Source organism: Gemmobacter sp. (assembly GCF_016792925.1).
Taxonomy (GTDB): Bacteria; Pseudomonadota; Alphaproteobacteria; order Rhodobacterales; family Rhodobacteraceae; genus Gemmobacter.
Genome location: NZ_JAEULU010000263.1, coordinates 1 through 40,376 on the forward strand (window position 1 = coordinate 1; position 40,376 = coordinate 40,376).

The following is a 40,376-nucleotide window of genomic DNA, read 5'->3' on the forward strand; positions in this document are numbered from 1 at the left end:
AAGGATAAAACTGCGCAAAGGGGTGAGGCGCGCGTTCATCGCGTCAATCTCGCTTTCCAGCCGCGCGACTTGCGGGGCGATCATGCGCAGGCGCGGGTACTCGGCTTGTGCGTCGCCCGCCATGTCCGGGGTGCAAAGATCGGCGCCCAGATCGAACAGGTCGTTCTGGATGCGGGCCAGCGCGGCGTCCAGCTCGCCTGTCGCGTGCAGCCGCGCGAGGCCGAGGGTCGAATTCGCCTCATCCACCGTGCCATAAGCGGTAACGCGGGCCGAGAATTTCGCCACGCGGTCGCCATTGCCAAGCGCGGTATCGCCCTTGTCGCCGGTGCGGGTGTAGATCTTCGACAAAACGACCATCATTGGCCCCCTTGCTTGTAGAAATAGGCAAACAGCACGATCAGGATGACCGCGATGGCCTGTCCGATGATGCGATAGCGCATCAGGCGATTGGCATGTTTGCGGTTGAACTCGCCGCCCTTGCCGAAGGCGCCGATGCCGATGGTCAGCACGATGACCACCCCGAAACAGGCCAGCGCGGCCAGAATGAACAGCGGATTTTGCGTCAGCATGGGCTTTTCCTGTGCAAAAGACTGCCCGAGACATAGCGCCTTGGCCACGAAAGGCGAGCGGTAAAACGTCTCAGCTGCGGGCGATCAGCCAATCCAGCGCCGCCGTGGGCAGGATGCGCCGGGCCAGCCCCATCAGATGCGTGGCCTGTGTCACATAGTAACGGCCCTTCGGGCGCGGGCTTTCGAGGGCGTGGATCAGCTTGGCGGTGACCGCCGAACAGGGCAGCTCGAAACGGTCCGGCCCCTGTTTCGGCTCATAGAGGCGGTGCAGCAGGCTGCGATATTCCTCGGCGCGGGGCGAGGCCTTCCAGTCGATCCAGCGCTCGAAATGCGGGATCGAATTTTCGCGGATACGGGTCGGAATCGGGCCGGGCTCCAGCAGGCTGACATGGATGCCGGTGCCGCGCATTTCCACCCGCAGCACATCGGTCAGGCCCTCCAGCGCGAATTTCGTGCTGACATAGGCCGCGCGCCAGCGCATGCCCACCAGCCCAAGCACCGAGGAACAATTGACAATCCGCCCATGCCCTTGCGCGCGCATCGCCGGGATCACGCGGCGCGTCAGGTCATGGGTGCCAAACAGGTTGACCTCGAAAATCTCACGCAAGGCGCCGCGCGGGAGGTCTTCGGCGGCACCGGGGCAGGCAAAGGCGCCGTTGTTATACAGCGCATCCAGCGTGCCGCTGGTGCGGCCAAGCGCCTCGGCCACCGCGCGCTCGATGCTGGCCTCATCCGCGAGGTCCAGCGCGAAGCTCTCCAACCCTTCGCCCCGCAACCGCGCGCAATCGGCCTCGGACCGGCAGGTGGCAAAGACCCGCCAGCCGCGCGCCTGCAAGCTGCGGGCGGCATCAAGGCCGATGCCGGAGGAACATCCGGTGATCAGGATCGAACGGGTCTGGGTCATGCGTGGCTCCGGGCTTTGCCATCGGGATAGGGGCAAAGCGCCGTTTGCGCAATCAGGGTGCGTCGGCGGACAGAAACTCGCCCGAGACAAAGCCGGTCATGCCATCGCCCTCCAGCGTGATGCGCGCCCAGCCATTCTCCTCCAGCCAAAGCAGCCGGGTGGCCTCGCCCCGGCTCAGCTTGCCGATCACGGGATATTCGGTCGAGGGCCCTTCGCGCACATTCACCGTCTTGGCAGTGATATAGCGCAGATCCATGGGGGCCTCGGGGGCGGTGGCCTGCACCTCGGGGGCGGTGACCAGCGGCAAGACCAGCGGCAGCGCAGAGGCCGGCTCGGCCGGGGTATAGGCGGCGCTTTGCAGGGCGGGAATGTCGCGGGGGGATTCGGCGCTGGCAGAGGGGCCTTGCGCGCCGGTCTGGCGCCCCGGACCCTCGCCCCAGATCAGCAGGACAGCCAGCAGACACATGCACAGGGTCAAGAGCATCCGTATCATGGCTTACCTCGCTAAGAGAGCCCGCAGAGGGCACGAAAACTTGAACAACCGCTGCATATCACAAAAGTTTATCACGTCCCGTGGAAAATTTCGCCACATTTCCCCCCGGAAATTCGGGGCGCCGCAATTTGGCTGGACCGGGCCGGGGCCAGCGATTACACCACATTCATGACCGACAAGACCGACGACCCCAAGATCGAGCCCGCCGACGGGCCTGCCACCCATTCAGAGCCGCTGCGCCGCGCGATCGGCGAGCGCTATCTGACCTATGCGCTGTCCACCATCATGCACCGGGCCTTGCCCGATGCGCGCGACGGGCTGAAGCCGGTGCATCGCCGCATCATGTATGCGATGCGCGAATTGCGGCTGTCGCCCACCGGGGGCTTTCGCAAATCGGCCAAGATTTCGGGCGATGTGATGGGCAACTATCACCCGCATGGCGATGCCGCGATCTATGATGCGATGGCGCGTCTGGCGCAGGATTTCAACGTGCGCTACCCGCTGGTCGACGGGCAGGGCAACTTTGGCAATATCGACGGCGACAACCCCGCCGCCAGCCGCTACACCGAGGCGCGGCTGACCCATGTGGCCGAGTTGCTGATGGATGGGTTGACCGAAAACGCGGTCGATTTCCGGCCCAATTACGACGGCACGCTGGAAGAGCCGGTGGTGATGCCGGCCGCCTTCCCGAACCTGCTGGCCAATGGCAGCAGCGGCATTGCCGTGGGCATGGCCACCAACATTCCGCCGCATAACCTGCACGAGCTGATCGACGCCTGCCAGGCGATGATCGAAGACCCCGAGGTCTCGGACGCCGAGCTGATGCGCCATGTGCCCGGCCCGGATTTTCCGACCGGCGGGGTGATCGTCGAGCCGCGCGACAGCATCCTGGAGGCCTATCGCACCGGGCGTGGTGCCTTCCGTCTGCGCGCCCGCTGGGCGGTTGAGGATCTGGGGCGCGGCCAGTGGCAGATTGTCGTCACCGAGATTCCCTATCAGGTGCAGAAATCCAAGCTGATCGAACGGCTGGCCGAGCTGATCCAGACCAAGAAAGTGCCGGCGCTTGCGGATGTGCGCGACGAATCCGCCGAGGATGTGCGCATCGTGCTGGAGCCGCGCGCGCGCAGCATCGACCCCGATATGCTGATGGGCATGCTGTTCAAGAACTCGGATCTGGAGATCCGGTTCAGCCTGAACATGAACGTGCTGATCGACGGCAAGGTGCCGAAAGTGTGCAGCCTCAAGGAGGTCTTGCGCGCTTTCCTTGATCACCGGCGCGAGGTTCTGGCCCGGCGCACCACGCATCGCATTGAAAAGATTGATCATCGTCTGGAAATTCTGGATGGTTTCATCCTGACTTTCCTGAACCTTGATCGGGTCATCGACATCATCCGCTATGATGAAGACCCCAAGGCGGCGCTGATCGCCGAGACCTGGGGCAAAAAGCACAAGCGGGCGATGACCGAGGCGGATTATGTGCCGCCGAAACCCGGCAAGGGCGAATTGTCCGAGGTGCAGGCCGAGGCCATTCTCAACATGCGCCTGCGGTCCTTGCGCAAGCTGGAAGAGCTGGAGCTGATCGCCGAGCGTGACGCACTGCGCGAGGAACGCGCCGATCTGATGGCGCTGATGGGCGATGCGGGTCTGCAATGGGCGCGCATTGGCCGCGATCTGGCGGAAGTGCAGCGGCAGTTCGGGAAAGGCACCACCCTTGGCAAGCGCCGCAGCGATTTCGCTGATATGGCCGAGGTCGAGGACGTCCCGCTGGAGGCGATGATCGAGCGCGAGCCGATCACCGTGATCTGCTCCAAGATGGGCTGGATCCGGGCGATGAAGGGGCACCAACCCCTTGATACCGATCTGAAATTCAAGGATGGCGACGAGGGCCGCTTCGTCTTCCACGCCGAGACCACCGACCGGATTCTGGTGGTGGGGGCCAATGGCCGCTTCTACACCGTGGTGGGCGCCAACCTGCCCGGCGGGCGTGGCATGGGCGAGCCGCTGCGCCTGATGATCGACCTGCCGAATGATGCCGAGATCACCGATATGCTGATCTGGCGCGCGGGGGAAAAGCTGCTGGTGGCCTCCAGTGCGGGCGATGGGTTTATCGTGCCGTCAGAGGAGGTTGTGGCGCAAACCCGCGCCGGCAAGCAGGTGCTGACCTTCAAGGAAGGGCTGAAAACCGCCCTCTGCCGCCGGGTGAGTGGCGACCACGTCGCAGTGGTGGGCGAGAACCGCAAACTTCTGGTTTTCCCGCTGGCAGAGCTGCCCGAGATGGCCAAGGGCAAGGGCGTGCGCTTGCAAAAATACAAGGATGGCGGTCTCAGCGATGCCACCACCTTTACCCTCGCCGAGGGGCTTGCATGGAAAGACCCCGCAGGCCGCACCCGCAGCGAGACCGACCTGACGCAATGGCAGGGCCCGCGCGCGGGCACCGGCGCCATGGCGCCGCGCGGCTTTCCGCGCGACAACAAGTTCAACTGACGCGCCTGTGACGGGCGGGCCCATGTTGGACGTGCTTGTGATGATCCTCCGGCATTGTTAGGCTTTGGCATGACAAGTTGGAGGTCATTATGGCAAGTATCGTTTTCAACACGGCATTACCGGGGGTCGATCTCAGCTCTACCGATATTTTCGGCGATCTGCTGGATCTGGACATCGTGGTCCGCAGCTCGACGCGGCTGACGCTGGCCGATGAGGGGGATCGCTACAATTTCATCGGTACCGGCTTCAGCTATGAAATGGCCGGGCCGCAGATCGTGGGTATCCCCACCGGCACCGTGAACCAGATGACCATCACGTTCGGCAGCAACACGTTGCTGAATTGGTCTGGCCTGGCGGTTTCGGCCAATCAGATGTTCACCTTTGCGGCCCTGGGCAATTGGTCGGGGCTGAACACCCTGCTGCTTGGGCAGGCCGATACGATCTCCATGACCAATGGCGAGGATCAGATCAGCAGTTTCGGCGGCAACGATCGTGTGCTGACGCTGGGCGGCAATGATCAGGCCGATGGCGGCACCGGGGCGGATACGCTGGATGGCGGGGCTGGCAATGACAAGCTGTTTGGCGGCCGGGGCGATGACCGGCTGATGGGCGGCGGCGGGGCGGATACGCTGATCGGGGGCGCGGGTGTCGATCGACTGACCGGCGGGGCAGGGGCCGATGTCTTTGCCTTTACCCATCGCGGCGGCGCCAATCGCGAGGTCATCTCTGATTTCAGCCGTCGGGTGGATGACCTGCATTTCGACAACGATGCTTTTGACGCGTTTTCCTATACCGGGCAGCTGCGCGCGGCGGATTTCGTGCTGGGCAGGGCGGCACAGGATGCGACCGACCGTTTCATCTATGACCGCGACAGTGGCAATCTTTGGTATGATGCCGATGGCTCGGGGCGCGGGGCCAAGACGCTGGTCGCGGAGCTGCGCGATGGCACGGCGCTTGGCGCGGGCGACATCCATATCCTGTAATGCAAAAGGCGCCCCGCGGGGCGCCTTTTTCCTTCAGCGGCTGAGGCCCCCGGCCAGATCAGGCAGGTCCAGCGCGGCAAAACCGTAATGGCGCAGCCAGCGCAGATCGGCCTCGAAGAAGGCGCGCAGATCGGGGATGCCGTATTTCAGCATGGCGATGCGGTCGATACCCATGCCGAAGGCAAAGCCCTGCCATTCGTCCGGGTCCACCCCGGCGGCGCGCAGCACCTTGGGATGCACCATGCCAGAGCCCAAGATCTCCATCCACTTGTCGCCCTCGCCGATCTTCAACTGGCCGCCAACATTGGAATAGCGGATGTCGACCTCGGCTGAGGGTTCGGTGAAGGGGAAGTGGCTGGCGCGGAAGCGCAGCTCGACCTTGTCCACTTCAAAGAAGGCGCGGCAGAATTCTTCCAGCGTCCATTTCAGGTTGGCCATGCTGATGTTGCGGTCGATGGCGAGGCCCTCGACCTGATGGAACATCGGCGTATGGGTCTGGTCCATATCCATGCGGTAGACGCGGCCCGGCGCGATGACGCGGATGGGCGCGCCTTGCTCGGTCATGGCGCGGATCTGCACCGGCGAGGTATGGGTGCGCAACACATGCGGCGGGCGGGCATCGCCCTCGGCGCGGTGCATGAAGAACGTGTCATGCTCCTGCCGTGCCGGATGTTCCGGCGGGATGTTCAGCGCATCAAAATTATACCAGTCGCTTTCGACCTGCGGCCCTTCGGCCACCGAAAAGCCGATATCGGCAAAGATTGCGGTCAGCTCGTCCATCACCTGAGAGACCGGGTGGATGGTGCCCATGCGGCGCGGGCGGCCCGGCAGGGTGACATCCAGCCATTCCGATTTCAGCCGCTCGTCCAGCGCCGCATCGGCCAGCGCCACCTTGCGGGCGCGCAGCGCGGCGTCGATCTCGTCTTTCACCACGTTCATCGCGGCGCCAGCGGCCTTGCGGGCCTCGGGCTCCATCTTGCCCAGACCCGACATCAGAGCCGAAATCTCGCCCTTCTTGCCAAGCGCGGCGATGCGCACCTCTTCCAGCGCGCTTTCATCGGCAGCGCGGGCCACGGCCTCGATATATTTGCCACGAAGTTCGGTCAGATCCATCTCAGCCTCCGGCTTTTCTTGGGCTTGGTGCTAGCCGCGCCGCCTTGCATTTGCAAGCACCCCAAAAGGAAAAGGCCCCTTGTGAGGGGCCTTTCACCCTCAGCCCTTCAACCCCAGAAAATCCGCGATTTCGGCAATCGCCTTGGCGTGCAAAGCCGCGCGGTCGCCGCCTTTGGGGTCGTCGCAAACCGGGTCGTCATTCTCTGCGCGCAGGAGGTCGGCGCCCTTGGCAGTGCAGATGCCCAGAAACGAGAAATGCCATGCCGGGGACAGCCGCGCCAGCCTCGCGCCCGGAATGCGGGCCAGCAGGTCCGCGCCCTTCGGCCCGACATCCGTGGCAGCCCATTGGGTTTCCTCATCGCCCAGATTGATCATCAGCGTGCGGGCGGTGATGGCGGCAAGGCTGGCTGTGGTCATGGCATAGCCAAAGGCCGGATCGACCGAAATCACCGTCTTGATGCGCGGCTCGCGCATGTCGCTGGCCTCCCATTCGGCGGGGAGATCATGCAGGTTCACCCCGCCGCGCCCCAGAAAGGCGCAATCCGAGGCCGCGGGGAAGCGGTCGCAATAGGCGCCATAGGCTTCGCGCTCCATCTGCGCCCCGGCCACATGCAGCGCGGTGGCCCCGCCGAGCGAAAAGCCCAGAACCGTGATCTGGTCGGGGTCGATGGCGGGGCCGAAATCGGGATGGGCCAGCACCGCGTCGATCACGGCGGGAATGTCGCGGGCGCGCTCGGTCACCTGCACGGTGCGGCGGGGCGAGCTGTCGCCCGAGGTGGTGCCGGGATGGTTCACCCCGATGACGATGGCCCCCTTCCTCGCCAGCGGCCCGGCAAGCCAGCCCATGCCGTCCACATTGCCGCCAGAACCATGCGACAGAACGATCAGCGGATAGCGCCCTTGGGCCAGCTTCGGGGCAAAGCTGACCCGGCTGCCCGCGAAAACCGGATTGGCCCCCAGCGGCACGCTATAGCTCTGGCTGCCCGCCGGATACCAGATGGCGGCCTCCATCACGCGGGGGCGGTGCGGCGCCTCCACCAGGATGCGGTCAAAGCCGGGCAGGGTTTCGGCCTGCGCCATGACGGAGGCGGGCAGGGCGCAGAGCAGGGCGAGGATGAGGGGTTTGAACATGGCGGTCTCCTTGGTGTTGTGATGGCCCGATCTGGCCTGCAAGCCCTGGCGTCGGCGTCCTTTTTCCGGTTTCAGGTCGCGCCGAACCGGATTTTGACCTAAGGCCGGGCGCATGGAGGTGCCCGATGTTGACCCTGCCCGTGCCCTTGGTGGCCAGCCTGATCCTGATCTATCTGGTTCTGCGCGCCGCGTTGCGCCGCACGGCCCCGGCCCCTTTGCTGTGGCTGATCGCAGCCGAAGCTCTGCAAGGAGCGGTGATCTCGGGGCGGCTGCATTATGGCATCACATGGCTGGGGCTGGTGCAGCCTGTCTTGGCCATGACGATTCCACCGCTGGCCTTTCTGGCCTTCGAGCTGGTGGCGCGACGCGGGCGGCTGGTGCCGGGGGATCTGTGGCATCTGGTGGGGCCAGCCTTCGGGGCGTTTTGCGTGGGGATGGCGCCCGCGATGCTGGATCACGCGGTATTGGCCAGCTTTTTCGGCTATGGGGCGGCGCTGTGGATCGCCTTGCGCGCCGGGCGCGACACGTTGGAGCGCACGCGGCTGGACAGTGGTGAGGCCCCGTTGCGGGTCTGGCGCTGGATCGCGCTTGCGCTGGTCCTGTCGGGTTTCAGCGATGTGATCATCCTGGCGATGGACTGGGCCGGGCTGGGGGCGTGGCGCGGCCTGACGGTCAGTCTCATGTGGGGGGCCACGCTGCTGGCGATTGGCGGTCTGGCGCTGTCGGAGGTGCTTGCTCCCGGCGAGGATGCCCCGGAGGCTGCGCCGCCGCCGGTCGCAACTGCGGATGATGCCGCATTGGTGCGCCAGATGGAGGCGCTTCTGGCAGATCGTCAGCTGTTCCTCGACCCCGGCCTGACCCTGGCCCAGATCGCGCGGAGGCAGAGGGTGCCCGCCAAAACGCTGTCTGCCGCGATCAACCGGGTGAAGGGCGAGAATGTCAGCCGCGTGGTGAACGGCTTGCGCATCGCCCATGCCTGCGCCCTGCTGCAAGCGGGCAGCCCCGTCACGCAGGCGATGCTGGAGTCGGGCTTCAACACCAAGTCGAATTTCAACCGCGAGTTTCTGCGGGTCACCGGGCGCTCGCCCTCGGGCTGGCTGCGTGGGCAGGGCGCCTGAGCTTCCAAATGAAAAAGCCCCGCACGAGGCGGGGCTTTCCCATTCATTTGCCTGAAATCAGGCAGCCAGAGCGGCCTTGGCCTGAGCGGCGATGGCGTTGAACGCATCGGGCTCATGCACGGCCAGATCGGCCAGAACCTTGCGGTCCACTTCGATCCCGGCTTTCGCCAGACCGTTGATGAAACGCGAATAGGTCATTTCAAGGTCGAACAGACGCACAGCCGCGTTGATGCGCTGGATCCACAGGGCGCGGAAGTTGCGCTTGCGGGTCTTGCGGTCGCGGGTGGCGTATTGGTTGGCCTTGTCGACCGCCTGAGTGGCGGTGCGGAAGTTGGTCGAGCGGGCGGCATAGTAGCCGGAAGCCTGCTTGATGACCTTGCGGTGACGGGCGTGGGTCACCTTACCGGATTTGACGCGGGACATGTTTCAGGCTCCTCAGCGGTCGTAGGGCATGTATTTTTTGACGATCTTCGCGTCGCTCTCGCACAGGATCATCGCGCCGGATGCGTCGCGAATGAACTTGGTCGAGCGCTTGATCATGCCGTGACGCTTGCCCGCCGGGCCGGCCTTCACACGACCGGAAGCCGTGAAGCTGAAGCGCTTCTTGGCTGCCGATTTGGTCTTCATCTTGGGCATTTCCATCTCCTCGTTGAGGGTGAACGCACGACTCGGCAATGCCACAGGGGCCGGTCGCACGGGGATAGAGCGGGCCGTATAGGCGGCATCGGGGAAAAGCACAAGCCGTATCGGGCCTAGCGATGCCAGAATTCCATCCGCAGATCGCCGATCACCCGGAAAAGCGCCATGGGCACATCGGCCAGATGATAGCCGCCGGGCTTCTTCCACAGCGCCAGGCTGATCAGCGTCACCGCCACCAACATGCAGAAGGCCGCAACCACCGGGCTGCGGCCATCCAGTCGGGCCGAGAGAAAAGAGGGCACAGCCAGACAGGCGAACACAAGGCCGGTGACCAGATATGTGTCGCTGTTCATGCTTGCCCCCTGTTCAGGGCAGCTTACTCGGCTTCGGCGCGGTGGATCAAGCGCTCGTCGCAGGGTGCTACACGCAGGATATTGGTGGTGCCGGTCACGTTGAAGGGCACGCCGGCGGTCACCACGATCTGATCCTTTTCCTCGGCAAAGCCATATTCCCGCGCCGCCCGCACCGCCGAGATCACGGCGCCCTTGAAGCGGTCCTGCTCCTCGGTGATGGCGCAATGCGCCCCCCAGGTCAGGCAGAGGCGGCGGGCTGTGGTGACCAGCGGGGTCAGGCCGATGATCGGCACGCGCGGACGCTCGCGCGCCACGAGGCTCACCGTGGTGCCGGACTGGCTGAAGCAGCAGATCGCCTTGATGTCGGCAGCCTCGGCAATCTCGCGCGCGGCGGCCACGATGCCATCGGCCACGGTGGTGCGGCTGACCTTGCGGCTGGCCTCGATGATGTCGCGATAGGTGGCGTCGCTTTCGACGCTGATCGCCACATTGTTCATCGTGGTCACGGCCTCGATAGGGAACTTGCCCGCCGCGCTTTCGGCCGACAGCATCACGGCATCGGCGCCTTCATAAATCGCGGTCGCCACGTCCGAGACCTCGGCGCGGGTCGGGACCGGGCTTTCGATCATGGATTCCAGCATCTGCGTGGCCACGATCACCGGCTTGGCGGCGGCACGCGCCTTACGCACCAGCTGTTTCTGGATCGGCGGCACGGCATGCACCGGCAGCTCCACCCCCAGATCGCCCCGCGCCACCATGATGCCATCGGCCACGGCCAGAATGGCGTCATAGGCCTTCACCGCCTGCGGCTTTTCAATCTTGGCCAGGATCGCGGCGCGGCCATTCGCCAGCGCCCGCGCCTCGATCACATCCTCGGGGCGCTGCACGAACGAGAGCGCCAGCCAGTCCACGCCCAGTTGGCAGGCGAATTCCAGATCAACCCGGTCTTTCTGCGACAGCGCGGCCAGCGGCAGCAGCACGTCGGGCACGTTCACGCCCTTGCGATTCGAGATGGTGCCGCCCACCTCGATGGTGCAATCGGCGAAATCCTTGCCGCAGGCCTCGACCTTCATCCGCAGCTTGCCATCATTGACCAGCAGGGTGGAGCCAGCCTCCAGTGCGGCGAAAATCTCGGGATGGGGCAGGTTCACCCGGCGCAGATCGCCCGGCGTTGCATCCAGATCAAAGCGGAAGGGCTGACCCTCGACCAGTTCGGCGCTGCCCTCGGCAAAGGTGCCCACGCGCAGCTTCGGCCCCTGAAGATCGGCCAGAATGGCGATCGGGCGGTCCAGATCGGCCTCGACCTTGCGGATGATCTCGTGCTGGGCGCGGATGTCCTCATGCACGCCATGGCTCATGTTCAGGCGGAACACATCGGCCCCTGCCTCGAACAGCCCGCGGATCATCTCATAATCCGACGAGGCGGGGCCCAGCGTGGCCACGATCTTCACATTGCGGTTCCGTTTCATCGGCGGGTTCCTTGTCATTCCGTCTGGCGGGCGTCTGGCGGGCCAGCGCCGTTATGGCGCAGATCATGTCCTGCGGCAATGCGGGCGGCGTTAGCGGTAACTGTGTTAGCGGTAACATAGTCGTTTTTTGCGCTGACGGGCAAGGCAGCATTCTGCCGAATTCTGCTGAAATTGCAGGCATTGCACGTTTTGGCGCCGCTTTGGCGATTCCGCAGGCGAGTTTCATATCCTATCAGATGGGGGAGAGAGGTGACGCAACCATGACACGCGATGATTTCGGCCCCGATTTTGGCCCGGCTTTCCACATCACCGGCGCGGCGCGTCCGGGGCGATGGCTGATCACCTGCGATCACGCCAGTAACCGCGTGCCGCAGGCGGTGGGCGGCGGCTGCCTGGGGTTGCCACCCGAGGATATGGCGCGCCACATCGCCTTTGACCCCGGCGCGCAGGGCGTCACGTTGGCTTTGGCCGAGGCGCTGGACAGCCCTGCGATCTGTTCCGATTTCTCGCGCCTGGTCATCGACCCGAACCGGGGCGAGGATGACCCGACCCTGCTGATGAAGCTCTATGACGGCAGCATCATCCCCGGCAACCGCCACGCCGATGCGGCCGAACTGGCCCGGCGCAAGGCCGCGCTTTACACGCCCTACCATCAGGCGCTGGCCGATCTGGCGGCGCGGCGCGACGATACGGTGATCGTGGCCATCCACAGCTTCACGCCCTGCCTGCGCGGGCGGGCGCCGCGCCCCTGGCATATCGGCGTGCTGCACAGCCACCTCGACACGCGCTTTTCGCTGCCGCTGATCGCCCGGCTGCGGGCTGAGCCTGACCTCTGCATCGGCGACAACCAGCCCTATAACGGCCATCTGCCCGGCGATGCCATCGACCGCCACGCCCTGCTGCCGGGCCGCCATAACACCCTGATCGAGCTGCGCAATGACCTGATCGCCACCGAGGCGCAACAGGTTGCATGGGCCAATCGACTGGCCCCAATCCTGACCGAGGTGCTGTCAGGCCTGAAGTAAGGCCGGGCCTTGCCGCCTTTTTCTGTCTGAAAATATCCTCGGGGGGTGCGGGGGGCAGACAGCCCCCCGCTTTTGGGCCGAGGTTCAGAGCGCGGCCTTGCGCATCTCGTCCAGATAGATCTCGCGCATCCGGCTTGCCACCCGGCCCACCTTGCCATCCGACAGCGCTTGGCCGTCAATCTCCACCACCGGCATCACGAAAGCGCTGGCCGAGGTGATGAAGGCCTCATCCGCCGCCTGTGCCTCGGCAATGGTGAAGTTGCGTTCCTCGACTTCCATCTGCGCCTCGGCGGCAAAGCGCAGCACGGCGGCGCGGGTGATGCCGTGCAGAATGTCGCTGGACAGCGCGCGGGTGATGATCTTGTTGCCCTTCACGATATAGGCGTTGTTCGAGGTGCCCTCGGTCACGAACCCGTCTTCCACCAGCCAGGCATCATCGACGCCCGCCTTCTTGGCCGCCATCTTCGCCATCGACGGGTAGAGCAACTGCACCGTCTTGATGTCGCGCCGACCCCAGCGGATGTCTTCGACCGAGATCACCTTCCAGCCGGTTTTCGCCGCCGGGCTGTCGGCCAGACCGGGCTTCGACTGGGTGAACAGTACCACCGTCGGCGGCAGATCGGCGGCGGGATAGGCGAAATCGCGGTCGCCCGGATTGCCGCGCGTCACTTGCAGATAGACCATGCCATCCTCGATGCCGTTCCGCGCCACGATCTCGCGGAAAATCGCCAGCCACTCCTCCGCGCTATGCGGATTGGTCATCTCCAGCTCCGACAGGCTGCGATCCAGCCGGACGCAATGGCCTTCAAAATCAATCAGCTTGCCGCCCAGCACGCTGGTCACCTCGTAAACCCCGTCGGCCATCAGAAAGCCGCGGTCAAAGACCGACACCTTCGCCTCGGCCTCCGGCAGCCAGTCGCCATTCACATAAACGATGCGGCTCATGTCATCATCCCTTCGCGCAGCCCTTGATTGCAAGGCGGTTTGCGGCAGGGGCGGGCGCGCGTCAAGCGGCAATGGCGGCTTTCTGCCATGCAGCGGCAATGCTGCGGCTGCAAATCGCGCTTGATTTCTTGCGCGCAAGATTATATCGCCAGGTGAGTGATCCCTGAAATATCATTGCCGAGAGAGCGCCGATGAGCTTCCGCATCCAGCCCAGCCCCCCTGCACGCCCGAACCGCTGCCAATTGTTCGGCCCCGGCTCGCGCCCGGCGCTGTTTGAAAAGATGGCAGCCTCGGCAGCGGATGTGATCAACCTCGATCTGGAAGACTCGGTCGCGCCCTCCGACAAGGATCAGGCCCGCGCCAATATCATTGCCGCCGTGAACACGCTCGATTGGGGCAAAAAGACGCTCTCGGTGCGGATCAACGGACTGGATACGCCCTTCTGGTATCGCGATGTGGTCGATCTGCTGGAGCAATGCGGCGACCGGCTGGACCAGATCATGATCCCCAAGGTGGGCTGCGCGGCGGATGTCTATGCCGTGGATGCGCTGGTTACCGCGATCGAGCGCGCCAAGGGGCGCACAAAACCGATCAGCTTCGAGGTCATTATCGAATCGGCCGCCGGTATTGCCCATGTCGAGGAAATCGCCGCCTCCTCGCCCCGCCTGCAAGCCATGAGCCTTGGCGCTGCCGATTTTGCCGCGTCGATGGGGATGCAGACCACCGGCATCGGCGGCACGCAGGAAAACTATTACATGCTGCGCGAGGGCGTGCGGCACTGGTCCGACCCGTGGCACTGGGCGCAAGCTGCCATCGTCGCCGCCTGCCGCACCCATGGCGTCCTGCCGGTCGATGGCCCCTTCGGCGATTTCAGCGATGATGAGGGCTATCGCGCCCAAGCCCGCCGCTCGGCCACCCTTGGTATGGTCGGCAAATGGGCCATCCACCCCAAACAGATCGCGCTTGCGAACGAAGTCTTCACCCCGTCCGAAGCCGCGGTGACCGAAGCCCGCGAAATTCTGGCCGCCATGGAGGCCGCCAAAGCCCGTGGCGAAGGCGCCACCGTCTACAAGGGGCGGCTGGTCGATATTGCCTCGATCAAACAGGCTGAAGTCATCGTCCGCCAGTCGGAAATCATCGCTTCGGAAGTGTAAAAATTCGTTGACAGTCTGCGCCCAAAAGGCGCAGGCTGACAGGGCGCAAGCACAACATTTCATCGTTCCTGAAACGATACCCGCGCCGCCAGCAGGGAGAGGAGGCCCTCGGCGGCATCACGGGAGGAGCACGCCCCGCAGTCCATGCTGCGGGGCGTTGCCATATCCGGCCCTCGGCTGTTCTCCTGCGCGGCCTTTCATCTTGGCCCAAATATCCTCTGGGGGTGCGGGGGGCGAAGCGCCCCCGCTGCAAGGCCACCCAAAGACGCCCCGGCCGGAAGGCGGTCGACGCAGTTGCATCTTTGCGCCGCTGCGGCCATATAGAAAGCCGTTTCCGCGACGTGCCTCTTGGGGAGTGCCGATGAACTATCTCGAATTCGAAAAACCGCTGGCCGAAATCGAAGGCAAGGCGGAGGAGTTGCGGGCGCTCGCGCGCTCGAACAAAGAGATGGATGTCGAGAAAGAGGCAGCCGCGCTGGACCGCAAGGCCGAGGGGCTGCTGAAGGATCTTTACAAGGATCTGACGCCCTGGCGCAAATGTCAGGTGGCCCGTCACCCTGACCGCCCGCATTGCAGGGATTACATCGACGCGCTGTTCACCGAATACACCCCCCTCGCCGGGGACCGGAACTTTGCCGATGACCATGCGGTGATGGGGGGCCTCGCCCGGTTCAACGATCAGCCGGTGGTGGTGATCGGCCATGAAAAGGGCCATGACACCAAATCCCGCATCGAGCGGAATTTCGGCATGGCCCGCCCCGAAGGCTATCGCAAGGCGATCCGTCTGATGGATATGGCGCATCGTTTCGGTCTGCCGGTGGTCACGCTGGTCGATACGCCCGGCGCCTATCCCGGCAAGGGCGCCGAAGAGCGGGGGCAGGCCGAGGCCATCGCCCGTTCGACCGAGAAATGCCTGCAAATCGCCGTGCCGCTGATTTCGGTGGTGATCGGCGAGGGCGGCTCGGGCGGGGCTGTGGCCTTTGCCACCGCCAACCGCATCGCCATGCTGGAACATTCGGTCTATTCGGTGATCTCGCCCGAGGGCTGCGCCTCGATCCTGTGGAAGGATGCCGAGAAGATGCGCGAAGCCGCCGAGGCGCTGCGCCTGACCGCGCAAGACCTGCAAAAGCTGGGGGTGATCGACCGGATCATCAAGGAACCGCTGGGCGGGGCGCAGCGTGGCCGCAAGGAAACCATCGAGGCCGTGGGCAAGGCGGTGGAAACCATGCTGAAAGAGCTGGCAGGCAAGAAGCCCGAGCTGCTGGTGAAAGAGCGCCGCCAGAAATTCCTCGATATGGGGTCGAAGGGCCTCGCCGCCTGAGCGCGGCAAACGGACCCCGAAAGACAAAGGGCGGGCCATGGGCCCGCCCTTTTCCTTATCCGGCCTCGGCCATCAGCCGGTCCGAGGCGCCTTCAACCGCCGCTTCCAGCCGCTGCATGAAATCCGTGGTGTCCAGACCCGGCGGTATGGCGGGCAGAAACTCCACCACCGCCGTGCCGGGGCGGCGCAAGATGCCGCGCTTGGGCCAGAACAGGCCGACATTGGCCGCCACCGGAATGCAATCCTGCCCGAGTTGCTGGTAAAGCGCCGCCGTTCCGGCCTTGTAGGGCGCCTTCACCCCCGGCGCGACACGGGTGCCCTGCGGATAGATGATCAATTGGCCGGGCAGGCTCGCCCCCGAGGCGACCTCGGCCTTCATCCGGGTGATGGCCGCGCCGCGTTTGCCGCGATCCACCGGCACGCAGCCGATGCGCAGCGCATACCAGCCCAGCACCGGCGCCCAGACCAGCTCTTTCTTCATGATGAATTTTCCACGCGGCACGGCGCCGAAAATCAGGATGATGTCGAGAAAGCTCTGATGTTTGGCGCCGATCAGGCATTCGCCTTGCGGCACCGGGCCACGCACCTCGGTTTGCAACCCGCACAGCACCCGCAGCGTCAGCCGGACCCAGACGCAAAAACTGCGGCAGGCGGTATGGGCATAGCGGCGGTCGATCAGCGCCGGGATCAGCAGCACCACGCCGATCACCAGCATCGCCACATACATCTGCACGATGAACACCAGCGACAGCAGCCATTGCAAAGGCAGAAAACGGCGCATCAGGTCAGCTCCCGCAATTTGGCCAGCGCCGCGCGGCGGGTGGCCAGAAATGCCACGGTGGCGGCCAGCGGCGGCAGGCACAGCGGCAGCAGCCAGCCAAAGCCGGTGAAGCCCAGCCCGGTCAGAAAGCCGCCCGCCGCATCGGCAGATGGCAGCAGCGCAATGCCGATCATCCCGGCCAGCGCCCCCACCTGCGCACCGCCAAAGGCCCGCAGCGTGAAGCGCCGCACGAAGGCCCGCGCAATATAGGAATCCCGGGCCCCAACCAGCCGCAGCACCTCGATCACCTGCGCATTGGCCGCCAGCGCGGCATTGGCCGCCAGAGTGATCATCGCCGCCATGGCCCCGCCGATCAGCGCGATCGACACAAGGCCCAGCAGCCGCAGCCGCCCCGCCGCCGAGGCCAGCGGGCGGCGCCAGCGCGTGTGATCATCCAGCACCGCGCCGGGGGCCTCGGCCGACAGGCGCTGCCGCAGCCCTTCGGCGTCATAGGGCTCGCTCGCCTCGGTCAGCTCGATCAGGCGCGGGATCGGCAGCGCCTCCACCGGCAGATCCGGGCCGAACCACGGCTCCAGCAGCTTGCGCTGCTCCTCATCAGTCAGCGCGCGCGCGCTTTCCACGCCGGGCGTGGTGGTCAGCACATCCAGAACGACGCGGGTTTGCAGGTCCAGTTGCTCGGGCGGGGCCGAAATGCGGACCGTGGCCGTCCGCGCCAGCGCATCCGACCAGCGATCCGCCATCCGCCCCGCCGCCAGCGACAGCGCAAGGGCAAAGACGGTCAGAAAGGTCATGGCCCCCGCAGTGAACGAGGTCAGCCAGGCAGTATGCCCCGAAGGCGGCACCACGCGATCCGCCTGCCGGTCCGCGCGCAAGAAACGAGAGATCAGCGCCTTCACCATCACAGATCCGCCCCTGCCAGTTGCACGCGCCGGTTGCGGATGCGCAGCACCCGCGCCGCGACCTGCGCCTTGGCCTGCCGGATCAGGTTCATGTCATGGGTGGCAATCACGATGGTCTTGCCCATCCGGTTCAGCTCGACCAGCAAGGTCAGCAGCCGCAGCGACATTTCCCAATCCAAGTTGCCGGTCGGCTCATCCGCCAGGATCACCTCCGGGTCGACGATCACCGCCCGCGCCAGCGCCGCCCGCTGCCGCTCGCCGCCCGACAGCGACGGGGGCAGCGCATCCGCCAGATGCCGCAACCCGACCCAGGACAGCAGATCGCCCAGATCCTGCCCGCTCACCTCGCGGTTCGACACCGTCAGCGGCAGCGTGACATTCGAGGCCAGCGGCAAGTGATCCAGAAACTGACAGTTCTGATGCACGACGCCCACCCGCCGGCGGGTATGGGCCACCTCGTCGCGGCTCAGGCTGCGGACCTCGCGGTCAAAGATCGTCACATGCCCCGCCGTGGGCAGCAATTCGGCATAGCACAGTTTCAGGAAGGTCGATTTGCCCGCGCCCGAAGGGCCGGTGAGAAAGTGAAACGAACCGGGGGCCAGCCGTAGCGAAATCTCTGACAGCAGCTCGCCGCCGCCATAGTTATAGGCCACATTCTCGAATGAAATCACCGCCTGCCCCTTGCGTCCCTGCCGCACCTGATTGCCATAAACCGGCAAAGGGCGCCGCACAATCCCGTGGAGGGGTTGCAAATTCAACGCAATGGCCGTGGCGAATGTGCTGTTCCTGCTGATCACAGGCTTGGATCGGAAACATATCGTTGCTAAAAAGGTTAAAGACACAAGCCGTTAAGCGGCGGGAGCGGTATGAATGCGCCTGATTTGCCCCAATTGCGATGCGCAATATGAGGTCGCCGAGGATGCGATCCCCGAAGAGGGGCGTGATGTCCAATGTTCAAGCTGCGGCCATGCCTGGTATCAGCTTTCGCCCGCCGCGCTGGCCGCCCAGGCTGCGGAAGCCGAATTGTTCGAGGCCGCCGAGCCGGTGACCCCGCCCCCCCCCGAGGTCGCGCTGGAGGTCGAAGACCCGGTGGAGCCGGTCGTCGCGCCGCCGGTCGCGGCCACGATCAGCAGCACCCGCAATCTGGATGAGGACGCCCTCGCGCTGTTGCGCGAGGAGGCCGAGCGCGAGGTTCAGGCCCGGTCGCGCGACGAAAACCGGCTGGAAGTGCAAGGCGATCTGGGGCTGGAGCCCGCCGCCGCGGGGGCTGCGGCCCGGCGGGTCGCCCAGCTCAAGGGCATGGAGGCCGACAACCCGGGCCAGCCCGAGCCGCTGGTCAAGCCCACCAAGGGGCGCGACCTGCTGCCCGACATCGAAGAGATCAACTCCACCCTGCGCCCCGAGAGTGGCGGTCTGGCGGTGGAGGAGGGCAGGGCAGGGGCGGCCGATCCGCGCGGCAGCCGTCGCAGCTTCCGCCTCGGCTTCGGGGTGATGGTGCTGGCCGCGCTTTTGGTCGTGGTGCTTTACATGTTCGCGCCCCGCATCGGCGCGGCAGTGCCCGCGCTGGCCGGGGTCATGGACGGCTATGTCGCCAGTATCGACGCCCTTCGGCTGGGGCTGGACCGGCTGATGCAACAGGCAACCGCCTGGTTGCAGGCCTGATCCGGCGCCCGACCGGGCTTTTGGTCAGAATAGATCCAGCAGGCGCTTGAGATAGTCGCGTTCGCTGTCGCTGCGGTTCTGTTCGCCCGCGCGGCGGCGGATTTCATTCAGCAGATCCTGTGCGCGGCGCTCCACATCCTGCCCTTGCAACAGGTTGCGATCCGATCCGATGCGGCGGCCATTGTCGCCCGGCTCGCGGCCCAGCGGATCGCGTGCGGTCTCACGCTCGGCCAGCCGTTCGCCGCCTTCGCCTTCGGCCTCCTGCCGGTCCGCCTCGGCCTGAGCTTCGCCCAAGGCCCGCATGCCATCGCGCATCGCATCCATCGCCTCGGCCTGACGATCCAGCGCGCCGGACAGGTCGCCCTCGCGCAGCGCCCGTTCCGCCTCCTGCATGCGGCGCTCGGCCTCATCCAGCGCCTCGCGCCCTTCGCTGCCACGCTCCGTGCCTGCGCCGGGCAGGGGGCCCTGGTTCAGCCCGTCCAGCCGGTCGCGCAGCTGTTGCTGACGGTCCGCAAGGCTTTGCGCGCCCTCCTCCTGCCCGTTTTGCGCCTGCCCGTCCTGTTGCTGACCGCCGCCCTCGCCTTCGTTTGGGGCTTCGGAGGGGGCGCCCTTTTGCAGGTTGCGGAAGGCCTCGTCCGACAGGCCTTGCTGGTCGCGCAGGGTTTCCTGCAAGCCTTTCATGCCGGGCATTTGCGGCCCGCCCGAGCCGCCACCGCCCTCGGTCATTTGCAGGTTTTGCAGCAGCTGTTGCAGCATCGCCATGGCCTGCGCGGCCTCGGCCATCTTGCCTTCTTCCATCAGGCGCTGGATCTCGTCCATCATTTCCTGGATCTGATCGCCCGTGACCTCCATCTGCTCGCCGGCATCGGCCTCGGCCCCGTCGGGGTTGCGCTCCATCTCTTGCGCCAGAAGGCGCATGTAATCGTCGGTCGCGGCGCGCAGCTCGTCCATCAGCGCCTGAATTTCAGCCGGGTCGGCGCCATTGCGGATGGCCTCGTTCAGGCGCTCCTGCGCGCGGTCCAGCCTCTCGCGGGCCGAAGCCAGATCGCCTTCCTCCACCAGCAGCGCGATCTCCCACAGCTCTTTGGCCAGATCATCCCGCGCTTCCGGCGTCAGCGTGCCTTTCGCCTTGTCCAGCCGGGCGATGGCAGTTTTCAGCCGCGCAAAGGTCTTTTCATCGCGCGTGAGATCGTCCGGCAGGTGGGTGATCGCCTTGAAAATCTGCGCCGAGCGTGGGGCATTGGCGCGGTTCCACAGCAGATCGCGCCGCAATTCGATGATGGCCGCCGCCAGCGGATCGAAAAAGCGCTTGCCGGGCAGGATGAGCGAAAGCGGCGCGGCGGCGCCGGTCTGGCCCTGCGCGTCCTTCACCTCCAGCCGCACCTGCACCGGCAGATTGGCATAGGCGTGCTGCGACACATCCTCGATCAGCGCATCCTCGAATTTCGCGCGGTTGCCGCTGATTGGCAGCGGCAGGTCCAGCACCAGCGCCGGGCGGGATTCGGGTTCGATTTCAAGGCCATAGCGGCGGTCCAGCGCGGCCATGTCAAGGGTCACGGTGGCGGTCCCGCCCGCAATGGCAAAATCATCCTCGGCGGCGAAGGGCAGCTTCATCTTGCCGTCCCGCTCGCGCGTGATCTTGCCGTCGCTGGTGATCGTGGGGGCGCGATCCTTCAGCGCCACCACCTGCCATTCGCGCCCGCCGGTGCCGTTGATGGCAAGGGCGCCGTCTTGCAGCACCTCGAAATTCTGCGCCAGATCCGAAGCCGGGGGCGGGGTGGTGGCGGCAGAGACCGTCTCGCTCAGCGTCAGGGCGCCGACCTCGCCATAAAGGCGCACCTGCACCCGGGTGCCGCGCGGCAGTTCCAGCGTGCCGGCGGGCTGGTCGTTCAGATACAGCGCGGGTTTGCCGGTGTGCAGCGGCGGCTGCGCCCAGGCCTCCCAGCTGGGGCCATTCATCATCGCCTCGGCCGGATTGGCGCCAAGGCCTGTGACCGAGGCGACCCGCCAGAGCGAGCCGAACATCAGCGCCATCACAAGCGCGGTCAGCGCCAGAAAGCGCAGGCCAAACGGGTCGCGCGGGGCAAGATCAAGCGCCGGGCGCACGGGGCGCGCCGTGGCCGCGCGGGCCGCCATGCGGGCACGATGCGCCTGCCAGACCGCAAGCGCCGCCGGATCGCTGCCTCCGATCGCCAGATCATCGGACAGCGCGCTGAGCGGTTGCCCGGGCAGCGACGCATCGAGCCGCGCCAAAGCCTCGGCCCGGCGGGGGCGGCGGAACCGGCGAAACCCGAAGACCAGGGCCGCAAGGCTACCCAGGGCAATCGCCACCAGCCCGGCCCATGCGGCCTCCAGCGGCAGCACATCCTGCGCACCAAAGGCCAGGGCAGACAACGCCAGCAGCAGCACAGTCCAGAGCGGCCAGAAGGCGCGCGACAGCCGTTCCGCCCAAAGCCCCGCCCAGGTCAGCCGCAGGGGCCAACGGATGTGCCGCATCACTTCGGGCGCCTCAGGTCGGGTCATTGTCGCTGTTGGGCCTCCGCCCGTTTCTCAGAGCCATTCCGGCAGTTTATCGCGCTTCAGAATCTCGTCATAGCTGGGCCGTTCGCGAATGACGGCGAAGTGATCGTCCTTCACAAGCACCTCCGGCACAAGGGGGCGCGTGTTGTATTCATTGGCCATGACCGCGCCGTAAGCCCCCGCCGAGCGGAAAGCCACCAGATCGCCCTCCGCCAGCAGCGGAAGATCGCGCGCCTTGGCAAAGGTATCGCCGGTTTCGCAGACCGGCCCCACCACGTCGAAAGGCACCGTTGGCGCGCCGGGGGCGGGTTCGGCCACGGCAACGATGTCATGATGGGCACCGTACATCGAAGGTCTTACCAGATCGTTCATCGCCGCATCGAGGATCAGGAAGTCGCGTCCCTCGCCGTTTTTCACATAGATCACGCTGGAGACCAGCACCCCCGAATTGCCGGAGATCAGCCGTCCCGGCTCGATCTCGATCTCGCAGCCCAGATGCCCCAAGGTGCGCTTCACCATGGCGCCGTAATCCAGCGGCAGGGGCGGCGCCTCGTTCGAGCGGGTATAGGGGATGCCCAGACCCCCGCCCAGATCCAGCCGCCGGATGGTATGCCCATCGGCGCGCAGCGCCAGCGTCAGATCGGCAACCTTTTGAAAAGCCTGCTCAAAAGGTTCAAGATCAACCAATTGGCTGCCGATATGCACGTCGATCCCCACCACCTCCAGCCCCGGCAGGCGGGCGGCCTCGGCATAGACCTCGCGGGCGCGGGCGATGGGGATGCCGAACTTGTTTTCCGATTTGCCGGTGGCGATCTTTTCGTGGGTTTTGGCATCCACATCGGGGTTCACGCGCACCGCGATGGGGGCCTTGACCCCCAGCGACACCGCCACTTCGGACAGCGCCCGCATCTCCGGCTCGCTTTCCACGTTGAACTGGCGGATGCCGCCCTCCAGCGCCACGCGCATCTCCTCGCGGGTTTTGCCGACGCCCGAAAACACGATGCGCTCGCCCGGCACCCCCGCCGCCTTGGCGCGCAGATATTCCCCCATGGAGACCACATCCATGCCCGCGCCCAGATCACCCAGCAGTTTCAGAACCGCCACATTGGACAGTGATTTGATGGCGAAACAGACCAGATTGTCCATCGGCGCCAGCGCTTCCTTGAACAGCTGGTAATGCCGGGTCAGCGTGGCGGCGGAATAGCAGTAGAAGGGTGTGCCGACGTTCGCCGCGATGTCGGACAGCGCGACGCCTTCCGCATGAAGATGGCCGTTGCGATAAAGGAAATGGTCCATGCGCGCCTCCTGAAAACCCCGGCTTGCCGCCAGATTTCCCCGCTATAGCAGAACCCGGACGGCCTGCAATCGGGCAGCCATCAGCGCACCGGGGCGCTGCGCAGGAACAGATACAGCGGCAGGCCGCAGCTGACCCCGATGCAGAAGGTGGCCGGGATCGCCAGCAAGGCCAGCCAGTTCTTGCGCACCCAGGTTTCGGCCAGCACCCAAAGCGTCAGTGCAAAGGCCGAGATCACCAGATCCCAGGTGAGGCCGGTGGTCGCGGCATTCACATACCAAGCGTCCACCACCCCCGAAAGCCCGGTGCCGGTGTCGCGCATATGGATGACAAACCAGACCATCGGATGCACCGCACCCCAGACCGCCAGTGCCAGATAGATGCTGCGCAGAACCGACATTCAGAACCCCAACCCCAGATCAATCGGCCCGACCGAGGTGCCGACATGCCCGCCCGTTCCATTGGCCCCGATCCGCACCCCGCCCAGGGTGGTGGCGACCGACGGATGCACTTGCCCCGTCGCATCGACATGAATTCCCATACGTGGGTCGGCCGCGCAGGCCGCAAGGCCCAGCAGGGCGCCAAAGCCCGGCAGGATCAAGGCGGCCCAGGCTCTCACAGCGTGCCCACAACGCCGATCCGGGCATCGCCAGAGATCTTGACGCCGGGTTCAGGCGGCTGCGGCGCGCCATTGGCGCCGCACGCCGCCAGCAAGGCCAGAACCGAAAGAGACAGAAGGATACGCATGAAAGCTCCTGAAAAGGCCGGACATCTTGTGCCCGGTCCAAGGCTGCCTCAGGCCAACGCGGCTTTCCAGCGGGCGATCTGCGCCTGCACCTGCACCGGCGAAGTTCCGCCATAAGACTGCCGGGAGTTTACCGAATTTGCCACCCCCAGCACCGAATATACACTTTGGTTTATGCCCGGATGCACCGCATTCATTTCAGCCATCGTGAGGTCGGGCAGATCGCAGCCCTTTTTCTCGGCCATGGCGACCAGCGTGCCGGTCACGTGATGTGCCTCACGGAAGGGCAGGCCCAGCTCGCGCACCAGCCAATCGGCCAGATCGGTTGCGGTGCTGAAGCCGCTGGCGGCGGCGGCGCGCAGCGTTTCCACCTGCGCCTGCATGTCGCTCACCATGCCGGTCATTGCGGCAAGGCCCAGCATCAGCGTGTCGGCCGCGTCAAAGACCTGTTCCTTATCTTCCTGCATATCCTTGGAATAGGTCAGCGGCAGGCCCTTCATCACGGTGAACAGTGCGACCATCGCGCCCATGATCCGCCCCAGCTTGGCCCGCAGCAGCTCTGCCGCATCGGGGTTTTTCTTCTGCGGCATGATGGAGGAGCCGGTCGTCCATTTGTCGCTCAGGCGCACAAACCGGAACTGGGCCGAGGACCAGATCACCAGTTCCTCGGCAAAGCGCGACAGGTGCATGGCGCAGATGCTGGAGGCCGACAGGAACTCCAGCGCGAAATCGCGGTCGCTGACGGAATCGAGGCTGTTGGCGGTCGGGCGGTCAAAGCCCAGCTCGGCCGCCGTCATGTGCCGGTCGATGGGAAAGCCGGTGCCCGCCAGCGCGGCCGCCCCCAAGGGGCATTCATTCATCCGGCGCCGCGCATCCTCAAAGCGCGAGCGGTCGCGCGCCAGCATCTCCACATAGGCCATCATGTGATGGCCCCAGGTGACGGGCTGAGCGGTTTGCAGATGGGTGAAGCCCGGCATGATCCACTCGGCCCCGGCCTCGGCCTGCGCGACGAAAGCCCGCATCAGCGCCGTGATCCCCTCAATCGCCGCATCACACTGGGCGCGCACCCACAGCCGGAAATCCACCGCGACCTGATCATTGCGCGACCGGCCCGTATGCAGCCGCTTGCCCGCCTCGCCGATGATCTCGGTCAGGCGGCCCTCCACGGCCATGTGGATGTCTTCCTGCTCGACACGGAATGCAAACTTTCCGGCCTCGATCTCTGACAAGACCGTGAGAAGCCCTTCCCGAATGGCCTCGGCATCGCTACTGGTCAGGATGCCCTGTGCCGCCAACATCGCGGCATGGGCGCGAGAGCCGGCAATATCCTGCGCGTAAAGCCGCTGGTCGAAGCCGATGGAGGCGTTGATCGCCTGCATGATGGCATCCGGCCCGCTGGCGAAACGCCCGCCCCACATGCTGTTCGCGGCGGTCTGGGTCTTGTCGTCTGCGCTCATTTTCGGGCCTGTCTTTGCGGAGGGGAAATGCTGCCAATTCGTGCCGCCGTTCTTTATACGGCCTTGCTGTTCGGTGCAAACCCGGCTGCGGCGGATATTGCCGCCGCCGATGCGCTGCGCGCGGGCGACATGCAGAAACTCAGCTTTTCCGAGCCGCAGGCCTTGCCCGAGATCGGGCTGCTGGGGATGGATGAGGCGCCGCGCAGCCTGGCCGAGTTTCGCGGCAAATGGGTGCTGGTGAATTTCTGGGCGACATGGTGCCCGCCCTGCCGGACCGAGATGCCGTCGCTCGGCGCGCTTCAGGCCGCCAAGGGCGGGGCGCAGTTCGAGGTGGTCACCGTGGCGACAGGGCGCAATGCAGTACAGGGCATTACCGATTTCTTCGCCGAAGTGGGCGTGCAGCACCTGACCGCGCTGCGCGATCCGCAAATGGAGCTGGCCCGCAGCATGGGCGTCGCGGGCCTGCCGGTCACTGTCTTGCTGAACCCCGAGGGGCAGGAGGTCGCGCGCCTGATCGGCGATGCCGACTGGAACGCACCCGAAGCCCATGCCGTGATCGACGCCCTGATGCAGTGAGAACTGCGATTTTTCGCAGAAAAATCGTAGCCCTATGCCAAAGCGGCGGTTTTCGCGTGCCAGGGGCAGGTGACCAGATGGTCATTCACCATGCCCGCCGCCTGCATGAAGGCATAGGTGATGGTCGGGCCGCAGAACTTGAATCCCTCGGCTTTCAGGGCCTTTGACATGGCCTGCGATTCGGGGCTGTGGGCGCGGGCCTCCGCCAGCGAGGCCAGCCCGGTCTGCATCGGTTTGCCCCCCACGAACCCCCAGAGAAACGCCGAAAACCCTTCGCGCGCCTCGATCCGCTGATAGGCGCGCGCCGCAGCGATGGCGCCCTCGATCTTGCCGCGATGCCGCACGATGCCCGGGTCCGCCAGCAAGCGGGTGACCTCGGCCTCGCCCCATTGCGCCAGGATCTCCGGGTCGAAGCCCTGAAAGGCCACCCGAAAATTCTTGCGCTTGCGCAGGATGGTGATCCAGCTCAGCCCGGCCTGAAACCCTTCCAGCAGCACCATTTCAAACAGGCGGCGGCTGTCACGCTCCGGCACGCCCCATTCGTCATCGTGATAGGCCACATAGAGCGGGTCCGTGCCACACCAGCCGCAGCGTTCGGTCATGACGGTTTCCTTCATTAAAATTGGAACTAAATGCGAACCTTCACTCTGTCTTTACCTCTGCGCGGCAAAGCTGTCGAGGATTGGAAGTCCGATGGGGGCAGCATGGCAGTCGATCGCAGGGGCAGCTTTGGGGGCGCGGATGCGAATCCTTTGGCGTTCGTGGTGTCCGAACAGGACAAGCAGACGATGCTGATGGTGCAGGATGCCTTGCAAAAGGGCCGCGTCAGGCTGGCTTTCCAGCCGGTCGTGCTGGCGGCAGACCCAAGCCGTACCGCCTTTTGGGAGGCGCTGGTGCGGGTGCTGGATGACAAGGGCCGCGTCATCCCCGCCAAGGATTTCATGGGCGCGGTCGAAACCCAGGAGCTGGGCCGGATGATCGACTGCGCCGCGCTGGAGCTTGGGCTTCAGACGCTGGCGCGGCATACGGATGTGCGGATTTCGGTGAACATGTCGGCGCGCTCCATCGGCTATCCGCGCTGGATGCGCACGCTGAAAAAGGGCCTGCAAGTTTCGCCGACGATAGGCGAGCGGCTTATTCTTGAGATCACCGAAAGCTCGGCCATGCTGGTGCCGGAGATCGTCACCGCCTTCATGGATGATCTGCAACGCGAAGGCATTGCTTTCGCGCTGGACGATTTCGGGGCAGGGTTCACCGCTTTCCGCTATTTCAAGGATTTCTTTTTCGACATCATCAAGATCGACGGCCAGTTCATCCGCAACATCCACCGTGACCCGGACAATCAGGTGCTGACCCGCGCGCTGCTGTCGATTGCGCGCCAGTTCGAGATGTTCGCCGTCGCGGAATCGGTCGAGACGGCCGAAGAGGCGGCATTCCTGCAATCCATCGGGATGGATTGTCTGCAAGGCTATCTGTTCGGCGCCCCCAGCCTGCGCCCGGCCTTCCTGCCGCAAGAGACCAGCAAACGGGCCTGAACGCGGTATCCCGATGCCCGCATGGCGGATATGCGCAAAGCAGGATGGGTGTTTTGCGCAATTATCTTGCGTGGCATCCGGTAACAGCCTACCCATGCTGCAAAGCGGCAGTTGACTGCGCCGCATCGGCCAAGGGAGAGGACCAGCCATGACCAATGTCGTTATCGTATCCGCCGGGCGCACTGCTGTCGGCAGTTTCAACGGCTCCTTCGCCAATATCCCGGCGCATGAACTTGGCGCTGCGGTGATCGAGGCCGTGGTTGCGCGGGCCGGGATCGACAAGGCGGAAATCTCGGAAACCATCCTGGGCCAGGTGCTGACGGCGGGGCAGGGCCAGAATCCGGCCCGTCAGGCGCATATCCTCGCCGGTCTTGCCAAAGAGGCTTCGGCCTGGTCGCTCAACCAGGTCTGTGGTTCGGGCCTGCGCGCGGTTGCGCTTGGTGCGCAGCATGTCCAGCTGGGCGATGCCGAGATCGTCGTCGCCGGCGGGCAGGAAAACATGTCGCTGTCCCCCCATGTCGCACATCTGCGCGCGGGTCAGAAAATGGGCGATATGAAGTTCATCGACTCGATGATCAAGGATGGCCTGTGGGACGCGTTCAACGGTTATCATATGGGGCAGACGGCCGAAAACGTCGCCAATCAATGGCAGATCAGCCGCGATATGCAGGATGAATTCGCCCTGGCCAGCCAGAACAAGGCCGAGGCCGCACAGAAGGCCGGCAAGTTCAAGGACGAGATCATCCCCTTCACCGTGAAGACCCGCAAGGGTGACACCGTGGTCGATGCCGATGAATACATTCGCCATGGCGCGACGCTGGACAGCATGGCCAAGCTGAAACCGGCTTTCGCCAAAGAGGGTTCGGTCACTGCGGGCAACGCCTCCGGCATCAATGACGGCGCGGCGGCTGTCGTGCTGATGACCGAGGCCGAGGCGGCGCGCCGGGGCCTGACCCCGCTGGCACGCATCGCCTCCTATGCCACTGCCGGTCTCGATCCCTCCATCATGGGCGTCGGTCCGATCCATGCCAGCCGCAAGGCGCTGCAAAAAGCTGGCTGGTCGGTGGCCGATCTGGACCTGATCGAAGCGAATGAGGCCTTTGCAGCGCAGGCCTGCGCGGTGAACAAGGATATGGGTTGGGATCCTGCCAAGGTGAACGTGAACGGGGGCGCCATTGCCATTGGTCACCCCATTGGTGCCAGCGGCTGCCGCATCCTGAACACGCTGCTGTTCGAAATGGGCCGGGCCGGCGCCAAGAAAGGTCTCGCCACGCTCTGCATCGGTGGCGGGATGGGCGTCGCCATGTGCCTTGAACGCGCCTGATTCCTGATTTGACGCAAGATTGCTGCAAAAGCAAAATGAGGGGCGCAATATTCTTGCGCCCCATTCTTTTGTTAGATAGCTAGATTTCAACACTGGACTTTCTCGAGGAGGAATCATGTCGAAAGTTGCTTTGGTCACCGGGGGCTCGCGCGGTATTGGCGCGGCGATCTCGATCGCGCTGAAAAATGCGGGCTATTCCGTTGCGGCCAACTATGCCGGGAATGACGATGCCGCTGCCGCCTTCACCAAGGAAACCGGCATCCCGACCTATAAATGGTCCGTCGCGGATTATGACGCCTGCGCCGCCGGGATTGCCAAGGTCGAAGCCGATCTGGGGCCCGTTGCCGTGCTGGTGAACAATGCGGGCATCACCCGCGATGCCATGTTCCACAAGATGACCCCGGCGCAGTGGAAAGAGGTGATCGACACCAACCTGACCGGGCTGTTCAACATGTCGCACCCGCTGTGGTCCGGCATGCGCGACCGCAAATTTGGCCGGATCATCAATATTTCCTCGATCAACGGGCAGAAGGGTCAGGCAGGGCAGGCCAACTATTCCGCCGCGAAATCGGGTGACCTCGGCTTTACCAAGGCGCTGGCCCAGGAAGGCGCACGCGCCGGCATCACCGTGAATGCGATCTGCCCCGGCTATATTGGCACCGAGATGGTGAAGGCAATTGATGAAAAAGTGCTGAACGAGCGCATCATTCCGCAAATTCCGGTGGGTCGCCTGGGCGAACCCGAGGAGATTGCGCGCTGCGTCGTGTTCCTCGCATCCGACGATGCAGGGTTCATCACCGGCTCCACCATCAGCGCCAATGGCGGTCAGTTCTTCGTCTGACCAGGACCACCCCGAATGCGAAGGCCCGCTTTTTGCGGGCCTTTTTGCTTGCGGCGACGGCGCCGCACCGGCAGATTGCCGCGAAACAGGAGGCTTGATGACCCGCGCCCGCGCAACCCTGACCGGTTTCTCCGCCATCCTGCTTTGGGCACTCTTGGCCCTTCTGACCATCGGCTCGGCGCCGGTGCCGCCCTTCCTGCTGAATGCGATCTGCTTTGCCATCGGCGGTGGCATCGGTCTGGTCTGGACCTGGACAACCGGGCAGGGCGCCCTACTGCGCAGGGTGCCACTCAAGGTCTATCTGTTCGGCACTCTTGGGCTTTTTGGCTATCATTTTCTGTATTTTACAGCGTTCCGGTTGGCGCCCTCTGCCGAGACGGGCCTGATTGCCTATCTTTGGCCGCTGTTCATCGTGCTGCTGTCGGGCTTCTTGCCCGGCGAGCGATTGAGCCTGGGGCATATTCTGGGTGCGTTGATCGCTTTTTCCGGCGCCGCATGGAATGTGCTGGCGCGCGAGGGCGGCGAGAGCAACGCTCTTGGCCTGACGCTGGCTTTTGGCTGTGCCGTCACATGGGCGGCCTATTCGGTGGCCTCGCGCTTCATGGGTCAGGTTCCGACCGTGGCGGTGACCGTCTATTGTCTGGCGACGGCAGTCCTGTCGGCCCTGGCGCATGTGGCTCTGGAGCAAACGCTTTGGCCGCAGGACGCGCGGGCCTGGGGGGCGACGCTTGCGCTTGGCCTTGGTCCCGTTGGGCTGGCTTTCTTCACCTGGGATATCGGCATGAAAAAAGGCGACATCCAGCTTTTGGGTGTCGCCTCCTATGCTGCGCCGCTCCTCTCCACGCTGGCGCTGGTGTTGGCGGGGATCGCGCCCCCATCGCTGGTCCTGCTTGTCGCGGCGGTCTTGATCGCCGGAGGGGCTGCGCTGGCCGCCCGGGCCAGCGCGAAACGCGGTCAGGCCTGAGCCCGGATCAGGCGTGCATCAGCCGCTCGATCTCCTCCTTGAGCTTCATCTTCTGTTTTTTCAGCGCGGCGATTTCCAGATCGCTGCTGCCCGGCGCGCGCTGCGCCTTTTCAACCATGTCCGACAGGTGTTCGTGCTTCCTTTTCAGTTCGACGATATGCGAAGCGACAGTCATGCAAACCTCCTGTGATGTGTTCGACAAGGGGGATTGCAGCACGGATTTTGTCGTCTGTCATCAAAATGTCACCGCCGCGTTGCGGCAATTCGATGGCATTCAGCTAAACTGTGCCGAAAACGGGGCGCCATCGCGCAAAATATCGCTCGCCTTTGGCGTGTAGCTTTCGCGATCCCCGTCATGCGCGGGGCCGTGATGGATCACGAAGGGCGCCAGAAGGCGGAATGGGGCCTTGCCAGATTTGCGGGCGCGCAGAATCACCCGCTTGGCCGGGCGTCCGATCCGGGGCGCCAGCGGCAGGACCGAGGCCGAGCCTAGCTTGCCCAAACCGCCCAGCAGCAGGGGCAGCGCGTCGGCGCCGGTGATCATGGTCAGCCAGCCGCCGGGGCGCAGCCGTCGCCCGGCGGCGGCGATCCAGTCGGCCAAAGGCACCGCCTCCACCTGCATCGCCACGGCGCGCGCCGCGACGGGCGAGGGCGTGCCGCCCGCCGGGTAATAGGGCGGATTGCAGATCACATGATCGAAATCGCGCCGCAATGCCACCGGCATGGCGCGCAGGTCGCCTTCGGCAACCTCCATTTCAACCCCGTTGCGCGCCGCATTGCGCCGCGCAAGCTCTGCATAGCCGGGCTGAAGCTCCAGCCCGGCCAGTTTCAAATCCGGCACCCGTGCCGCCAGGCAAAGCGCCGCCGCTCCGGCGCCACAGCCCAGATCCAGCACGCTGTCCCCCGCCGCAGCCGGGCAAGCCGCCGCCAGAAGAACCGGGTCCGTCGCGGCGCGGTAGCCGCGCAGCGGTTGCCACAAGCGCAACCGCCCATTCAGGAATTTGTCATCCGAAAGTTGATCTTCGGTAAACATCAGCCCGGCAATCCCGTTGCAATCTGATTGTCGCGCAGCACGACCCCGGCCAGAAACGCATCCCGATCTGCCACCATGAGCCTTTGCGGCCACAATCCGATCCCGCCTTCGAGGATGCTCATGTGGACGTCCAGCCGAAACACCGTTATACCCTCGCCCTCAAGAAGAGCCGTGGCAAAGGCGAGGACCGTCGGGTCTGTGCTGCGGAGAATCTCTTTCATTCGACTAGAAATGTCGGCATTCCCCGGGGATGTCGAGTGGGTCAAGCGAGGGGCAGATGGGCTTGGACGAGGTGGCGCAAAAACCGCATGAGCGTCTGATGGGCTGGCTCGCTGCCGATATGGAAGCGGTCAATCTGATGATCCGCGACCGCATGGCCTCGGAACATGCGCCGCGCATTCCGCAGGTGACGGCGCATCTGGTCGAGGCCGGGGGCAAGCGTCTGCGCCCGCTGCTGACGCTGGCGGCGGCGCGGCTTTGCGGCTATGCGGGCCCCTATCACATCCATCTTGCGGCCACGGTGGAGTTCATCCACACCGCCACGCTTCTGCATGATGATGTGGTGGATGAAAGCGCGCAGCGCCGGGGGCGCCCCACAGCCAACCTGTTGTGGGACAACAAATCTTCGGTTCTGGTCGGCGATTATCTCTTTGCCCGCAGCTTTCAGCTGATGACCGAAACCGGCTCGATGCGGGTGATGGAGATCCTCTCCAATGCCTCGGCCACCATTGCCGAGGGCGAGGTACTGCAACTGACGGCGGCGCAGGATCTGGCGACCACCGAGGCGATCTATCTGCAAGTGGTGCGCGGCAAGACGGCGGCGCTGTTCTCGGCGGCCACCGAGGTGGGCGGCGTCATTGCGGGCGCCGATCCGGCGCAGGTGCAGGCGCTGTTCACCTATGGCGACGCGCTTGGCATTGCCTTCCAGATTGCCGACGATTTGCTGGATTATGGCGGCACCTCTGCCGCGATCGGTAAAAATGTCGGCGATGATTTCCGCGAGCGCAAGCTGACCCTGCCGGTCATCAAGGCCGTGGCGCGGGCCACCCCGGAGGAGCGCGCCTTCTGGACGCGCACCATCGCCAAGGGCCAGCAGGTCGAGGGCGATCTGGAGCAAGCCATGGCGATCATGGCGCGGCATGGCGCGATGGAGGCCGCGCGGGCCGATGCCAATGCCTGGGCCGCGCGGGCGCGCGAGGCTATCGCCACGCTGCCCGATCACCCGATCCGGGGGATGCTGTCGGATATCGCCGATTACGTGGTTTCGCGGATCAACTGAGCCATATCGGCCCGGCCGGGATAGACCAGCCCGGCCGCCACCCACCACTCAGGATGCGCGGCACGCAACGCCTCGGCGGCGTCTTGCGCCTGATCCTCCTTGGCAAACAGCGCGAAACAGGTCGCGCCAGAGCCGGACATGCGCGCAAACAGCGCCTCGGGCAGTGCCTCCAGCGCGGCAAGCACCGCGCCAATCACCGGCTGTGCGGCCATGGCCGGGGCTTGCAGGTCATTGCGGGTCGAGCGGAGCCAATCGGCCAGGGCGGGCGCACTGTCCCAGTGCGGCAGGGCCTCGGGCAGCGACGGATTATCCTTCTGGATCAAGGCCTTGAACATCGCCGGCGTCGGCACCTCTACCCGTGGGTTGGCCAGGACCACATGCAGCTCGGGCAGGGGGGGCAGCCAATCCAGCTGCTCGCCGATGCCGCGCATCCGCGCCGGGTGCGAGGCGAGGCAGACCGGCACATCCGCCCCCAAGGCCGCGATCTGCTGCGCCACATCGGGTGTCATCGGTGCCAGCCGCCCGGCCATGGCCTGCAAGCGCAGCACAGCGCGGATGGCCGCCGCCGCATCGGCCGAGCCGCCGCCGATGCCACTGGCAGGCGGCAGGCGCTTGGTCAAATGCAGCGCCACGCCTTGATCGGCCACAAGCCGGGCCGCTCGCAGCACCAGATTATCCGCCCCCGCGGGCACCCCGCCAGCGAAGGGGCCATCGAGGGTGAGGCTAAGCTCTGCGCCGGGCGTCGCCCGCAGCCCATCGCCAATTCCGGCAAAAACCACCAGCGAATCCAGCAGATGATAGCCATCGGCCCGCTGCCCGGTCACATGCAGGCACAGATTGATCTTCGCATGCGCGAATTCAGTTATCGTTTGCAGCATTCCGGGTTTCCAGCGGGGCGGCGCCCTCTTCGGCCAAAACCTTGTCCAGCCCGACCTCCAGCTTGCGGCGGATGCGGGCGGCGTCTTTCTCCTCGGGGTCGTAAGACAGGGCGCGGCGCCATTGGAACTGCGCCTCCAGCTTGCGGCCCACGGCCCAGTAGACATCGCCCAGATGATCGGTCACCACCGGGTCCACCGGCTCCATCATCGAGGCCCGCTCCATCGGCTCCACCGCGTCCTGATACCGGCCCATGCGGAAATAGGCCCAGGCCAGGCTGTCGGTGATCGCGCCGCTGTCGGGCTGCACCTCCACCGCGCGTTCGATCAGCTTCAGCGCCTCGTCGAGATTCTTGTTCAGCTCCAGAAAGCTGTAACCGAGATAGTTCAGCACCTGCGCCTGATCGGGGCTCAGCTCCAGCGCCTTGCGCATGTCGGCCTCGGCCTGCGACCAGCGCTTTTGCCTTTCGTGACAGATGCCCCGGCTGAAGAACAGGCGCCAGTCATCGGCCTCGGGCTTGGGGATCAGCGCAATGGCGGCATCATAAGCCTTTGATGCGTCTTCAAATTTCTCCTCGCGGCGCAGCATGTCGCCATAGGTGGCATGCACGCTGCGCAGTTTGGGATAGGCGCGCGCCAGCGATTGCATCACCTCCAGCGCGGCATCGGGCTTGCCTGCGGCCACCAGCGTTTCGGCGCGGCCGATCTCGGCCAGGTAATGCTCGGGCGCGGTGGTGGGCACCTGCGCATAGGTCTCGGCGGCGAGGGTTGGCTGGCCGTCGCCATTCAACAGGGTGGCGGCGGTCAGCAGCGCCTCGGCGTGATCGGGGCGGAGATAGGCGGTGGCGCGGCTGAGCAGCAGCGAATAGCCACTGCCGCCTTCCTCGCCGCGCAGCGCGGTGGCGAGGGTATAGAACACCTCGGCCATGCCCTGTTCCGGCGTCTGCACGAGGGTCCAGGGCAGCGTTTCGCCATTGGACAGCCGCTCGCGCAGGCCCACGGCGGTCGGGTCCTGGCCCGGCACAAAGGCTTCGTCCAGCAGGGCGATGGCCTCGTCATTGCGCTCCAGCTGGCTGAGGATTTCGACATGGGCCAGAACCGAGCGGCGCAGCGCCCGGGCCTCAAGCCCGGCATCCGAGGCCAGAACCCGGTCGGCGCCCTCAAAATCGCCGACGCTGGCAAGGGCAAGCGCCTGGTGATAGGCGCCGAACAGGCCCTGTTCCGGGTTTTTCGCAATCTTTTCAAAGGCGGCGATGGCGTCGGTCATTTCGCCGGTGCCTGCGGTGGCCCAGGCTGCGGTCAGCACGTCGAACAGCGCGCCCCCCGTGCGGCCTGCGGCTTGCAGTTTCTGAAGCGCCGCGTAATCGCCGCGTTTGGTTGCCTCGGTCACCAGGGCGAGGGTGCCCACTTGCCCCTTGTCGCCCTTCTCTGCCAGCTTGCGCGCATAGGTGGCGGCGGCGGTGAAATCGCCCATCCCCATCGCGCTGATCGTGGCGCCTTCCAGCATCGCCACATTGCCGGGATCGGCCTTGAGCGCCTGGGCAAACCAATAGGTTGCTGCCGGATAATCGCCCTGCGAAGCCGCGCTGCGCGCCGCGAGATAGGCACCGGCATTCATCGGCGCGCTGGCGGTTTCGGCGCCCGCCGTCAGCGGGGCAAGGGCAAGTATGAGGCCAAGGGCAAGGGCAGGGCGGCTGCGGGGCATCGGTTCCTCCGGGACTGGTCTTGCACCCTAAGGCCGCCCCCGGCGCAACGCAATGCGGGGCGCCCCTTCGGACGCCCCGCTTCGGCGCGATGTCGCGCAGAATTTATCACATGTTCGGGTAGTTGGGCCCGTCGCCACCCTGCGGCGTGGTCCAGACGATGTTCTGGCTGGGGTCCTTGATGTCGCAGGTTTTGCAATGCACGCAGTTCTGGAAGTTGATGCGGAAACTGGCATCTTTGCCTTCGCCCAGCACCTCATAGACCCCGGCCGGGCAATAGCGCTGCGCCGGTTCGTCATATTCCGGCAGGTTCACCAGGATCGGGATCGACGGATCTTTCAGCTTCAGATGCGCGGGCTGCGCCTCGTCATGGTTGGTAAAGCTGAAGGCCACATTGGTCAGCCGGTCGAAAGACAGTTTTCCATCGGGCTTCGGATAGTCGATCTTCTTGAAATCCTTGGCCTTGCCGGTGGCCTGCGCGTCATTCTTGCCGTGTTTCAGGGTGCCAAACAGCGTCAGGCCGATGGTGTTCAGCCACATATCGGCGCCGCCGCCCATCAGCGAGGCGACAAGGCCGAATTTCGACCACAGCGGTTTCACGTTGCGGACCTTCTTGAGGTCTTTGCCAATGGCGCCACCGCGCACATCGGCCTCATAGGTGGCAAGCTCGTCGCCCTCGCGGCCTGCCTGGATCGCGTCGAACGCCGCCTCGGCCGCCGCCTTGCCCGAGAGCATGGCGTTGTGATTGCCCTTGATGCGGGGCACGTTCACCATGCCGACCGAACAGCCCAGCAGCGCCACGCCCGGCGCGACCATCTTGGGCATGGACTGCCAGCCGCCCTCGCTGATCGCCCTTGCGCCATAGGCCACGCGTTTGCCGCCTGCCAGAAGCTCTGCCACCATGGGGTGATGCTTGAAGCGCTGGAACTCCATATAGGGATAAAGATGCGGGTTTTCGTAGTTCAGGTGAACCACGAAGCCAACATAGACCTGATTCCCTTCCAGGTGGTAAATGAACGAGCCACCGCCGGCATTGCTGCCCAAAGGCCAGCCCATCGTGTGCGTGACCGTGCCAAGCCGATGCTTGGCCGGGTCGATCTCCCAGATTTCCTTCATGCCGATGCCGAATTTCTGCGGGCATTTCCCGGCGGAAAGATCATATTTCGCAATGACTTCTTTCGACAGGCTGCCGCGCACGCCCTCGGCGAGGAAGACATATTTGCCGCGCAGCTCCATCCCCGGCTCATAATTCGGGCCGGGCTGACCATCCTCGCCCAGACCGAATTCGCCCGCCACGACGCCGACCACCCGGTCGCCCTCATACACCAGTTGCGAGCAGGACATGCCGGGGAAGATCTCGACGCCCAGGCCCTCGGCCACGCCCGCCATCCAGCGGCAGACATTCGCCATCGAGACGATGTAATTGCCATGGTTGTTCATCAGGGGCGGCATCGGGAAATTGGGAATGCGCATCTGGCCTGCGGGCCCGAGGACATAGAAATTGTCCTCTTTCACCTCAGTCTTGATCGGCGCATCCATGCCGCGCCAGTCGGGCAGCAGCGCGTCAAGGCCAGACGTGTCCAGCACCGCGCCCGACAGGATATGCGCGCCGACCTCGGAGCCTTTTTCCAGCAGCACCACGTTCAGATCGGGGTCAAGCTGTTTCAGCCGGATCGCCGCCGAAAGACCGGCAGGACCGCCGCCCACGATGACGACGTCATATTCCATGCTTTCGCGTTCGATCCCGCTCATCCCGTTCCCCTCTCTGGCTGCGCGCGCCGCACTGCTTGATGCCGCGTTTCTGTGCCGCAACGGAAGCCGAACGTCAATCGTGACGCAAGATCAAAGCGCCATATCAGGGCCTTGGTGAAATATTCTTGCCCGACCCGTGACGCTTTGAAGCCGCAACATGCCGGTTTCCGCCCGCACAAGCCCGGCGCCCTCTTGCATTTGCCCTGCCTCTCGGGCCAAGTGCGGGAAAGAGTCACGAAAGTCATGGCCTCACCGGGCCGTGGCTTTGCTTTTTTCGTGAGAGAGTGATGGAAAAGATCCCGATGACCCGCGCCGGCAATCAGATGCTGGACGAAGAGCTGAAGCGCCTGAAATCGGTGGAGCGCCCCGCCATCATCCAGGCCATTGCCGAGGCGCGCGAGCTGGGCGACCTGTCGGAGAATGCCGAATATCATTCGGCCCGCGAAAAGCAGAGTTTCATCGAGGGCCGCATCAAGGAGCTGGAGGGCATCCTCTCGCTGGCCGAGGTGATCGACACCGCCAAACTGTCGGGTGCGATCAAGTTCGGCGCCACCGTCACGCTGGTGGACGAGGACACTGACGAGGAAAAGACCTATCAGATCGTCGGCGAGGTCGAGGCCGATCTGGAGCGCGGTCTGCTCAACATCCGCTCGCCGCTGGCGCGCGCCCTGATCGGCAAGGATGAGGGCGACTCGGTCGAGGTGAACACGCCCGGAGGCCAGCGCAGCTATGAAGTGCTGAGCATCCGCTATTCCTGACCCGAGAGAGGTGGCGCCATGGCCGAATCTCAGCCCGGAAAGATCGTGACCCCGCAGGCCAACCCGCCGGTCGAGGCGGAGGCCGCGCGCGGCATGTCGCGCACCGAGATGGTGGCTTCTGTCCTCAGCGTGATCTGGCTGGTGGCCGTGGCCGCCTATATCCTGGTCGCGCCCGAGGGCGTGGGCACGCTTGGCCTGGTGATGACCCTGATGATGGTGTTTTTGCCCATCGCGGTGATCTGGGTGGCGGTGACCACGCTGCGGTCGGTGCAAGAGCTGCGGGCCGAAGCCTCGCGCCTGCAATCCACCGTGGAGAGCATGCGTGCGACCTGGGTCCAGGCGCAGGTGCAGCCCTCGGTCGAGAAAAAGCTGGATGAGATCGAGCGCGCCACCCGTTCGACCGAGACCGCGCTGGCCACCTTCACCTCGCGCCGCGATGTGACGCTGACGCAGGCCTCGGCGGATCGCAAGGCCGCGCTGGTGATGCAGGGGCGCGAGGGCGGCGACGATCAGCCCGCGCTGGCGCTTGGCACCCCGGCCGAGGATCTGCGCCCGCCGCTGTCGGTGGCCGATTTCATCCGCGCGCTGCAATTCCCCGAAAGCCCCGAGGACAAGGAGGGCTTTCGCGCCCTGCGCATGGCGCTGGAGGATCGCAAGGTCGCCAAGCTGATCCGCGCGGCGCAGGATGTGCTGACCCTGCTGGCGCAGGAGGGCATCTATATGGATGACCTCAAGCCCGAACGCGCCCGCCCCGAAGTCTGGCGCGCCTTTGCCGAAGGTGCGCGCGGGGGGGCGGTTTCGGGGCTGGGCGGCATCCGGGATCGCTCGTCGCTGGCGCTGACCGCCGGGCGCATGCGCGAGGACCCGGTGTTCCGCGATGCGGCCCATCATTTCCTGCGCACCTTCGACAAGACCTTTGCCGAGTTTGAAAAGAATGCCAGCGATGCCGAGCTGATCGCGCTGGCCGACAGCCGCACCGCGCGGGCCTTCATGCTGTTTGGCCGGGTGGCGGGCGTTTTCGACTGATCAGACGGGCGAAACCTTCAGCCAGACCCCGCCTTCCGGGCGCAGGGTCAGGATCATCACCGGGCGCGGGTTGCGGCCCGGGATGGAATCGAAGCGAAAGCGCGCCAGCAGGCTGGCCAGGATGATGACCGCCTCCTGCACCGCAAAATTCGCGCCGATGCAGATGCGCGGCCCGTCCCCGAAGGGCAGCCATGTAAAGCGCTCGGGGCGCGCGCCCAGAAAACGCTCCGGGCGGAAACTGTCGGGCGCCTCCCATAGCGCGTGATGGCGATGCAGCGCATAGATCGGCAGGATCACGGTATCGCCGGGGCGGACCTCGTGCCCGCACAGCCTGTCAGGAGCCTGCGCGGTGCGCGACAGGAAGGCGGCCGGGGGATAAAGCCGCAAGGTTTCCTCGATCAGGGCGCGGGTATAGGGCAGGGCGGGCACATCCGCCGCCGTCGCCGCGCGCCCTTGCAGCACGGCCTGCGCCTCGGCCCTTGCGCGGGCCTGTGCCTCGGGGTCAAAGCCGCACAGATACAGCGCCCATGCCAGCGTCAGCGCCGTGGTTTCATGCCCCGCCACGATGAAGGTCAGCAGATTGTCGCGCAGCTCTGCCGTGGACATCTGGCGCCCGGTCTCCGGGTCGGCCCCGGCCATCAAGAGGTCGAGCAGGTCCGGCACTGCGCGCGCGCCCGCAGCGCGCCGGGCCTGGATCGCGGCATCGGCCATCCGCTTCATCTGGGTGATCCGGGTCGCCCCCATGATCCGGCCCGGGCGCGGCACCCAGCGGGGCAGGCCCAGCACATCCAGAAGCGAAATTCTCGCGCTGCCCGCAATATACTCCTCGATGGCCTGATGCACCGCCGCGCGGTCAAAGGCCGGTCCGTCCCCGCCCAGTGTGACATCCGAGATCACCTCGAATGTTGCGGCCACCATGGCCTCGAACAGGTCGACCGGGCCAGAGGCCGCCGCCAGCCGCCCTGCCGCGCGCTCGGCCGCCGCCGTCATCACTGGCCCCAGCGCCGCCACATGGCGATGCGAAAAGACCGGCGCCGCCGCCCGCCGCTGCCACATCCAATGCGCCCCCTCGGCCACGAACAGGCTGTCGCCGATGGCGGGCTCAAGGATCAGCTTGGTGACCAGCGATTTCGGGTAATCCTGCACACGGTCCCGCAAGATCTGGCGGATCGCCTCCGGCTCTACCACCATATGCCAGCGCCGCCCGGTGCGCCCGGACAGGATCGGCAGGCGCGTCGCCGCCTCGGGAATCAGCTCCAGCACATTGCGCCGCCCGGCCAGCAGCGTGCCCAGCACCCCCAGCGGCTCGCGGTGCAGCGGCACCCGCACGGGAAGGCGGGTCGCCTCTGCTCTCTCCTTGACGGTATCGGCCATGATATCCCTCCTTCCCCAAGGTAGTGCGGTGCGCCCGATTGCCAAGTGGGGTTGATTTTCCCCGGTTTCATGGCTAAGTCGCGCCCGGTGCAGATCACGGGCGCGACATGGCGCCCCCCAATCCACGAGGGCCGTTATGGCAAAGGCAAAGTTTGAACGGAACAAACCGCACGTCAACATCGGCACGATCGGCCACGTTGACCATGGTAAAACCACGCTGACCGCGGCGATCACCAAGTATTTTGGTGAATTCCGCGCCTATGACCAGATCGACGGC

Annotated in this window: 44 protein-coding genes; 16 read left to right on the forward strand and 28 right to left on the reverse strand. The window is 65.2% G+C overall.

Going from position 1 to position 40,376, the window contains the following annotated elements; translation table 11 throughout:
• From JNN06_RS12305 to JNN06_RS12320, 4 genes are all read right to left on the reverse strand, one after another.
• Positions 1 to 357: ATP:cob(I)alamin adenosyltransferase (locus JNN06_RS12305; protein WP_291239886.1), on the reverse strand; the 357-nt coding region annotated here is incomplete at its 3' end.
• Positions 357 to 566, reverse strand: a complete 210-nt coding sequence (locus JNN06_RS12310; protein ID WP_291239925.1) for a twin transmembrane helix small protein — start codon at positions 564 to 566, stop codon at positions 357 to 359. The genes JNN06_RS12305 and JNN06_RS12310, both read right to left, overlap by 1 nt.
• A 73-nt stretch (positions 567 to 639) precedes the next feature.
• Positions 640 to 1,473, reverse strand: coding sequence for an SDR family NAD(P)-dependent oxidoreductase (locus JNN06_RS12315; protein WP_291239887.1), 834 nt, complete (start codon positions 1,471 to 1,473; stop codon positions 640 to 642).
• A 52-nt stretch (positions 1,474 to 1,525) separates the two neighbouring features.
• Positions 1,526 to 1,939, reverse strand: a complete 414-nt coding sequence (locus JNN06_RS12320; RefSeq protein WP_291239888.1) for an SH3 domain-containing protein — start codon at positions 1,937 to 1,939, stop codon at positions 1,526 to 1,528.
• Positions 1,940 to 2,134: 195 nt separating this feature from the next.
• On the opposite strand from JNN06_RS12320, the gene JNN06_RS12325 reads away from it, so the two are divergent.
• Positions 2,135 to 4,450 (forward strand): DNA topoisomerase IV subunit A, encoded by a 2,316-nt coding sequence (locus JNN06_RS12325; RefSeq protein WP_291239889.1) that lies wholly within the window; start codon positions 2,135 to 2,137, stop codon positions 4,448 to 4,450.
• Positions 4,451 to 4,539: 89 nt separating this feature from the next.
• Positions 4,540 to 5,433, forward strand: a complete 894-nt coding sequence (locus tag JNN06_RS12330) for a calcium-binding protein (protein ID WP_291239890.1) — start codon at positions 4,540 to 4,542, stop codon at positions 5,431 to 5,433.
• 33 nt (positions 5,434 to 5,466) lie between these two features.
• Here JNN06_RS12330 and pheS read toward each other — a convergent pair whose 3' ends face one another.
• Together pheS and JNN06_RS12340 are read right to left on the reverse strand one after the other, a co-directional pair.
• Positions 5,467 to 6,540, reverse strand: a complete 1,074-nt coding sequence (gene pheS, locus JNN06_RS12335; protein ID WP_291239926.1) for a phenylalanine--tRNA ligase subunit alpha — start codon at positions 6,538 to 6,540, stop codon at positions 5,467 to 5,469.
• Between the two features lie 105 nt (positions 6,541 to 6,645).
• Positions 6,646 to 7,677: an alpha/beta fold hydrolase gene (locus JNN06_RS12340; protein ID WP_291239891.1), complete on the reverse strand. Its 1,032-nt coding sequence runs from the start codon at positions 7,675 to 7,677 to the stop codon at positions 6,646 to 6,648.
• 125 nt (positions 7,678 to 7,802) lie between these two features.
• Here JNN06_RS12340 and JNN06_RS12345 point away from each other — a divergent pair, with 125 nt between their 5' ends.
• Positions 7,803 to 8,795, forward strand: coding sequence for an AraC family transcriptional regulator (locus JNN06_RS12345; RefSeq protein ID WP_291239892.1), 993 nt, complete (start codon positions 7,803 to 7,805; stop codon positions 8,793 to 8,795).
• A gap of 57 nt (positions 8,796 to 8,852) precedes the next feature.
• On the opposite strand, the gene rplT is transcribed toward JNN06_RS12345, so the two are convergent.
• The 4 genes from rplT to pyk form a co-directional block, all read right to left on the reverse strand.
• Positions 8,853 to 9,218 (reverse strand): 50S ribosomal protein L20, encoded by a 366-nt coding sequence (gene rplT / locus JNN06_RS12350; RefSeq protein WP_291239893.1) that lies wholly within the window; start codon positions 9,216 to 9,218, stop codon positions 8,853 to 8,855.
• Between the two features lie 12 nt (positions 9,219 to 9,230).
• Positions 9,231 to 9,431, reverse strand: a complete 201-nt coding sequence (rpmI, locus tag JNN06_RS12355) for a 50S ribosomal protein L35 (RefSeq protein ID WP_291239894.1) — start codon at positions 9,429 to 9,431, stop codon at positions 9,231 to 9,233.
• Between the two features lie 116 nt (positions 9,432 to 9,547).
• Positions 9,548 to 9,787, reverse strand: coding sequence for a hypothetical protein (locus JNN06_RS12360; RefSeq protein WP_291239895.1), 240 nt, complete (start codon positions 9,785 to 9,787; stop codon positions 9,548 to 9,550).
• Positions 9,788 to 9,810: 23 nt separating this feature from the next.
• Complete coding sequence (gene pyk, locus JNN06_RS12365) at positions 9,811 to 11,256, reverse strand: pyruvate kinase (RefSeq protein WP_291239896.1); 1,446 nt, start codon at positions 11,254 to 11,256, stop codon at positions 9,811 to 9,813.
• 260 nt (positions 11,257 to 11,516) lie between these two features.
• Here pyk and JNN06_RS12370 point away from each other — a divergent pair, with 260 nt between their 5' ends.
• On the forward strand, positions 11,517 to 12,281 hold the full coding sequence (locus JNN06_RS12370; protein WP_291239897.1) for an N-formylglutamate amidohydrolase: 765 nt from the start codon (positions 11,517 to 11,519) through the stop codon (positions 12,279 to 12,281).
• A gap of 84 nt (positions 12,282 to 12,365) precedes the next feature.
• On the opposite strand, the gene JNN06_RS12375 is transcribed toward JNN06_RS12370, so the two are convergent.
• On the reverse strand, positions 12,366 to 13,226 hold the full coding sequence (locus tag JNN06_RS12375; RefSeq protein ID WP_291239898.1) for a D-amino-acid transaminase: 861 nt from the start codon (positions 13,224 to 13,226) through the stop codon (positions 12,366 to 12,368).
• A gap of 191 nt (positions 13,227 to 13,417) precedes the next feature.
• Between JNN06_RS12375 and JNN06_RS12380 the strand changes: the two genes are divergently transcribed.
• Both JNN06_RS12380 and JNN06_RS12385 read left to right on the forward strand, forming a co-directional pair.
• Positions 13,418 to 14,380 (forward strand): L-malyl-CoA/beta-methylmalyl-CoA lyase, encoded by a 963-nt coding sequence (locus JNN06_RS12380; RefSeq protein ID WP_291239899.1) that lies wholly within the window; start codon positions 13,418 to 13,420, stop codon positions 14,378 to 14,380.
• A 361-nt stretch (positions 14,381 to 14,741) separates the two neighbouring features.
• Positions 14,742 to 15,701: an acetyl-CoA carboxylase carboxyltransferase subunit alpha gene (locus tag JNN06_RS12385; protein ID WP_291239900.1), complete on the forward strand. Its 960-nt coding sequence runs from the start codon at positions 14,742 to 14,744 to the stop codon at positions 15,699 to 15,701.
• Between the two features lie 55 nt (positions 15,702 to 15,756).
• Here the strand turns inward: JNN06_RS12385 and JNN06_RS12390 are convergent, their stop codons facing one another.
• From JNN06_RS12390 to JNN06_RS12400, 3 genes are read right to left on the reverse strand one after another with little or no spacing between them, the layout of a single operon-like run.
• Complete coding sequence (locus JNN06_RS12390; RefSeq protein WP_291239901.1) at positions 15,757 to 16,482, reverse strand: lysophospholipid acyltransferase family protein; 726 nt, start codon at positions 16,480 to 16,482, stop codon at positions 15,757 to 15,759.
• Positions 16,482 to 17,381 carry a cell division protein FtsX gene (locus tag JNN06_RS12395; RefSeq protein WP_291239902.1) on the reverse strand — a complete coding sequence of 300 codons (900 nt, stop codon included), beginning with the start codon at positions 17,379 to 17,381 and terminating at the stop codon, positions 16,482 to 16,484. Before JNN06_RS12395 ends, JNN06_RS12390 begins: the two co-directional genes overlap by 1 nt.
• Positions 17,381 to 18,052 carry an ATP-binding cassette domain-containing protein gene (locus tag JNN06_RS12400; RefSeq protein WP_291239927.1) on the reverse strand — a complete coding sequence of 224 codons (672 nt, stop codon included), beginning with the start codon at positions 18,050 to 18,052 and terminating at the stop codon, positions 17,381 to 17,383. Before JNN06_RS12400 ends, JNN06_RS12395 begins: the two co-directional genes overlap by 1 nt.
• A 199-nt stretch (positions 18,053 to 18,251) precedes the next feature.
• Between JNN06_RS12400 and JNN06_RS12405 the strand changes: the two genes are divergently transcribed.
• On the forward strand, positions 18,252 to 19,043 hold the full coding sequence (locus JNN06_RS12405) for a zinc-ribbon domain-containing protein (RefSeq protein ID WP_291239903.1): 792 nt from the start codon (positions 18,252 to 18,254) through the stop codon (positions 19,041 to 19,043).
• 24 nt (positions 19,044 to 19,067) lie between these two features.
• Here JNN06_RS12405 and JNN06_RS12410 read toward each other — a convergent pair whose 3' ends face one another.
• The 6 genes from JNN06_RS12410 to argH form a co-directional block, all read right to left on the reverse strand.
• A complete protein-coding gene (locus JNN06_RS12410) occupies positions 19,068 to 21,566 on the reverse strand; it encodes a DUF4175 family protein (RefSeq protein ID WP_291239904.1) in 2,499 nt (832 codons plus the stop codon).
• Positions 21,567 to 21,593: 27 nt separating this feature from the next.
• Positions 21,594 to 22,859 (reverse strand): diaminopimelate decarboxylase, encoded by a 1,266-nt coding sequence (lysA, locus tag JNN06_RS12415; RefSeq protein WP_291239905.1) that lies wholly within the window; start codon positions 22,857 to 22,859, stop codon positions 21,594 to 21,596.
• 80 nt (positions 22,860 to 22,939) lie between these two features.
• Entirely contained in the window at positions 22,940 to 23,257 is a 318-nt protein-coding gene (locus JNN06_RS12420; protein WP_291239906.1) for a DUF2834 domain-containing protein, read from the reverse strand.
• Positions 23,258 to 23,476: a hypothetical protein gene (locus JNN06_RS12425; protein WP_291239907.1), complete on the reverse strand. Its 219-nt coding sequence runs from the start codon at positions 23,474 to 23,476 to the stop codon at positions 23,258 to 23,260.
• Complete coding sequence (locus tag JNN06_RS12430; protein ID WP_291239908.1) at positions 23,473 to 23,604, reverse strand: hypothetical protein; 132 nt, start codon at positions 23,602 to 23,604, stop codon at positions 23,473 to 23,475. The genes JNN06_RS12425 and JNN06_RS12430 overlap by 4 nt, the downstream gene beginning before the upstream one ends.
• 48 nt (positions 23,605 to 23,652) lie before the next feature.
• Entirely contained in the window at positions 23,653 to 25,059 is a 1,407-nt protein-coding gene (gene argH / locus JNN06_RS12435) for an argininosuccinate lyase (protein WP_291239909.1), read from the reverse strand.
• Positions 25,060 to 25,086: 27 nt separating this feature from the next.
• On the opposite strand from argH, the gene JNN06_RS12440 reads away from it, so the two are divergent.
• A complete protein-coding gene (locus JNN06_RS12440) occupies positions 25,087 to 25,635 on the forward strand; it encodes a TlpA disulfide reductase family protein (RefSeq protein ID WP_291239910.1) in 549 nt (182 codons plus the stop codon).
• A 32-nt stretch (positions 25,636 to 25,667) separates the two neighbouring features.
• On the opposite strand, the gene JNN06_RS12445 is transcribed toward JNN06_RS12440, so the two are convergent.
• Complete coding sequence (locus JNN06_RS12445) at positions 25,668 to 26,237, reverse strand: DNA-3-methyladenine glycosylase I (protein WP_291239911.1); 570 nt, start codon at positions 26,235 to 26,237, stop codon at positions 25,668 to 25,670.
• A gap of 102 nt (positions 26,238 to 26,339) precedes the next feature.
• Between JNN06_RS12445 and JNN06_RS12450 the strand changes: the two genes are divergently transcribed.
• From JNN06_RS12450 to JNN06_RS12465, 4 genes are all read left to right on the forward strand, one after another.
• The gene (locus JNN06_RS12450) at positions 26,340 to 27,170 is read left to right on the forward strand and encodes an EAL domain-containing protein (RefSeq protein WP_291239912.1); all 831 of its coding nucleotides are present in this window, start codon (positions 26,340 to 26,342) and stop codon (positions 27,168 to 27,170) included.
• A 148-nt stretch (positions 27,171 to 27,318) separates the two neighbouring features.
• The gene (locus tag JNN06_RS12455; protein ID WP_291239913.1) at positions 27,319 to 28,494 is read left to right on the forward strand and encodes an acetyl-CoA C-acetyltransferase; all 1,176 of its coding nucleotides are present in this window, start codon (positions 27,319 to 27,321) and stop codon (positions 28,492 to 28,494) included.
• Positions 28,495 to 28,609: 115 nt separating this feature from the next.
• Positions 28,610 to 29,335: an acetoacetyl-CoA reductase gene (phbB, locus tag JNN06_RS12460; RefSeq protein WP_291239914.1), complete on the forward strand. Its 726-nt coding sequence runs from the start codon at positions 28,610 to 28,612 to the stop codon at positions 29,333 to 29,335.
• A 97-nt stretch (positions 29,336 to 29,432) separates the two neighbouring features.
• The gene (locus tag JNN06_RS12465) at positions 29,433 to 30,299 is read left to right on the forward strand and encodes an EamA family transporter (RefSeq protein ID WP_291239915.1); all 867 of its coding nucleotides are present in this window, start codon (positions 29,433 to 29,435) and stop codon (positions 30,297 to 30,299) included.
• 7 nt (positions 30,300 to 30,306) lie between these two features.
• Here the strand turns inward: JNN06_RS12465 and JNN06_RS12470 are convergent, their stop codons facing one another.
• From JNN06_RS12470 to JNN06_RS12480, 3 genes are all read right to left on the reverse strand, one after another.
• A complete protein-coding gene (locus JNN06_RS12470; protein ID WP_291239916.1) occupies positions 30,307 to 30,474 on the reverse strand; it encodes a DUF465 domain-containing protein in 168 nt (55 codons plus the stop codon).
• Between the two features lie 99 nt (positions 30,475 to 30,573).
• Positions 30,574 to 31,332 carry a methyltransferase gene (locus tag JNN06_RS12475; protein ID WP_291239917.1) on the reverse strand — a complete coding sequence of 253 codons (759 nt, stop codon included), beginning with the start codon at positions 31,330 to 31,332 and terminating at the stop codon, positions 30,574 to 30,576.
• The gene (locus tag JNN06_RS12480; protein ID WP_291239918.1) at positions 31,332 to 31,553 is read right to left on the reverse strand and encodes a DUF2007 domain-containing protein; all 222 of its coding nucleotides are present in this window, start codon (positions 31,551 to 31,553) and stop codon (positions 31,332 to 31,334) included. The genes JNN06_RS12475 and JNN06_RS12480 overlap by 1 nt, the downstream gene beginning before the upstream one ends.
• Positions 31,554 to 31,609: 56 nt before the next feature.
• Between JNN06_RS12480 and JNN06_RS12485 the strand changes: the two genes are divergently transcribed.
• Positions 31,610 to 32,611 carry a polyprenyl synthetase family protein gene (locus JNN06_RS12485; RefSeq protein WP_291239919.1) on the forward strand — a complete coding sequence of 334 codons (1,002 nt, stop codon included), beginning with the start codon at positions 31,610 to 31,612 and terminating at the stop codon, positions 32,609 to 32,611.
• Here the strand turns inward: JNN06_RS12485 and JNN06_RS12490 are convergent.
• From JNN06_RS12490 to JNN06_RS12500, 3 genes are all read right to left on the reverse strand, one after another.
• Positions 32,587 to 33,477 (reverse strand): 4-(cytidine 5'-diphospho)-2-C-methyl-D-erythritol kinase, encoded by an 891-nt coding sequence (locus tag JNN06_RS12490; RefSeq protein ID WP_291239928.1) that lies wholly within the window; start codon positions 33,475 to 33,477, stop codon positions 32,587 to 32,589. The two genes, JNN06_RS12485 and JNN06_RS12490, sit on opposite strands and share 25 nt — an antisense overlap.
• The gene (locus JNN06_RS12495) at positions 33,470 to 35,191 is read right to left on the reverse strand and encodes a tetratricopeptide repeat protein (RefSeq protein ID WP_291239920.1); all 1,722 of its coding nucleotides are present in this window, start codon (positions 35,189 to 35,191) and stop codon (positions 33,470 to 33,472) included. Before JNN06_RS12495 ends, JNN06_RS12490 begins: the two co-directional genes overlap by 8 nt.
• 106 nt (positions 35,192 to 35,297) lie before the next feature.
• Positions 35,298 to 36,941, reverse strand: coding sequence for an electron transfer flavoprotein-ubiquinone oxidoreductase (locus JNN06_RS12500; RefSeq protein ID WP_291239921.1), 1,644 nt, complete (start codon positions 36,939 to 36,941; stop codon positions 35,298 to 35,300).
• Between the two features lie 287 nt (positions 36,942 to 37,228).
• On the opposite strand from JNN06_RS12500, the gene greA reads away from it, so the two are divergent.
• Both greA and JNN06_RS12510 read left to right on the forward strand, forming a co-directional pair.
• Positions 37,229 to 37,699: a transcription elongation factor GreA gene (gene greA, locus JNN06_RS12505; RefSeq protein WP_291239922.1), complete on the forward strand. Its 471-nt coding sequence runs from the start codon at positions 37,229 to 37,231 to the stop codon at positions 37,697 to 37,699.
• 18 nt (positions 37,700 to 37,717) lie between these two features.
• Positions 37,718 to 38,725 (forward strand): hypothetical protein, encoded by a 1,008-nt coding sequence (locus JNN06_RS12510; RefSeq protein WP_291239923.1) that lies wholly within the window; start codon positions 37,718 to 37,720, stop codon positions 38,723 to 38,725.
• On the opposite strand, the gene JNN06_RS12515 is transcribed toward JNN06_RS12510, so the two are convergent.
• Positions 38,726 to 40,099 carry a cytochrome P450 gene (locus JNN06_RS12515; RefSeq protein ID WP_291239924.1) on the reverse strand — a complete coding sequence of 458 codons (1,374 nt, stop codon included), beginning with the start codon at positions 40,097 to 40,099 and terminating at the stop codon, positions 38,726 to 38,728.
• A gap of 136 nt (positions 40,100 to 40,235) precedes the next feature.
• Between JNN06_RS12515 and JNN06_RS12520 the strand changes: the two genes are divergently transcribed.
• Positions 40,236 to 40,376, forward strand: a 141-nt coding sequence (locus JNN06_RS12520; RefSeq protein ID WP_277822126.1) for a GTP-binding protein, incomplete at its 3' end; no start/stop codon positions are given.

Excerpts from the sequence above, each read along its gene's own strand:
- JNN06_RS12385 (WP_291239900.1), top strand. The coding sequence starts at position 14,742 with ATGAACTATCTCGAATTCGAAAAACCGCTGGCCGAAATCGAAGGCAAG.
- argH (WP_291239909.1), bottom strand. The coding sequence starts at position 25,059 with ATGAGCGCAGACGACAAGACCCAGACCGCCGCGAACAGCATGTGGGGC.
- phbB (WP_291239914.1), top strand. The coding sequence starts at position 28,610 with ATGTCGAAAGTTGCTTTGGTCACCGGGGGCTCGCGCGGTATTGGCGCG.
- JNN06_RS12475 (WP_291239917.1), bottom strand. The coding sequence starts at position 31,332 with ATGTTTACCGAAGATCAACTTTCGGATGACAAATTCCTGAATGGGCGG.
- JNN06_RS12325 (WP_291239889.1), top strand. The coding sequence starts at position 2,135 with ATGACCGACAAGACCGACGACCCCAAGATCGAGCCCGCCGACGGGCCT.
- JNN06_RS12445 (WP_291239911.1), bottom strand. The coding sequence starts at position 26,237 with ATGACCGAACGCTGCGGCTGGTGTGGCACGGACCCGCTCTATGTGGCC.
- pyk (WP_291239896.1), bottom strand. The coding sequence starts at position 11,256 with ATGAAACGGAACCGCAATGTGAAGATCGTGGCCACGCTGGGCCCCGCC.
- JNN06_RS12330 (WP_291239890.1), top strand. The coding sequence starts at position 4,540 with ATGGCAAGTATCGTTTTCAACACGGCATTACCGGGGGTCGATCTCAGC.
- lysA (WP_291239905.1), bottom strand. The coding sequence starts at position 22,859 with ATGGACCATTTCCTTTATCGCAACGGCCATCTTCATGCGGAAGGCGTC.
- JNN06_RS12465 (WP_291239915.1), top strand. The coding sequence starts at position 29,433 with ATGACCCGCGCCCGCGCAACCCTGACCGGTTTCTCCGCCATCCTGCTT.
- rplT (WP_291239893.1), bottom strand. The coding sequence starts at position 9,218 with ATGTCCCGCGTCAAATCCGGTAAGGTGACCCACGCCCGTCACCGCAAG.
- JNN06_RS12340 (WP_291239891.1), bottom strand. The coding sequence starts at position 7,677 with ATGTTCAAACCCCTCATCCTCGCCCTGCTCTGCGCCCTGCCCGCCTCC.
- JNN06_RS12410 (WP_291239904.1), bottom strand. The coding sequence starts at position 21,566 with ATGACCCGACCTGAGGCGCCCGAAGTGATGCGGCACATCCGTTGGCCC.
- JNN06_RS12420 (WP_291239906.1), bottom strand. The coding sequence starts at position 23,257 with ATGTCGGTTCTGCGCAGCATCTATCTGGCACTGGCGGTCTGGGGTGCG.
- JNN06_RS12455 (WP_291239913.1), top strand. The coding sequence starts at position 27,319 with ATGACCAATGTCGTTATCGTATCCGCCGGGCGCACTGCTGTCGGCAGT.
- greA (WP_291239922.1), top strand. The coding sequence starts at position 37,229 with ATGGAAAAGATCCCGATGACCCGCGCCGGCAATCAGATGCTGGACGAA.
- JNN06_RS12495 (WP_291239920.1), bottom strand. The coding sequence starts at position 35,191 with ATGCCCCGCAGCCGCCCTGCCCTTGCCCTTGGCCTCATACTTGCCCTT.
- JNN06_RS12440 (WP_291239910.1), top strand. The coding sequence starts at position 25,087 with ATGCTGCCAATTCGTGCCGCCGTTCTTTATACGGCCTTGCTGTTCGGT.
- JNN06_RS12470 (WP_291239916.1), bottom strand. The coding sequence starts at position 30,474 with ATGACTGTCGCTTCGCATATCGTCGAACTGAAAAGGAAGCACGAACAC.
- JNN06_RS12500 (WP_291239921.1), bottom strand. The coding sequence starts at position 36,941 with ATGAGCGGGATCGAACGCGAAAGCATGGAATATGACGTCGTCATCGTG.
- JNN06_RS12390 (WP_291239901.1), bottom strand. The coding sequence starts at position 16,482 with ATGCGCCGTTTTCTGCCTTTGCAATGGCTGCTGTCGCTGGTGTTCATC.
- JNN06_RS12510 (WP_291239923.1), top strand. The coding sequence starts at position 37,718 with ATGGCCGAATCTCAGCCCGGAAAGATCGTGACCCCGCAGGCCAACCCG.
- JNN06_RS12345 (WP_291239892.1), top strand. The coding sequence starts at position 7,803 with ATGTTGACCCTGCCCGTGCCCTTGGTGGCCAGCCTGATCCTGATCTAT.
- JNN06_RS12515 (WP_291239924.1), bottom strand. The coding sequence starts at position 40,099 with ATGGCCGATACCGTCAAGGAGAGAGCAGAGGCGACCCGCCTTCCCGTG.
- JNN06_RS12320 (WP_291239888.1), bottom strand. The coding sequence starts at position 1,939 with ATGTGTCTGCTGGCTGTCCTGCTGATCTGGGGCGAGGGTCCGGGGCGC.
- JNN06_RS12450 (WP_291239912.1), top strand. The coding sequence starts at position 26,340 with ATGGCAGTCGATCGCAGGGGCAGCTTTGGGGGCGCGGATGCGAATCCT.
- JNN06_RS12395 (WP_291239902.1), bottom strand. The coding sequence starts at position 17,381 with ATGGTGAAGGCGCTGATCTCTCGTTTCTTGCGCGCGGACCGGCAGGCG.
- JNN06_RS12485 (WP_291239919.1), top strand. The coding sequence starts at position 31,610 with ATGGGCTTGGACGAGGTGGCGCAAAAACCGCATGAGCGTCTGATGGGC.
- JNN06_RS12360 (WP_291239895.1), bottom strand. The coding sequence starts at position 9,787 with ATGAACAGCGACACATATCTGGTCACCGGCCTTGTGTTCGCCTGTCTG.
- JNN06_RS12405 (WP_291239903.1), top strand. The coding sequence starts at position 18,252 with ATGCGCCTGATTTGCCCCAATTGCGATGCGCAATATGAGGTCGCCGAG.
- JNN06_RS12380 (WP_291239899.1), top strand. The coding sequence starts at position 13,418 with ATGAGCTTCCGCATCCAGCCCAGCCCCCCTGCACGCCCGAACCGCTGC.
- JNN06_RS12430 (WP_291239908.1), bottom strand. The coding sequence starts at position 23,604 with ATGCGTATCCTTCTGTCTCTTTCGGTTCTGGCCTTGCTGGCGGCGTGC.
- rpmI (WP_291239894.1), bottom strand. The coding sequence starts at position 9,431 with ATGCCCAAGATGAAGACCAAATCGGCAGCCAAGAAGCGCTTCAGCTTC.
- JNN06_RS12370 (WP_291239897.1), top strand. The coding sequence starts at position 11,517 with ATGACACGCGATGATTTCGGCCCCGATTTTGGCCCGGCTTTCCACATC.
- JNN06_RS12480 (WP_291239918.1), bottom strand. The coding sequence starts at position 31,553 with ATGAAAGAGATTCTCCGCAGCACAGACCCGACGGTCCTCGCCTTTGCC.
- JNN06_RS12375 (WP_291239898.1), bottom strand. The coding sequence starts at position 13,226 with ATGAGCCGCATCGTTTATGTGAATGGCGACTGGCTGCCGGAGGCCGAG.
- JNN06_RS12315 (WP_291239887.1), bottom strand. The coding sequence starts at position 1,473 with ATGACCCAGACCCGTTCGATCCTGATCACCGGATGTTCCTCCGGCATC.